The organism is Fulvivirga kasyanovii, assembly GCF_009711405.1.
In the GTDB taxonomy this organism is placed as follows: Bacteria; Bacteroidota; Bacteroidia; order Cytophagales; family Cyclobacteriaceae; genus Fulvivirga; species Fulvivirga kasyanovii.
Map to the genome: position 1 here is coordinate 1 of NZ_SMLW01000680.1, position 52,502 is coordinate 52,502.

The window sequence follows — 52,502 nt, forward strand, 5'->3', positions numbered from 1 at the left end:
TACGAGTTTCCAACTCGTCTTCATAGAAGCCGGAGGTCACTTTAGTGCCTACCGGATGGGCCTCATTCCATTGCTCTACCAGCGTTGCAGCATCCGTATGTTGCTTAGGCTTTGATGTTTTTGTTATCGACCTACTCTTTGGAGCAGCCTTTTCATTTGCTTTTGTCCTTTTCTCTTCACTTGCTTTGGACTTAGCTTCTGTTTTTCCGGAAGCGTTTTTATCGTAATCCTTTTTAATGTACCCGATCAACTTCGTCAGCACATCCCCTACGCCAAGCTCTTCAAATTCTGTTACGCCCTGATCCAGCAGGTAGGTCATGCTTTCTGACCATCTTACGCTGTTCGACAACTGGTCTATCAGGTGCTGGGCTACATTTTTAAACTCATAGGGCTTGCCGGTTACGTTGGCAATCACGGGTATTTTTGGCTTAGAAAATTTAGTCTTCTTTACCTGCTTTCCAAATTCTGCAGCAGGTTCTTTCATGTAGCGCGAATGAAATGCCCCGCTGGTGTTCAAAGGAATGAACATGGTATTGGCATTTTCAAAGTATGACTGGGCTTTGTTGATATCTTCTCGCAAGCCTGAAACTACGATCTGGCTGGGTGCATTCAGGTTTGCAATGTCTATGGTAGTCAGCTTAGCGTCCTTCAGGATTTCCCTGATCTGTGCTTCCGAGGAATTTAAAACTGCAGCCATTCCTCCATTTTTGGCCTGGCTCATCAGTTCGCCCCGCTTTTTCACCAGCTTAAGACCGTTTTCAAAGCTAAATACTCCGGCAGCTTCCAGGGCATTGTACTCTCCCAAGCTATGGCCTGCCAAAAAATCCGGCTTCTTTTCACCGTCTTTCAGCTTTTTCTGGTACGAAAGGGCATTGACCACGTACAGCGCAGGCTGGGTAAATTGGGTTTCGTTCAGTTGTTTATCAGGATCATTCAGGCAAAGCTCTTTGATGGAGTATCCCAGTATCTTATCTGCTTTTTTAGTCAGCTCTGGAAACTCATCAAAAAGGTCGCCTCCCATGCCTTTTCTTTGTGAGCCTTGTCCGGGAAATACGTATGTTTTCTTCATGGTTATTTTAGGTTTTTAGATTCTCGTAATTATTTATTTTCCAAACACTTTCCTGCCAGGTATACAGGAAGAGTAATATCATATATCAGTATGTATGACTAAGCAGGTTGGCTTTCAACCTGTCGATATTGAGCAGGTCTCTGCCAAACTGGTTGAGCACCTGCAAAGAGACGGAACCTGAATCTGGCGGAAGAATGTATTTTACAAAGGTAGCCAGGGTACCGCTCGGCCCCACATCTATGAAAATATAATCGCCTGTATCCAAGACCCTTCTTACCGTCTGATGAAAATTGACCGGGTGCCGGATAGCCTTCCACAGGTAGTCCCCATCCGGTTGCTGTACTATTCCTTCGTTTAAGGAAGAAATCATAGGCACTTTGGGTGCCGAGATGCTTACATGATGAACAAGCTGTTTGCACTCTTCTTCTATCGGGTCTATAAGCTCGGTGTGGAAGCCGTATTTAACCGGCAGGATTTGAGACATTATACTTTTCTTGTTCAATTCTCCGTGCAGTTGCTGTATTGTAAGGGGCAAGCCGCTGACTACAAAATTTTCGGTGAAATTCTCCGCGGTCAGCCAGCAGTCGTGGAAAAGTTCAGAGTAGTCTGTCATCAATGATTTCTGCCCCATGACAGCCAGCATGGCTGCGGGCTGGGTCTTTTCATCAGTCAACCTGGCAATATCTACGGCCAGCCTGATTCCGTCTTCCAGTGAAACTGCCTCTGACGCTACGGCTGCTACCAGCTCGCCAACGCTGTAGCCCATAAGGAAATCTGGCTGAATATTCATTTCATTGAGTACTTTGGTCAGGCTGTACTGGATGCATAGCAAGGCTGGCTTGGTATGCAGTACGTTGTCAAAGGGCTCGCCCTTGCCTTTACCTCTGTATAGGATGTCGGTCAGTGAGGTTTTAATGATGGGTTGAACGATTTCGTTGCACTGATCCATCCACTGCCTGAACTTGGAGTGGTTCTCATAGAGTTCCTTGCCCATCTGGTAGTATTGGGACCCTTGCCCGGAATACATGAATATGATCTGTTTCTTCATTGAATGCTGGTTTTTGAAATTGCTGCTTTTATGGCTTTTCTGCTTTAAAAACGCAGAGCCCTCTGCGAGAGACTTTGCTCGGAAGTAATGACAAAGGAGAACACCCTCCGGCCTACGACCACCTCCCTCAAGGGAGGATTTGTGTATTTTTCAATATGGCAATTAATATTCTTAATTACCTCTTTCTTTGTATTAATTCTTTGTTGTATTTCCTGCATATTAGGGCTTTTGTGCCCTGGAAGACGCAGAGTCCTCTGCGAGAGACTCTGCTTGGAAGTAAAGAAGTAAGAGTAGCAGGAAGTAGTCTTAAATACGAGTAAACGATGTCGTTTACCTCCAAATTATATCACTTGCACTGCCCTAAACTGTCCCCATGAGGGGACTACAGGGGTGTTTTGCACCGTACAAATCAAAACTGGTACTGGATTTTGAGCACGGCTTGCTTTTGGTTGCGGTAAATGTATAGCCCGCTGTTTGGGTCATCGGTAAAGGGCATTAACATGTCAAAATACAGTGTCGTACGGTCATTCCAGTTGTAGGAGGTTGACAGTATATTGAAAAAGTTAGTATAGGGACCATTATACATGGAAACCAGGTTAATGGATAGATTACCTTTCATGAGTTCTTTACCCAGGGCTGCCAGCAGCATGTAGTTATTTCTGGGCTGTCCTTGTATGCTTTCGTTCCAGTCCATAATGTGATAGTTTACGGCTTCCAGGCTTAAGGTAACGCTGTTTTTCATATAATAATCTACTCCCAGCGAGGCATCGAGTGCATTCTTCTCCACAATTTGAAACGACGCATCGTTATAAGCTTTTTTGGATTTTATGGCGGTTTCTCCTTTGATAAGAAAATTGCTAATAGCCCTGTTGAAGGTAAACCCGGCCATATGGAAGCGGTGCTTGCCTCTGGTGATTAATTCGGGGTTGACCATCCGCAGGGCAAATTCATTGTTGATCAGGCTGGCGGCCATGATGCTGATATCGCTCTTCCCAAAGGTCTTCTTCCATCGCAATCCAAACTCAAAATGGTTGTCATCGTCAGATTCTTGCTGGTATTTGACGGTTCCGTTAAAGGGTTCGTAGTAGTAGCCTGTCCCTTCTTTGGGATGTTCATTAAACTTCGGATCAGGGGTGAAAAATGCACTCCAGTCACCGGATTCCGAATAATGGTCTACTGTAATGATGGGTTGTCCTATCCTCAGCTCATCGATGCTCAAACTTAATGGCTCCCGGTAATCGAGTCTGCTTACTTCGTTGGTGACAATGGCAAAGTCGGACTCTCCCCATACCAGGGTCTGGATACCGGCGCGTATGCTGGTTTTGCCAAAGCTGGCCTGCAAAAAGGCCTCCCGCGTTCTTCCTCCGAAGGAAAACTCGGTTTCTTCTGTATTGTCATTGAACCAGTAGGAGATCTGCCTGGCCCGATGGTCATTTTTCAGGAAGGTAAAAATCTTCGTGTCTACCTGTAGTGAAAAATGATCGAAAAAAGACCGTGAATATTCGAGTCTGTATGAAAGCCTGTTGTTCATTACCCTGTCTGGTTTGGTTACTTTGTAGGCCAGCTCGTATTTAAGCCCGATACGCATCGGATCGAGGATGTATGAGTTTAAAAAGGATTCCTTTTCTTCTACGACCAACTCGTCGGGTGAACTACTAAAAACGGGTGCTTCACTTTCTGAGAAGTCCAGTTCGGGGGTATCAAAATCTTCCCATTCGGTTGTGTCACTTTCCACCGGTGTCTGGCTGCAGACAGTGGTAAAAGTGATCATTGAGATCATGATAACAAGTAGTGTATTGACGGTATTGAGGCGACTCTTCATGCTTTCCTCTAAATGATAGATTTAATTAAAATTTGCTTTTCCTTATCTATAGAATCTCATCTCCAAAACAGCTCTATGCATATTCATTAAAGACAGAACTAAACGGCGGCTTTACTAAACCTTCGGAAGTTTTGTAAAGCTTAGCTGCTCGGGAGCACTGGCGGTAGCAATATCTCCAGGCAGAGGTTATTACACCCTTTCAGGGCTTGTTATCCTTTGCTATCGTACAAAAGGCTGCACCTTTTGCTATGTGATTTTGCCCTTTCAGGACTCAGATGGGCACTGCTTTTTAAGCAGTCCCTACCCCTTGGAGCCTCTCTGATACTTGTGGGCGGCTGTCTGGGGACAGCCACCGGGTCAGGGAGAGCTACCGGAACCGGAGTCTTCCTTTAAAGGATTATCCCTCGAAAACTATAGATAATTTTCAAAGCCAACTATAGCCATACTTCCAAAGCGTTATTTACCCGGCTTCCCAGGGGAATTGTCCGGTTTTTACAAACCTTGCAATTTTATCCAGGTTGTTTTGGTCTGAGAACACTTCGATGTTGGCTGCGAGGGCTTCTGCTTTGGAGGCCTCGGGAAAATCGTTGAGCTTGTTCATGTAATTTTTATAGCGGGCTACTCCCTCTTTGGAGAGCAACCGCAACCTTAACAGGTGTTTTCTCAACAGGTTTTCACTTTTGTCTTCATAGGCATCTACCAAACCCCAGTCGCAGGCTTGTTTTGCTGATACAGGCTGGGTCATCAGGGTCATGTAATGTGCCTTTGAAAAACCTACCTTTCGGATCAAAAACGGTAATACGCAGGCAGGCATCAGGCCGAACAGTAACTCTGACAGGCTGAATACTGCCCTTTCTTCACAGAGCACGATATCGCAGGCAGCCACAAAGCCAATACCTCCGGCATTAGCTTTCCCCCTGACATGGGCAATGGAAACGTAGGGACCGGAAGCCAGCTTCATCCACAGGTTGTACATCGGTTCGGGATTTTGCTCCTGGTGACCGCTCCCATTGTCAAGGCTTTGCTGAATGCTCTTGAAGTCTGCCCCGAAACAAAATACTTCGGGGGAGCCTTCCACTACCACAATCTTGGCCTGTTCTTCACACTGATCAAGTACGTGACTAAACTCTTCCACGAGGCTGTCGTTAATGGCGTTGTTGGCCTCGGGACGGTCGATCTGAATAAAACAAATGTCGTCTTCAAACCGGACTTTAATGGTTTCGTAAGTTGCTACATTGCTTAAGATACCCATTCGTACTCTCTTTTAAATTCCTTGATCTCTTTCAAAAACAGCGTCTCTCTGCCCATGGCTTTCCTGGACTGAGGTATGAAGCTGGTATCGAGTGTTACATTGCGGGTTCCGAATTTCACTGCATTGCTGCCTACAAGCAGGTTTTCGTATTCGTCCATGGTTAGCTCATACCTTTTGTCGAACTGTTCTTTGATCTTATATTTTTTCAGGCTTTGCTGGCTTTCTTCACTTACCACACCACTGAAAAACTCGGAGCAGCAGCCGGAACCGTAGGAGAAGCACCCTACCCTTTGTGCCGCTGTAAAGTTGCCGTTCTCAATGGTGCTGGCCAGGGACATCATAGCGGTAGCGCCCATGATATTGCCTATCCGCTGGCAGTAGACCAATCCTGGTACTACGCGGGTCTCGAAATCGGCTTCAATGTCCTGAGTCTTTGCTTTCACTGTTTTCCGCATCAAATTGCGGTGTGCTCCCTTGACCATGCCTCCGAATGGCGTGTGAAAGGCCAGGTAGCTGAAAGTTTTGGCGTAATCTGCCTCGGGTACCCTTTTCTGATATTCGTAAAATGCATTCTCACAGCAGTCAAGGTAAGAAAGCAGTGACAGATCTGAGTCTCCCGCCTCTCCATCAGTGGTGGGCCTGCAAGTGTCCATAACCTGGTAGCCGTAATAGCCATTGGCTCCGATATCTACCTGGAACACATAGGGTGTTTCACTCACGATCATCGCTACAGCCCCGGCACCGCCACTAGGCTCGGCAAAAGACCACTCCATGGTAAGTGCATCTCCTCCTTCTTCGATCATGAAGCGGGATACGTCGGTGGCAATCACCAAGGCTTTTGCCCCGGGTGAGGTCTGCGAAAGAATGAAATTAACGGCCATTTGAAAGCCGGCCACTCCGGAGTAACATGCATTCTTGAGCTCAAACAAGCGACAGTTGCGGTTCAGGCCCAATATTTCATGAAAATAGGTACTCATTGATTTGCCAAAGTCAAAGGACGACTCCGTGCATGAGATAACCAGCTCAATGCGGTCTTTCTCTTCCGGACTGAGGGCATCAATAAGTGGCTTAGCGGCATTTACTCCGTAAGTAACCGGGTCTTCATATGGTAAGGCCACGGTCTTCTCCTTCATCAGGAGGTTCTTAAACCTGGAGGTATCCAGGTTCCTGTGTTCGGCAAGCTTCTCTACATCTAAAAAAGTAGTGCCTGCGAAAACATTCATAGCTTCAATTCCTGCTACACGCATATATTTTTATTACAGTTAATGGTTGAAAAATTTTTACTGGGTGCTTGTTACTGGTTGCTGGGTGCTTGTTACTGGTTGCTGGTTGCTGGTTACTGGTTGACAATCCCTATAATCCCCTCAGGGGGATAGTAGTCTCGTAGAAATATTCAGAATCCAGATTCTTTTTATAACCGTTAACCGGTCACCGGTCACTGTTTACTATTTACTGTTTACCGGTCACTGTTTACCGATCAAACTGTCGTTTCTCCGGTCTTCCGTCTTCGGACTTCGGACTTCGGTCTTCCGACTTCAAACTTTTGCCAGTTCCCCGTTGACCTAACACCAAACACCGATTACTGGTCACCTGTCGCCAAAAAATTACTCAGCATAGGCATAAACCTTGTGAATAGCCGTCTGGGCGAACTCTTCCAGTTCTTTCTGGAAATCGGTCTCGGCCTGGGCGAGTGCTTTCTTTTGTTCGCCGTTGGGCTTTCTTTTGGCGTCGCTGGTCAGTTTGTTCAGTACCTGGATCAGGATTTCGATGTCTTCTTTGGTATTCTCAACGCCTAAACTTACCCTTACTACGCCAGGGAGCTGGGTTTTGGGAGACACCGTAAGCACAACTCGCTGAACCTGCTCCAGTACCGGGCTGATATCAAGCAGGTGCTTAATGAGCAAGTGAGAGCAGTGGCAACCGTACCGTACTCCTATGCCCCCCTTCTGGAACATCTCTTCGGCCAGCTTGTTGTGCAGGATGTCTTTTGTTTCAAATACGATAACACCAATTTTCTTATCGAATGAACCTGAATTCTGGTCTGTAATACCAAAAATCCTGATGTTAGGTATTTTTGATAAACCATCTAATGCCATTTTGGTAAGTTTTTGTTCTTCCTCATGGATCACATCGAAACCAATTCTTCTCAAAATCACCAATGCTTTGCCTAAAGAGGCCACACCGCCGATGTTCTCTTCTCCTGATGTGCAGATCTGCCGCATTTCATCCGGCTTGTAGTTGAGCAGGCCTTTTTTGGACACCAGCACGCCGGTACCAAATGGCGCATATACTTTATGGGCTGAGAATGCCATATAGTCGATATCGTCTTTTTCCATTTCAACCTTGCGGTGTGCTACTACCTGGGCACCGTCGACCAACAGACGTGCACCATATTTATGTACAATAGGGCTGATTTTATCGATATCATTGCAGGTTCCCAATACGTTGGAAGCACCGCTTATGGCCACTACTTTGATACGCTTTTTACCATGTTTGTGATCCTGGTTGTACTCTCTCAGGTGGTTTTCAAGCTCTACGAGGTCTACAAAGCCTTCTGCATTTACCGGTAGCCTTACCAGCGACTTCTTCGAAGCCATACGCCAAGGCAGGTCGTTGGAAGAGTGCTCCAGCAATGAAATAAGCACTGCCGGTTCTGTGTCCCTGTCATTGGAACGGCCAAGGCTTTCGGACACGAGGTTGATGGACTCGGTAGTGTTTTTGGTGAAGATGATGTCGTATTTATCCAGGGGAGCTCCAAGAATTTCGCTGCAAATGGCTTTTACTTCCCTGACCACATCCTGCTTTCTTCGCTCGGGCAGGCGCAATGCCTGACGGAAAGTATTCCATATCGGCTGGAATGTAGGTGTACTGGCACTGTTGTCGAGATTAACAAAGGGCTTCTCCCCTTCCAGTGTAGGCACGATCATGCCCAGGCCTATCAGGGTCTTTCTGAGCTGCTCCATAAGTTCCACACCTGAGTACTGCTCCAATTCATCTTTGTAGAGCAATTCCGTGATGCCCAGATCTGTGCCCTGCAATTTTTTGAAGATATCTTTTCCATACCGCTTTAAAAGGAGCATTGCTTTGCTAAAAGCAATAACATTGACAATAGCTGGTGTACCTGCTTCAAATTTGTCTGGTCCGGTATTCCAGATGATCCAGCCTGCGGCTACAAGCCTGGCTGTTCCTCCTCCGCACTCTGTTGGTGAACCTTTGGGAAGGGCTTTTTTCTCTACGGCAACTGCCGTAATACCTAATGGCAGGCCTATTTCACGGCTGGTAATGGTTTGGTAGCTTCCGGGCTTGAGCAGGGAAATCAGTTCGGAAGTTCTTTTGGGTGAACAGAAAATAACTATGTACCTGTCTTTGTTCAGGCCCATGTATTCCAGCACTACACCTCTGGCGTGCTCATATAGTTGTGAAGATACCAATGAGTTGTGCCCACTTCCGCGATGTACGTTGGAATAAGTCTCAAGGGCAGCATACACTCCGCGTTCGAGCTCGGTAAATGCTCTCTCCGCTCCTTTATTTTCAGGCATGCCATTCTGCTTTTCTTCGAGTTGGCTTACATCCGCTGATGCGTACTCAGTTTGCTTAATTGTTTTCATCTGAATCTCTTTCGTTTTTTAATTATTAGTTGAATTTGGTCTGTACTTTCTATACTTAATCAGCCTCAGCCAGTGAGGCTTAATCTTTCTTTGCAACAATGAAATATTGTCTCCCGGTTTTTTGCAGGCACTCACTTTCTGCTATCCTGAAACCTCTGCGGGTGATTGCGTCCACCAGTTCATCCACGCTGTAAGTTTTCAGGTTTGGGATCAGTCCGAGCTTGCTGACCAGGGAAAGGGCAATACCTGCAAACGACCTTTTGCCCATGCAGGGTGTCACGGAAATGAACAACCCTCCCGGCTTCAGCAATTCGTGAACCCTTCTCAGTGCCTTGGGCATATCTTCCAGCAGGTGAAGCAGGTAAACGCCTAAGATCACATCATAAGTCCCCGGTTTGTATTGTGGATCAAATATAGTTGTGTGTGTATACTGAATGTTTTGAATATCCAGCTCATCGGCGTTTTTTTGGGCCAGCCGGATCATTTCCGATGAAATATCCAAGCCATGGACGGTTTGTACATCTCCGGCAATTTCGTTGGCAAGTATTCCGGTGGCACACCCGAAATCCAGGACTTTGTCCTGCTTTTTGAGGTACCTCCTGGTCCGGTCAAGGATTTTCAAGCGTACGGCTTTATCCTTCATTTCTTCCTTATCGTACCCTCCGGCACTCTTGTCCCAGAATTTTTCCGATTTGTCTGTCGTCTCTTGTGAGGTGTGGGGTTGGTTTTTCATGATCGCGGCCTGAGTTGGTTAAATTTTAGTTTTAAAGCTTATCATCCTCAATATACTGTTTAAGCACCTTTAATGTGTATTTAATGTGTTTCGGTTTCGTGGCGGTACCAAAACTTATCCTGATAGACTCCTGTGCTGCTTCGTCTGACAACCCGATAGCTTTTAATACATGTGAGGGTTTGTTAGAAGACGTGCTACAGGCAGAACCTGCTGAAACGGCAATGCCATGAAAATCAAGCATCTTCATTAATTCCCCACTACCGATACCCGGAAAGGTCAGGTTGATGGTATTGGTCAAACAATTGTCCATCGGAGAGTTAATGATAATATCGCTTTTGATCGCTTTCAATTCATTAAGGAATGTGCGCTTAAGAGACTCATTTTGCATTGAAAATGTTACAAGCTTATTCACATGTTTGCAAGCTTCTCCAAAGCCGGCAATGTTATGGATCGACTCAGTTCCTGCACGCATGCCTTCTTCCTGATGTCCACCGTGAATGTAAGGCTCTAAGGGACAGCTAATTCTGGCGTACCAGGCTCCAATGCCTTTGGGGCCATAAAGTTTGTGGGCAGAAAATGTGGCATAATCTACATCCAGATCTTTTACATTGATCGGGATCTTGCCCAGCGCCTGCACGCAATCGGAAAATACCAAAGCCCCTTTGGCCCGCGCCATTGCGGCTATCTTTTTCACATCCTGGATCGTACCGATCTCATTATTGGCCAACATGCAGCATACCAGCGAGGTCTTATCATCGATCATGGCATCCAGCTTATCAAGGATCACACGGCCTGAGCTGTCTATCGGGCAATACTGCACGTCAATACCCTTTGTTTTCAAATATTCCAGGGTATTCATCACCGACGGATGCTCTATGGGTGTAGATATGATCTTGTTTTTATCAGGGTAGAAATGGTTGCTGACCGTTTTCAATAAGGCATTATTGGATTCGGTGGCACAACTGGCAAAATACACCTCATGTGAATGCGCCCCGATGGCAGAAGCCACCTGCTCACGGGCTTTTTCAATGATCTGTGCTGACATTTTACCCTTGGCATAGCCCGATGAAGGGTTGCCCCAATAAGTTTTCAACACCCGGTTCATCACACTCCTCACGGGAGGTGCAATGTGGGTTGTTGCGTTATGATCGAAATAAACGTTGCGTTTACCCAATAACTGTTTTATCATGGCAATTATATTTTAAAATACTTGTATGGATTATAGTGCGGCAAGCGCATCGATGATCTTCTTACAACCTCCGTTTTTGATGTAATCGGAGTGATCATCTATATCTTTAAACTCTTTGCCGGTGATCTTGCTGCACATTACTTCAGAGTCAGTCTGCACGTAAAATGCTCTCAACATCTTCTTCTGCTCCTGGGCGTCAAATGACGAGGCAGATTTACCGGGGTTTTTCTTGAGCCAGTCAACCATTTTGTACCAGATGGCGGCACTGAGTGCTCCACATTCCTTTCCGCTAAGCCCAAGACCTCCGGCGTACCCGGCCACCATGAGCATTTCTTCATCGGTTCCCCCCATTTTTCTCACTACTTCAGAGGCACAGCTCACTGATCCCGGGCAGAACTTGACCGTGTCGTCAGACAATCCTTCATCGGCTGACTTGATGGCTTCGGGTGCCCATTTTCCAGCAAGCTTCATACAGGTAAAGGCTTTACCGGTAAACAGTACCTTGAGTGGGGCCAGTTTGCCTGAGAGGTCCATATCGGTGATATCGCGGCAGCTTATGGTGTTCGTTCTTTTGGTAAATGACTGCATCAGGTGCTGGGTGGCAGTAATAGCCATGGCCACAGCCGTGCCCGTGTCTTCGTTTCTACGATAAGATTCTGCCCCGGCAGCCAGAACAGCGCCACCTATCAGTCCGCATTGGTAGCCTCTGTTCAGTAGTCCGCCCGCAAAAGGAGATGCGGCTACCTCTGCAACTTCATTAGGTACACCGTACTCTTCATTGAGCAGTGAGCAGAATGCCGTACCGCATGTTCCTCTGGATAATACTTTGAGACCGTCTTTATAAGCTTTCATAATGAAAATTTTAAGTGAGTTATTTGATTAAGTATAGTTTACAATTTCGTCCGTTGTGTGCGTCAAAGGGCTAAATTGTATGGTTGAAAGATTTCTTTGTATAGTATATGATGCCATTTTAGATCCCCCTGCGCGGTTATGATCATACCGCAGAGAAGGTGTCGTCTGCCTCTACAGCCAGGTCGCCAGGCAGTTCGTCCTGCACTACTCCTGCCGGACTGAATGCCCTTACATAGAAGTTTTTGATGCTGGCCAGCACATCACCGGCTTCATTGATGATCTTGATGTTAAACTTTTTGATATTGGCGTGTGCATGACCTTCGGCATCCACCTGCTCCACATAGGCATAGCAGGTGTGTGGCAATGAGCGGAATATCTCTATTTCGTCAATCGCGAAAGGTACATGGGGCACGGCTGCATCCATCTGCCCTACCAGGCCTGCCACCGTCTGCAAGGCACCATCCATGATGCTTGGATGGAGAATGAAGCGGTCAAAATCAGCTTTCAGGTGATCTGCCAGTTTCAGCTTTGACAAGGCAAAGGAGCCATTGACATAAAACTCCTGAATGGTCCGGAATGCCGCACCATAGTTAAAGCCTACCTGGCTGAAAACATCATAGTAGTGGGTACCATCCTGAGGTCCGGAGCACTGTGCTTTGAGTTGTTGCACGGAAAGATTTTCAATGCTGGCTGCATGGCCATTCTGAAAATACAGCCGGCCTTCGGAGTGTAATATCCTTTCATTTTCATCATCCAGCGAAGTGATCCTGAATTCGGTGCCACTTCCGCTAGGCTTTAGCGAGGTTTGTACAAACTGAGAGCCATTCCTGAAACTAAGCGGGTGCGCCCATACGATATCTTTGATCTTACTTACTTTCTGCTCTCCTGCCAGATTACCGGAGATGTTGGCCATCTCTATGAATCCGGAGCCGGGGAAGATCTTTTCACCATTCACCTGGTGGTCTATGGCATAGAACTCGCTATCCGACAGCAGGGAACTGAAGCTGATTTCCCTTAAAGTGGAAGAGTTATGTGAGACGAGCGGGTGCAGTTGTGCCTGTTGAGGTTCTGCTTTTTGCTTCCTTCCGGCCGGCTGGTCGGTCACCCAGTATCTTTGACGGGCAAACGGATAGGTTGGCAGCGAAATACGTCCGGGTTTGCTTTCTGCATATAAACCTTCCCAATCCACATCCACACCGGAAATCCACATTTGGGCCAGTTGATCCAGCTCTCCGGCCTCAAAAAGACCCCGGATCTCTTCTCCACGATCAGGCGCCCGCTTCCTGCCTTTGCGAGGGTCTATGGTAGCCTGATATACATGATCTGCGGTTTTCTGCTTTCTCCAGGTTTTCAAACGGTCGATAAGCTCTGCTCTGTCGGCGGCTACCACGGCCAGCCTTTCCGGCATAGCTTCCCGCCCAACCTGCAGGGTAAACGACAGGTCCGCCAGGCTTACGTGCTTTTCATTGCCTGCAAAGGTGAGCAAGCGATCAGCATACTCTTGCAGGCGCTCGTTGTCTTTTGCTGAAAGCACGACCAGTTGGGGTATTTTCTCTTGGTTATGCTGCATGGGTTTAGGTTTTTTATATTCTTCGAGTATCAGGCACGCATTCACACCACCGGCTCCAAACGAATTGATGAGTGCTCTTCGCGGGGCACCGGGGGCCGGGTCCCATGGAGACAGTTGATGTTGAAGGTAGAATGGAGACTCTTTGAATTCAATATTGGGGTTTACTTCCTCTGAATTAATGGTTGGTACCAGTTGGCGGTGCTTCATTTGCAACAGCACTTTGGCCACTCCGGCTATGCCTGCCGCCGACTCGGGATGCCCGATATTGGCTTTGACTGATCCCACCGGGGCAAACTGCTTTTTCCCGGTCTGCTTCCTGAAGGCATTGGTCATGGCTACGATCTCCAGACTGTCACCCAACTGTGTACCCGTACCGTGGCCTTCAATGTAGCTTATGGTTTCGGGGTTAATGTTGGCCTTGCGCAAAGTCTGCTCAATTAAATTGGCCTGGGCATTCGGGTTGGGCGCAGAGTATCCGTTAGACCTTCCGCTGTGGTCATAAGCACTTGCCGAAACCACTGCATAGATCTGGTCGTTGTCTGCAATGGCTTTGCTGAGTGGCTTCAGCAGCACTGACCCTACACCTTCGCCTGGTACAAACCCATCATCACCGGCACCGTAACTAAAGCACTTTCCGGTGCGGGAGATCATGCGGTTTTTGCAGAATGAATGGTACTTCGACGGATGCAGGTATAAATTCACCCCACCGGCCACGGCCACCTGGCACTCTTGTTTTCTCAGGCTTTCACAGGCCAGGTGTATGGCTACTGAAGAGGAAGAACAAGCCGTATCAACTGGCATACTCGGGCCGTTAAAATCGAGTAAATAAGAAACCCTGTTGGCAATAGACCAGGGGTGTGCGCTTGGCGTGGTATTTCCATTGCTCCACTCCTCTGCGGCAAGCAGGTTGTATGTATTGGTAGTAACACCTACAAAAACCCCTACATTGGCACTTTTGGCTTTAGCATGTTTCTTTTTCAGGCTTTCTTTGGTGTATCCGGCATCTTCTATAGACGACCAGACCGATTGCAGGAACAGCCTCTCCTGCGGGTCCATGATCCTGGCTTCATCCGGGGTGATATTAAAAAACTCAGGATCGAATTTATCCACGTCATTGATAAAGCCTCCCCATTTGCAATAAATTTTACCTTCCCTGGCCTTTTCAGGATCTTCGTGATAGTAGGCCTCGCTGTCCCACCTGCTTGCGGGCACCACATCAGTGAGGTCTTTACCTTTTTTCAGGTTTTCCCAGTATTTATTGAGGTCTTCCGATTGCGGATAGCTTCCGTGTACGCCAATAATGGCAATCGGCTCGGTATCTTCGTATCTGGCGGGCGATGGTGCTGCCTCTCTGATCTCTACCCGGTGATGCTCTACTACCTGCACTTTTTCTTCGTATGAAGTAGTTTCCCGAACCTCTTCTTCTACTTCATGATCCAGACCCAGGAAGCTGATCAAAGCCTCTTTTTCATCAGCCACCATATAGGCAGCCAGTTCTTCTATGGTTGAGTATTCGTAGAATAAGGTCTTGGGCAAAGCGCCAAGGTCCCTTTCCAGATTAGCATTCAGCTTGCTGATCATGATGGAATCAATGCCGAAGGTCTCGAAAGGTTCCGTAGGATCAATGCGCCCGGGCTCGAGTTTGATCTCTTCGCCGATCAAAGCCTTGAGGTAGGCCTCGGTCTTTTCAAGAAGTTCCTCAGCATCCATGGCTTTGGCAGGGGCCGGTTTGCTCTTTTCAACCTCTGTAACCATATGCCCGATGTAAGGCTTGATCCTTGATGAAAACCCGTAAAGGGGAACACCTTGTGAAAGATCAGACATGAGGAATTCTTCGAGGTACTGAATGCCTTCCTGCACAGGTAAAGGACACAGTCCGGCCTGTTGCTCGATCATAGCTACTTCCTCATCAGCAATGTGCATACCACCTTCTTCCCAGTAAGTCCAGTTGACAGACAGGGTTTTGCCGGTGCGCTTTTGTGCTTTGACCAGGCTTTCCCTGTTTTCTGCAAATGAATCGAGGAAATGGTTGCCATAGGCATAATCGCACTGCCCCACGTTGCCCATCACTCCGGCTATGGAAGAGAACAGGATGAACACATCCAAATCCTCCTCACGGGTAGCCAGGTCAAGGTTAATGGTTCCGTAAATCTTCGGCGCCAGCACTTTGTCCATCTCCTCCCGGGATTTCCTGAGTATGAATGAGTCAATGTTGACCCCGGCACTATGAAGCACACCATTTACCTGTGAAAAACGTCCTTTTGCAGTTTTGACTACGTCTTCCATGTCTTCCAGGCTGGATGCATCGGCCTGTAGATAAAGGATTTCGGTCCCGTATGCCCTGAGCCGCTCAAGTTTTGCCTCCTGAGCTGCTTTTAGTTCAGAGCGCCCGAAAATCACGAGGTTGCACTGATAGTTCTTAACGAGGTATTCACTGAAAACAAGACCTAACCCTCCTAAACCGCCTGACACAATGTAGACACCATTTTGCTTTAACGGCAATTTGTCCTTAATGCCCTCTATGCGGACATACTGGGCCAGTTCCCTGACATAGCGGGTGTAGCCCTGTTTTTCTTCCCTGAATTTGTAGCGGACTTCATTTTTCTTCCAGTTTCCATCGTTGAATTCATCAACAATGATGCGGACTTTTTCTTCGGTTGGCACGCTGACGTCCTCACCGCGCTGAACCTCAATAGTTTTACCGTGGTAGTGAGGATTCTCCAAAGCAAGCGTTTTAAAGAAGCCTCCTAATGCGGCGCTAAACGGAGCCGCAACATCCTGACTATTAAAGATCGATAAAATTTGAACCGGGGCGTGATGCTTTTGTGCCATCAATGCTTTGCAGAGGTTAAACAGGGCAACGATGCCGTGGTTAACCTGACGGGTTACCTCATCTGTTTTTTCCAGACTGCCTGTATTCAAGGCCTGATGAACAACCCGGTAAGGAAGCTGATCTTTTTTGGCGAGGCTCTCTACCAGTTGCTTAAAATGATCTTCCTGCTGAAGGTCAAGGGTGTATACTGATGGTTCAACCTCCTGAAATGACTTGCCCGACTTGATGAAAATTACAGGCTTATCTTGTCCATATTCTTTCTGTATGGCTTCTAAAAGTTCATCTGTAGCATTCAGCATGAGGATCGGACTTTTCTCCGGGGTTTTTTCTTCTGATATGCCCAATGTTTGCTCCACCCAGTGCGGCTGATAGTGCAGCCTCCTCTTTTTCTCTTCTTCCGGTTCGCCATCGGTATCGATCTCCTGAACAACAAACTGATCCGTTGACAGTGAGAATGCCGGGGTTTTGATCCAGTACCGCTCTTTGGCAAATGGATAAGTAGGTAAGGAAACCCGCTTAGGCTGAGCATGTTGATAGAAAAGGGACCAGTCTATGTCAGCACCGGAAATCCATAGCTTCGCCAGCTTTTCCAGATTTCTGGTCTCCATGATCACTTTCAGATAGGCCCGGCCTTCTTCCCCTTCCAACAGAGCAGTGGCATCGGAGGGTGCGCTTTTAATATTGCCATGATAAGTGCCTTCCAGCTCGTTCACTGATTTTTTAGAGCCTGTCTCTTGCTGAACTGTCAGCCATTGTCGCAGTTTTTCTTCCAGTTCCTGCATGCTGGCTACTATTATGACCAGGCGCTCATTCATAGGGGTTCGCCCTACCTGAGCGGTGTACACGATGTCTGTCAGCGACGTCTCTTTGTTTTTGACCAGGAAGGCAAGCATTTTTTCTGCATACTTCAAAAGTCCATTTTGGTCTTTCGAAGAAAGCACGAAGGCCTGCGGTATACTATTTTCAGGTTCGTTTGCCTGAGTGGCTACCGTGTTATATTCTTCAATAATAAGATGGGCATTGGAACCTCCCGCTCCAAAAGAACTGATCCCGGCCCTTCTCGGGAACCCGTCTGGCTGTGCCCAATCTGCCAATTCACGCTGTACATAGAATGGCGATTCACTGAAATTGATGTTCGAGTTTAATATCTCTGCATGCAACGACGGCACCAACTGCTGATGCTTTAACTGTAGCAATACCTTGGTTACGGCTGCAATTCCTGCGGCTGATTCCAGGTGCCCGATGTTTGACTTCACTGAGCCTATGGGGCAGAATTGCTTTTTACCGTCTGCCTCTCCAAAAGCTTTGTTCAGTCCGGTAATTTCAATAGGATCGCCCAAAGCTGTGCCTGTACCGTGAGTTTCAATATAACTCAGCGTAGCCGGATCAATGTTAGCCTTTTTAAGCGATTCGATGATCAGGTCGCCCTGAGCAACAGGATTAGGTACGGAGTAGCCATTGGTTTTTCCTCCATGATTGATTACGCTCGACTTGATGACGCCATAAATATGGTCACCATCCTCAATCGCTTTATCCAGGGATTTGAGTAATACGGCCCCTACACCTTCACCGGCAACATAGCCATCACCACCATCGCCAAAACTTCTGCACCTGCCATCGCTGGCGGCAAAATTCCCCTGGCTCAACACCAGGTATTTGTGCGGATGAATGGACACGTTGACACCTCCGGCAATGGCTGCCTCAATATCTCCTTTCCTGATTTCCTCACAAGCCTGATGTATGGCGGTAAGTGATGAAGAACACATGGTATCCAGGGCAATGCTGGGGCCATGCAGGTCTAAGAAATAAGATACCCTGTTCGCTATGGAAGCATAAGACGAACCCGGCACTATAGCATTGCCGGTCAACATAGCTTCAGCGCCATAAAGCTGGTATTGGCCGTACATAACGCCGACATAAACGCCAACGCGTCCCATAGCCGATATGCCCTCTTTGCTATATCCTGCATCTTCAATGGTCTGCCAGGCCGCTTCTATGAAAAGACGCTCCTGCGGATCAATTAATTCTGCCTCTTTCGGAGATATGTTGAAAAACAAAGGATCGAATTTATCTACATCAGAAATAAATCCTCCCCATTTGCTATAGGTTTTGCCTGCCTGATTGCGCTTAGGATCAAAAAAGCGTTTGGTATCCCAGCGATCTTCAGGTATTTCGGTTATACAGTCTTTGCCATTCTTAAGGTTTTCCCAAAACTCATCCAAATTCTCCGATAATGGATACTTACCACTCAAACCAACTATAGCTACTTCCCTTGCCTTAACATTGGTTTCATTCCCGTTGAAGCGGTTGCGGGAAGCCAGCGTGGGTATCACCGGTTGCTTTTTAGCAGCCGCCTGAGGAGTAACTACCGGAGCAGGAGCTACTGTGTTGCCCTCAACCTTATCTAAAATGATCTGAGGATAGGATTTGGCAAGGAAGCCAGCCAGACTTTTAATCGTCTGGTACTCGAAAAACAGTGTCTTGGAAAGTGATCCAAAGGTTTCTTCCAGCATGCTGGTCAGCTTCATGGCCAGTATGGAATCGATGCCATAGTTCTCCAAAGGTGCTTTGGCATCAAGCTGGCTGACCGGTATCTTCAGGACTTCTGCAAACTCCTTGCGCAGATAGGTCACCGTTTTATCCAGCAGATTGCTGGCTTCTGCCTGAACGGTAGGAGTCGTCTCAGTGCTAATTGCACTTGGTGCCGGAGTAGCTTCCTCATAGCTGCTTTTGTCAAGATGAAGGATACGGCGCATTTTCTTCAGATCGCCTTCCATCACAAGCATTTGGCTACCTGATGATGCCAGGCTACTATAAAATGCCGCTACGCCGGAAGAGGCCTGCAATGGCTGTATGCCTGTAGCCTGCTCCAGCATGTCTATGTTTTCCTGATCAATACTCAGATGACCACCTTTCCACAATGGCCAGTTGATAGAAAGTGTTTGTCCATGTCTTGCCTTCTGCTCTACCAGTTGGTTGCGGTAAAATGCGTACTGATCCATGAAGGCATTAGCCGCGGCATAGTCTGCCTGCCCAACATTACCCATAGCGCCGGATAGTGAAGAGAAAAGGACCATGAAATCAAGCTCGATATCTTTGCTGGCTTCATCAAGGTTAACCGTACCGGTGACTTTAGGTGCCAGCACCTTGTTCACCTCTTCGCTCGTTTTCTTCAGAATAAAGCTATCCGAAATCATTCCTGCACTGTGAATGATACCATTGAGTTGCTTGTGTTCCTTCTTAACCTCAGCAACAACTGCTTTTACCAGATCCTGATCATTGAGATCCAGTTGTTTGTAGATAACCTGACCTTCATCTTTAGACAATGCAGTAAGCATAGCCTGCTTTTCTTTGGTTAGCTCAGAGCGACCGGTAAGTATAACCTTTGCTCCCTGAGTGTGCTTCAAGATTTCTTCGGCAAACAAGACTCCCAGAGCACCCAGACCACCAGTGATCAGGTAAACTCCATTATCCTTAAGCACCGCTTGGGGTTCTGTTTGGCCTACTGATACTTCCTCCCATTGCAGAACGTGAGCAGCATCTCCCTGATATTTAATGAAAGACTCTTCCGGCCTGTTCTGTGCTTTTTGAAGCTGACCTGCAAGTTCTTCTGCTGTGATATCGGGCTTTGTTAGTATGACCTGACCTGTAAGTTTAGGATTTTCCTGATTCGCGGTTTTCAGCAATCCTGAAAGTCCGGCCAATAATGTCTGATCTTTGTGATCAGGTACAACCACCTGAATCAGTACTTTCCCTTCTGGTTTATCTTTTATAATATTTTGTATTTGCTCAAATACGGCCACAACATACTCGCTGTAACGAACTGCTATGTTCCCTTTAGAAACTTTGAGCTGTAAGCAATGACTGTTATTCGTCAAACGCTCAAGCTCTCCGGCCTGGATAGCTGGCAATTCGCAAAGTATGACGTGCTTTTGCTCAAATGCCGACTGTGATACTGGCAACTGCATGTCGCAGGGTACCCAGACCGGCTTAGCCATTAAGGTGCCCTTTCCTTTATTTTGGGCATCAACAGCATCTACATTCAGTTGTCTGGACGACAGTCCTCTCATTTGGACGCATACATTGCCCTCCTGATCGCACAGGTCAATATCCAGCTTGGTAATGGCATCTGTAGGCTGACTTCCTTGGGCATAGCGAACCCATGCATACATGTTTTCAGTCGCCGGAGCTATGACACGGATAGTGTCTAACGCAAAAGGAACTGAGGGCTGTGAAGGAAGTGTGGTCAGGTCTTCTAACAAACCAAAAGCTGATTGCAATGCACTATCCATCAGGCTGGGGTGCAACATGTAATCGTGCTGGTCTAACGCTACCGCTTTAGGCAACTTCAATTGTGCCAATAGCTGTCTTTCTCCCTGATAAAGCACTTTTATGCCCTGATAGGCAGGTCCATAGTGCAGACCCATAGAGGTAAAGATCGGGTATAAGTTCTCTGCCTCAATTTTGCCTCTGGTCAATTTGCTTTTAAGCTCAGTGATATCCAGCGCCTGGCCTTCGGCATGGCTGGAAAATCTGGCTACTCCCTGGCAATGAACAACTTCCTGCTCATTGTCCCAACTGGAGATCTCAAAATTTATTTGTTCCCCTCCTTTTACAAAAAGGGCTATATCTACCTGCTTGTGTTCTTCTACCACTAAGGGTTGTGCCCAGGCGGTATTGTGCAATTCCAGCACTCCTGAACCCGGCTCAACGCCCGCGGCTCTTTCCACTGCCACCCGAGCCATTTCGAGGTAGGCCACTGCCGGCAGTATTTTAGCCGAATGTTCATCGCTGATTTTAACCTGATGGTCTGACAGGAAGAATTCCGCACCACTAAAAGTGGAGCTATAGCTTTGCCTGCTAAAATCCGACGTGTTGCTGTGTAGCAAAGGGTGAAGTGCTGAAGTCAGCTTTCCATTGACAACCCCCTGTCCGTTGTTCTGGGTATCGATCCAATACCTGTCTCTGGCAAAAGGATATACCGGCAGACTGATGCGCTTCGGCTTATTTTCACCGTAGAATTTCGCCCAATCCAGATTCAGGCCTTTAGCCCAAAGGTCCAGAAGTTTGGACAGTTTTCTGCGTGAGATCCACTTGTCTACGGTTTGTTCAAAATCACTGTCTGCGTTGAACAATGAAAGGGTATCGCTATCCTGGTCCGTTCGTCCCTGGTAGGTATCTTCAATATCCTCTTCTCCGTTGATGTAAGCCTGAAGTTTTTCGATCAGCTCATCTACTGAGCCGACCATGAAGCCAAGACGAACATCCATGGCCTCTCTCCCCACCTGTAGTGTATAGGCCATAGAAGCCAGGTCAATAGCTCCTACTTCTTCTTCCTGCTCTTTGGTTCTGGCATTTTGTAAGAAGTCGTAAAGATCGAGTGCTTTTTGTTTAAGCTGTTCGGGTGTTCTCGCCGACAGCGGGATGATCACTTTTGAGTCCGGGCTGGTAAATGTCACTGCCTGATTTTCCTCTGCCGGGGCAACATACTCTTCAATAATAAGGTGTGCATTGGCACCCCCTGCACCGAATGATGACAAACCGGCTAAACGAGGCACGCTAACACCATCGATTACAGGTTGCTCCCAGGGTTTCAGGGTTTGATTGACAACAAACGGTGTCTTATCAAAATCTATATTGGGATTTAATTTCTTCGAATGTAATGAAGGTACAATGCGCTTGTGCTTAAGTTGCAACAATACTTTCGTCAGGCCTGCAATGCCTGCTGCGGATTCGCAATGACCAATATTGGACTTGGCTGAGCCTAACTGACAGAAGCCAACATCCGATGTTTTGCGCTGGAACGCCTGGCTCAGTGCAGCAATCTCAATCGGATCGCCCAGCTTAGTTCCTGTACCGTGGGCTTCAATATAACTAACATGACGAGGGTCTGTATGGGTGGCTTCCAGTACATGACTGATGAGGTTCGCCTGTGCCTGCGGGTTAGGCACACTGTATCCATTGGTTTTACCACCGTGGTTAAGGGCGCTGCCTTTGATCACGCCGTAGATATGGTCGCCGTCACGAACAGCCTCTGAGAGTCTTTTCAGTACTACTACGCCTACCCCTTCACCGGGGATGTAGCCCTCTCCTCCTTCTCCAAAACTCTGGCAATGCCCATCGCTGGAAATGTACTGCCCGGAGCTGATAACCAAATATTTATTCGGGTGGATGCTTACGTTGACTCCCCCGGCAATACCCAAACTGGTCCTTCCTTCTTTCAGGTCCTGACAAGCGAGGTGGATGGCGGTTAATGATGACGAGCACATAGAGTCTACTGTCATGCTCGGTCCGTGCAGGTTCAGCACATAAGACACCCTGTTGGCAATACTGGCATAGCTTCCCGGAACGCCCATTCTTTTCCCGCTCTTGCTGGCTTCAATGCCGAAAAGCTGGTATTCACTATACATGACTCCGGCATAAACACCTACCTGCCCAGCCATGCCAAAGTCATGTGGCATTTGCAGACTGGTTTTGGTATATCCGGCATCTTCCATAGCCATCCAGGCGTGTTGTAAAAACAACCTTTCCTGAGGGTCAAGGATTTCTGCTTCCAGAGGCGATATGTTGAAGAACAAAGGGTCAAATTCATCAACGCCTTCGATAAAACCACCCCACTTGCTGTAGTGATGGCCGCCTTTGCTACGGTCTTCACTGTAATATTCCCGCCAGTCCCAGCGGTCTTTGGGTACTTCTATGATGCAGTCCTTTCCATCGCGCAGGTTGTTCCAGTATGCTTCGATGTTAACGGACTCAGGATAGCGCCCGCTCAAGCCGATAATGGCGATCGGATCGGTATCCACTTTTGGTGAGTTATCCGCCCCGACTTCGATATGACGCTGACGCCTGATCGACCTGGCTTGTAATGGTTGAGCCTGAGTTTTGACAGGGGTTTCATCGGATTTTTCAGCCGCTTTGATTTCACTGTTTTTCGTTGAAACAAAGAGTGAAGCCAGTTTAGCCGAATGTGATTTGATGAAGTAATCTGTAAGCTCTCGTATGGTCTGATACTCAAAAAAGAGCGTTTTAGGCAACGAACCAAATGTTTTCTCCAGTTGATTGGTCAGGTTCATGGCCAGAATAGAGTCGATACCATATTTCTCCAAAGGAGCATGCGGGTCGATCTTGTGTGCAGGGAGCTTAAATAACTCTGAGAGCTGCTTTTTGATGTAGTCCTGGGTTTTCTCCTCAAGGCTTCCGGCATCCATTTCAACCACCGGCTCATTCCCTTCGGTATCAGCAGGGCCGGCAGGCGTATTGATGATCTTTTCAGCAAAAAGGGCCTGGTGCAGTTGTTGCAAATCTCCTTCCATTACCAGCAGTTGGCTCTGAGACAATTCCAGACTCCTGTAGAAGGTACTCAGGCCAGTTTCTGTACGCATGGGACTCATGCCCGTGCTCTGACGAAGAATTTCCTCTTTTGAGGCATCTATCTTCATGCCTCCATCCTGCCATAGCGGCCAGTTGATGGATATGGTTCTGCCTGTTCGCTTCCCGGCATCTGCTAAGTGATTGCGATAAGCGGCAAAATGGTCCATGAAGCTGTTGGCAGTAGCGTAGTCGGCCTGACCGCTATTGCCTGTCATGGAAGATATGGATGAGAACAGAACCATGAAGTCCAGATCAATATCTTTGGTGGCTTCATCCAAGTTATAGGCGCCGGTAACTTTTGGGGCAAGTACCTCACCAAATTCTTTGGAGGTTTTCTTTAGTATGAAGTTATCGGCCACCATTCCGGCGCTGTGGATGATGCCGTGAAGTTGTCCGTGTGCTTTCTTAAGGGCAGCAATGGTTTGCTTTACTGCTTTCAGGTCAGTAAAATCCAACTGCTGATAGGTGACCTGACCTTCGGCGGCTCCAAATTCTTTGATTCCGGCTTGTCTCTCCTGCGTTAATGCTGATCTGCCGGTTAATATAATTTTAGCATTTTGGGTCTGTTGCAGGATCTCTCTGACAAATATTTTACCCAGACCTCCCAAGCCGGCAGTAATCAGGTATACGCCGTTGTCCTTAAAGGCTATTCTCGATGCTTTGTGGGCTATTTCCTCCCAACCCAGAACGTTGCGCGTGTCTTCTTCATATTTGACGATGGCATCCTTTGGTCTGCCGGCGCTTTCTTTCAATTGCACTGCCAACGCTTCTGCCTCCACCGTGGGAGAGGTAAGGATAACCTGTCCGATCAATTGAGGATTTTCCAACGCTGCTGTTTTCAATAAACCGGAAAGTCCTGAAAAAATGACTTTATCCTGTTCATTGGTGGCAACTACCTGAATAAGTACTTTCTCAGCAGGTTTATCTGCTAATATTGTCTTTACCTGCTCAAAGCAGGCCAGTGCATATTCATTGAATCGCTCAGCAATATTTTTGGTCTGCTTCGCCTCCAGATGCACAACTTTGGTTTGTGTTAGTATGTCCTCCAGTTGCTTTTCCTTCACTTCCGGCATCTCACACATGAGAACGTATCGATGTGAATAGTTTACTCCTGCATCGTCTGATGCACTAACCTCTGTGGTATGCCAGGCAGGAGCCGCAAGTATGGAGCCTTTTCCTTTTCTGGGTTCACCGGCTACCGCAATGTCTGTGTGAAGTATGCGGGAAGAAAATCCTCTCATCTGCACGGCTACGGTACCGTCTTTATAGCAAAGGTCTATATCCAGCTTGATGACTTTGTCATTGGGCTTGTTTCCTTCGGCATATCTCACCCAGGCAAACATCTCTGATTTACAAGCCTCGTAGATCTTCAGCGACTCGAGTGCAAAAGGTAACGAGGGTTGATCAGGTATTTGATCGAGGCCACCAAATAAGCCTATGGATGCCTGCAAAGCGCTGTCCATCATGCCTGGGTGGAGTACAAAATCTTCTGTGCCGGAGCTGTTCAGTCCGGGGAGGTTCAATTTCACCAGCAATTGGCCGCTGCCCTGGTAAATTGTTTTTATTGCCTGATGGGTAGGGCCATAATTTAACCCCAGCTTAGAATAGGCAGTATAAACGGGTCCTGATTCCAGTTTACCGGACTGCATTTGCGTTTTGAGCTTGTCGAGATCAAGCTTAACCGCAGCGGGTTTGTTGATCAAAATGGCCTGTCCCTGGCAATGGATCGTTTCGTTGATATCCCCGTTTTCAACCACCTCAGTGCTGTAGACTTCATATTGTATCTGGCCGTTGTCTATTTCTTTTTCGTCTGCAAACAGTGCGATGGTGACTTCTTTTGCCGCTCCGACGATCACGGGTTGCGCCCAGATGATATTGCGCAGTTCTATGGCTAATCCTTGTTGGGCAGGCATGGCTTTTTTGAAGGCAGTTCTGGCCATTTCGAGGTAGGCTACTCCGGGTAGTACCTTTTGTCCTTTGACTTCGTGGTCTTTCAGGAAAAATTCATTACCGGTAAAGGTAGATGTGAAGCTTTGCTGGCTTAGGTCTGAGGTATTGGTGTGCAGCAAAGGGTGTATGACCGCAGGTTTGCCATTGGAGGCTGACCGGTGGCTGAATTGCCTGATCAGGTCCAGTGCATTGGCTTTTGATAGTCTCTTGCTCTTCAACTCTAAAACTACATATTCTATGAAATCAATCATTTCGGTACTATCTATGAGGTTGTTGGTTAGTTAATCGTTGCTTTATTTCTGGTCTGCGCGTTGGCGCTCTTGCCAGAGGTTGCTTGTGTGTGCCAAAAAGGATCGCTTTCTATGGTTAGGCTTTCCTATGGCACATTTTCTTGCCGTTTTTGTACCCTGGGCTTTGCTACGCTGTCGCTGAAGCTTTAGCGTTGGCGTGCCCAGGGCTATTAGATTTGACCCTTACAGGGTCGGGATTATGGCTAAGGTATCTCCCTAAAAGTTCATTCACTTTACATAAAAGTCTTTTCAGAGAGTGTTTCGCCTACTTCGCAGGTGGATAGAAGGTCTTCGCGTTCTACGGTTTTGGCAAAATACATGACGGCCAGTTTGTCGGGCTTTGCCCGGAATACTACGGCGGAGTCCAGTGGGAAAGCTTGTTTGGCGTCGTATAATGGCAGGTGTAGTACCTGCTCGCAACCTTCCAGATCATGGCTTTCCTGGAAATCGCTCCAGCTACTGATCAGGCTGACTTTGCAGCGCAGGGCTTCCCCGAATTTGGGAAGGGGCCTGGACGCGGCTGGTACCGGCAATCCGGCCTGAAAAGCTTTTCTGATCCCTACCGGGTTGTGGCTGGTGTCATTGTCAAACAGCAGGCCACCGGCGTAGTTTCCGGCATCGTTACGACTAATGTCTTTTACCCAGCTTCGCAGGTTAACAGCCATAATGCAAATGCGGGAGTCGGTCACTTTGGCAAAGCTTGAGCTAATAATGTCGTTGGTAGAGATGTACTCAACTCCTGAATGTCCGTTCACCTGGTTTTTGGCAGAGGTGATCCTGTCAGGCTCTACATAAAAACCATAGCATTTTGTCTTTTTTCCAAAGAGGGCACCTTTTATCATGTTCATCACAAAGGGTGCGGAATGGAAAAATTTAAAGGACTTCTGCCCTACCACATCGGTAACTTTATTGGCGGCATCTTGTTTACGTTTTACTTCCAGTTGCTCTACAGGCTCGCTGGTAAATAGCTGGTTAAAGATCCTGTAATAAGTATAGCCGTCGGAAACCATGTGTGAAATAGAGAAAATAAGTGCAAATCCATTTTCAGTATGGATATCGGGCACTATGGTAAGGCGGCTGATGACGCCGGGCTTATTGATAAGCTGACCGCCTTTTTCAATGATGGCAGATTTGGCCTGTTTGAACAATTCTTCATAACCCATTTCCGAACCAATCTTAATGGTCGCAGGGTGTGGGTGAAGGATCTGATGGATATGCTCGTCTGATAACGTGCCTGACGGATAGGCAAGCTGTACATTTTTATGTTTTTTGTTCTTGATCAACCTTCCAGCCAACCAGGGATTAACCTTTACGATTTCCTTCAGCCGGGCACGGATGGTATCTGTTGCCTTGCCTTTGTCTCCTTTGTAAAATGTTATAGTGGTTATTCCGTTTTCGCCTTTAATGAACATGGATGATTCTTCATCCAGCAAGGGTATGATGGTTTCGCTATTACTTTGCATAGTTGGTTTATCTTAAGGTATTTTATTTAGTGTATGCTATGTTTTTTAATAAACTGACAGCCTCGTCGGTTTCAATGGACTCACTTTCGATCTGGTTGATGAGGTCTTCTATGACCTCGAAATTATCACTTCCGGAAGCTGGCTTGCTTTCAACGATCTGCCTTGAAGTTGTCTTCTTGACCCAATACCGCTCTTTGGCAAACGGATATTTGGGAAGGCTGATGCGCTGAGGTTTCTCCTCACCATAGAGTTTGTTCCAGTCCAGCTCCAGGCCTTTCACCCATAGCTCCAGCAGTTTGGAGAGCTTTTTATGGGTTATCCACTTTTCAATGGTCTCTTGCAGGTCAGCATCCACATTGAATATGGAGACGGATGTATCATTATGTTTTACCTCTCCCTGATAGATACCTTCGATCCCTTTTTCCGCTTTGCGATAAGCCTGTAGTTTGTCTTTCAGTTCTTCAACAGAACCCACGATCAGTCCTAAACGCACTTCCATAGCTTCGCGGGTAACCTGTAACGAATAGGCCAGTGCCAGAAGGTCAATGTCCTGCTTTTTGGTACTGATGAAATCCAGCAGGTCGCCTGCTTTTTGGTGCAGTTGTTCATCAGACTTGGCCGACAGAGTTATGATGACCTGACTACCATCTCCGGGATGGGTAGCCACAACAGGTTGAACAGGTTGTTGCGGCACATATTCCTCTACTACCACATGGGCATTGGTACCACTACGGCCAAAGGAGCTTATTCCTCCCATACGTGGCCTGTCATCTGCTCTGTCCCATTTTTTTGTGGTCTTGTTGATATAGAACGGGCTGTCTTTCCAGGAGATATAGTCGTTCTCATCTTCGCAGTTGATAGTGGCAGGTATTTTATTATGCTGCAAACCTTTAAGCATGCTCACTACACTCACCAGGCCGGAAGCGGCCATGGTATGTCCAAGATTGCTTTTGCAACTGGTTATGGCACATTTCCCTGGCCGCGCCTGCCCGTTGCTGAGCTTTTTGAAGGCATCATTCAGGGCATTGATCTCAATAGGGTCTCCCAGTTTTGTGCCTGTACCGTGGGCTACTATATGGGAGATATCCTGCGGGTTGATGTTGTGATTGGTGTAAACGCGTTTGATCAGTTCTTCCTGACTCTTCCCGTTTGGAGCGGTTACACCATTGGTCTTACCGTCGAAATTGATACCACTGGCTTTGATAGTGCCATAAATGGGGTTTCCATCCTCAATAGCTGCTGATAAAGGTTTAAGCATCAGCACCACCACGGCCTCGCTGGCTCCTATTCCATTGGCCTTTTTAGCAAAGCTAAAGCATTGTCCGTCTTGCGAGAGCATGCCTGCCTGGCTCATCTTTTCGTAGAATTTCGGCGACAGGATCAGGGATGAAATACCTGCTACCAGAGCAGACTCGCATTCCCCGTTGCGCAGGCTGGTCACCGCCTGATGCAGGGCGACCAACCCGGACGAACATGCCGTGTTGGTGGCAATAGTAGGGCCGTGCAAATCCAGGAAGTATGATAACCTGGACGATATCATGGCATTGCCACTGTTGCCTACGCCCTGCTCATCGGCAATGAGTGCATCGTACTGGCTTTCCTCCATACCCACGAATACTCCAACCGGGGTTCCCCGTAGTGATGATGGGTTTATTTGTGCATCTTCTATAGCCTTGTAAGCTTCCATTAAAAGCATTCTTTGGCCGGGGTCCGTTGCTTCTGCTTCCCTTGGTGTAATCTCAAAAAACAGCGGATCGAACTCGTCAATGTTATTGATGAAGCCACCTTTATTGGTGCTAATCTTATTACCGGAATGGCCCGGAGCGGTGAAGTAATCGCGCCAGTCCCATCGCGACAAGGGGATTTCACTGATCCCACTCTCCCCTTTTTCCAGCAATGACCACAACTGGTCTACCGTATCTGCTTTAGGGAAGCGACCGGACATACCGACAATTGCGATTGGCTCCTGCTCCAATCTGGCAGCGTATGAACGCCCGTTGGCCGAAGGTTGCAGGAAGCGCTTCCTCTGTGAGGTCCTGTTCAATACCGGGCGGCTCAACGGTGCTTGTTTTTGGGAATCGCTGACTTCACTTTGAGGTTTGCGATAGAACTCCTGCATGTGTATCTGATGTTCGTCCACAAAATAACTGCTTAGTTTTTCTATGGTCGCATAGTTGTAAAACAGGGCGGGAGTTATTTCAAGTGAAAAATGCTCCTTTAACTGCTTTGCAAATGTGGTTAAGCTGATAGAGTCAAAACCATAGTCTGCCAGGTTGGTGACTCCATCCAGTTTGGCCGCAGGTATTTTCAGGCTTGCAGAGACGAGTCTGGTCAGGTCCGCATAAATACATTCCTTTATAGACAAGTCCTGGTATTGAACTTTCCAGCCCTTACCCATGTGTGAAGGCAGATTTTCTGCTTTTGCAGTAGTTGTAGCCGATGATTTTTGCGGATCAGCTTCATATATGCGGTGCAGGAATTGCTCCAGACGGCTTGGTTTACCTTTCAATACCAGTGTCTGTGTCTCTCCTGCCCTGATGATGTCATGCCATATCTCAAGGCCTTCAGCCGTTTCCAGTACATCCTGCCCGCTGCTTTTCAAGTAGAAGGCTGCCTGTTCGGCATCGCCTTTGCCCATACCTCCATCTTTCCAGAATGGCCAGTTGATCACAACGGTTTTACCTTTAGCCTGTTCGTTTTGCTGGCGGTGTTGTGCATACGCCATCTGGAACCGGTTCGCGATCGCATAATCACATGAGCCAAAATCACCCAGTAAAGCTGCCGATGATGAAAAATAGCAGACAAAGCTCAACGGGTGCTGTCGAAGTGCACCATCGATTAAAATGGTGCCTGTGGATTTAGGTTGCAGCACCTCGTTGATGCTTTTTGTCGTTTTTTCATGGAACATCTGCGTGCCTTCCACGCCTGCCGCATGGATAACCCCGGACAGGTCAAAAGGAAGGTTTTTTTCCCAGGCCGCCAGTGCTTTTTCATCACTGATATCTACGGCATTGTAGTGTACTTCTTTGGCTCCTGCCTTTTTAAGTTCTTCTATTTGCTCTTCTATGCCGGAAGTAAGCGGGCTTCTGCCCATCAATATAAGTTTTGCCTGGTATTCTTTGGCCAGGTATTGTGCAAAGCTATAACCAAGTTTGCCGCTGCCACCGGTGATGAGATAACCACCATGCTTTTTCAATACCGGCTGTTGATCTTTAATCGTGCGCTGCGTTGGTTTTATTGATAATGCCAGTCTGCTTTGGCCTTTATACCAGGTAATGCCCGGATGGTGTATAGCGTCTATTAGCTGTTGTGCCGTAAATGTCAGTGAATCAGTGTAAAGCAAGGATACTTTCACATGAGGAAGTATGAGCTTTAACGACCGCTCAAAACCGATCCAGGAGTAATCCCAACAGCTATCGGCAATCGAAGGGTCATAATGACCTGTTAAAATAACTTTAACGGGCTGGTTAAATATTTTAATGGCTTTGAAAAGGCTGAACAACGCGTGTATGCCAGCTTCTTTTTGGCCCTTAGCCCAGGTATAAACCAATGAGATTGGTGTGTTGGATTTATCATTTACTTCATTTAACACTTTCTGAATGTCGCTGGTATGATTGAACCGACATTCGTAAGTATTGCCGCCTACCTGGCCAAACTTCTTACCCTGCCGGACGAAAACAGCGCTTGCCCATAGGACTGCATCATCGCCAGTGGTCAATTGCTTTTGGAGTACTTCGTCCGCAAAAATGATTACCTGCCTGTTTTCAGGTTGCACTCCATTGGATACCAACGGCTTATCTTCCCAATGCTCTGTAAAAAACAATGGCTGCGAGGCTTCCTCCGTCTGGCTTTGGATGGCCTTGCCGGTCTCTGCTATCTTTACCTGAGCTACATCTGCTGCAAAATCCTGTAATGTAAGCCCTCTCAATTCAGCACAAACATTCCCTTCCTGATCCATCAGGTCTATATCAAGCTTAGCGGCAGATCCATGCCCCTGAGTACGCACCCAAACGGTCATTTCACCGGTGCAGGTCGATACCATGCGTAAGGTATCCAGCGTGGCCGGGAACAGGGGTTGCTCTACCCCTCCTTTATCGGCTACCAGGCTGATACACGCCTGTAAAACACCCTCTATGATTGCCGGGTGAAGCATAAACTTATCCTGATTGTTTTCACCGGAGGGTGGTAAGCTTAGCTCTGCCAATAACTGGTCTTCGCCCGGATAGATGGCGGTGATGGCCTGATAGCCCCGGCCATAGGCAAAGCCCATGTCAAACAGTCCTGTATAGATGTCTTTAGGACTAGCTGCAGCCTGACTCATTTGTCCTTTCAGGTTTGCCAGATCCAGCCTTGCGTTTTCAGCTTGATAGCTGTATCTCGCCTGAGCCTGAAAGTATGTTATTTCCTCTCCGTTCTCCTCACTGTACAGCTCAATATCTATCAGCTCTTCCCTGCTGCCTTTCATGTCAGTAGCAAACAGGGCTACGCCAACTTCCTTGCTGTCAGCAACCACAATGGGCCGGTTCCATGAAATATTGTTCAGTTCAGTAACTGCTGATTGGTCCGCAGGGGAATCGGCCAGCAATACTGCGGCACGGGCCATTTCCAGATAAGCCATAGCCGGGACGACCTTATGGCCGCTTACCTGATTTTCACTGACCAAAGTTTCCTCACGGGTGAATGTAGTGCTATAACTTTGCTGGTGCAGGTCTGAGGTATTTCTATGCAATAAAGGATGGAGCATCCCGGCAACCTTACCTGTGGCGCTGATTTGCTTTTCATCAGTCTCTTCAATCCAGTAACGCTCTTTGGCAAATGGATATAGCGGCAGGCTTATGCGTTTAGGCTTTACCTCGCCATATAACTTGTGCCAATCCAGGTCCAGTCCTTTTACCCATAGCTCCATGAGTTTGGACAATTTCTTTTGCCCGATATATCTTCCTATGATGGTCTCTTTCATATCAGCATCGTTGCTGATGATGCTGATCCCTTCTTTGCTTCTTTTCACATGTCCCTGACCGGTGCCTTCAAGGTCATCTTCGTTGTCTAGCCATGCCTGTAGTCTCTCAGCCAACTGACCGGCATTAGCGGCCATCAGCCCTAAACGATGATCCATGGCTTCTCTACCCACTTGCAGGGTATATGCCAAGGCTGTCATATCAACGGTTTCAGGTGCTTTGCCTATATATTCAAGCAGGTCAATGGCTTTCTGCCTGAGTTGCTCTTCCGATTTTGCTGACAGCGGGATCATCAATTCCGAGTTTTGCGTGACCACCTGTACGGGCCTTGTCGTTGTAGTTTGAGGAATGTACTCACCCATCACGATGTGAGCATTGGTACCGCTAAAGCCAAAGGCACTGATGGCAGCCTGACGGCGTTCGGTACTTTTAACACTCCAGTCTTTCAATTGCGTATTAACATAGAAAGGACTGTCTTTCAGGCTGATATGTTCATTCAGTTGAGTGTAGTTGATGGTTGGTGGCAATTGCCTGTGCTTCATCGCCATCAAAACCTTGATGGTACCGGCTACACCGGCCGCGGTCAGGCAGTGGCCTATGTTGCTTTTCACTGAGCCCAGGGCGCAGTATTCCTGTTCCTGCGTATATTTTTTGAATGACCTTCTCAGTCCTTCCACTTCTATCGGGTCTCCCAGCTTGGTACCTGTACCGTGGGCCTCGATCAGTTGAATACTGGTCGGGTCGATGTTGAACTGGTCATAAACCTGCTGCTCCAGTAACGTTTGTGACTCCGTATTGGGTGCTGTGATACCATTGGTTTTACCATCCTGGTTCACGCCCCATCCGTGGATCACGCCGAGAATATTATCATCATCCCTTTCAGCATCTTCAAGCCGCTTCAGCATTACAGCGCCCACGCCTTCGCCCGGCACAAAGCCATTGGCCCGCTGATCGAAGGTATAGCACCTGCCATCAGGTGAGAGCATGCCTGACTGAGAACTCATGATGTGCATGGACGGGGTAGCCATCACGTAAACGCCACCGGCCAGTGCTACATTGCTGCTGCCTGAGATCAGGCTGTCGCAGGCATTGGCTATGGCCACCAGGGATGAAGAGCATGCTGTATCAATAGAGATACAAGGCCCCTGAAGGTTCAGGAAGTATGAAATGCGTGCCGCCAAAATAGAGCTGGCTGCACCTGTGAAACCCTGAGCGCTTAGCTGATGCTGTTTAGACTGTTGCAGGTAATCTCCTGCCGCACAGCCCACAAATACGCCGCACTTGCTGCCGGACAACGCCTGCGGATCATACCCGGCGTTTTCTATAGTATGCCAGCAGGCCTGTAAGAACAGTCTCTGCTGTGGGTCCATACTTTCTGCTTCGGACGGTGAGATGTTGAAAAAGAGCGGATCAAAGAGATCAAACTCTTCCAGCGCTCCCATCCACTTGCTGTAAGATTTCCCGGGAACCGCTTCTCCTTCCTGGAAGAAGCCTTCCATACTCCAGCGCTTCGGTGAAATCTCGCTGATACAGTTCTTGCCTTCAGCAATATTCTGCCAGAAGGTTTCTATATTTTTGGCTTCAGGGAACTGACCGGCCATACCAATAACCGCAATAGGCTGCGACTGGTAAGCAGACTTGGTAGTCTGGCTTGTTCTCAATGCCGATTTGTTGCGCCATGAAGTGAGTTTCTTCCTTATCACAGGCATTGAAGGCACTTGCTTTGGAGCCTCTGCCGGGGTGTTGACCGGAACAGCAGTTGCTGTAGGAGCAACAGGTGTAGCAACAAGCGTACCTTGCTTTTCTGCCTCTTCTTTAACGTGCTCACTGAGTTTGGCAATCGTGGAATGGCTGTAAACAATGGTAGCTTGAAGCGAAGTGCCATACTTGTCGTTGATCTTACGAATGAACGTAACCCCTACAATAGAGTCTAATCCGAGATCGACGAACTGGCTGTTTTCATCTATTTCATCAACTTCCAGATGAAGCTCCTTCGCCAACAGCTTTTTAAGTGTCGATATAATTCCCGGCAGCACATCTGAAACGGAAGGCGTGTTGGTAACCGGTTGAATATCCTGCGGAGCTTGTACCGGAGCCGTCTCCTGAGCCTCCTGAGCAACCGGCGGGCTCAGAATGGCCCCCAGCTTTTCTGCTTCCTCTTTTACATGTCCGGCAAGTTTTGCCAGTGTGGAGTAGCTGTAAACCACAGTTGCCTGGAGTGAGGTGCCATACTTGTCGTTGATCTTACGAATGAACGTAACCCCTACAATAGAGTCTAATCCGAGATCGACGAACTGGCTGTTTTCATCTATTTCATCAACTTCCAGATGCAGTTCTTTGGCCAGCAGCTTTTTAAGGCTGGATATGATCCCCGGCAGCGCATCCTGATTGTGTGATGTAGTCTGCGGCTCAGGGATCACAGCATTTTCCTTAGCGGGCACGGCCTGCACGGGCGCTGTTCTTTCTGCACTATAGAAGTTGCTTTCTATTTGTTTCAGGGTATCTTCCTGACCAACAAATGTTTTTTCATGCATAGCCAGCTCACGGCTGTAGGTTTCTTCCAGCAGGGCCTTAAGATGCCTGGTGAGTTGAAGTTTTACAGCGACCAAACCACTTCTCGGGTTTTGTGCTATTTGTTTAGCCAGTGTCAATGCCGCTTCATGGATATCTTTTCTCGATAGCACGGGCAGGGTCAGTCCTTTACGCTTTAGATCGTGTCCTGAATATTCATTGGCCGTGAGCAAAGTGTCTCTGGAGAGATCATACCCTGTTTTATCCGGAAAGATCAGTGTAGCCGCTGCTCCGGGCGTGAACCCGTAGTTCATGTAAGGGCTTACGTAGTGGCTCTCTTCGCTCAATAACATGAAATCTGCAAACATTCCCATGGACCACCCTGCACCAATGGCATGACCCTGCATGGCTGCAATTACGGGAACTCTACATGCCATAGCCAACTGGAATATGGTGGTATCAGTAAATTTGGCTTTGCCTTCCTGAATGGCAAGCAGGCTTTCCTTGGTACCTCCGGAAGCAAAATAGCTATCATACCCGGTGAATACAACAGCTTTGTAGTCCTCCGACTGATCAATATGAGCAAAGACCTCCTTCATGCCTTCAATAAATGCTTCGGAGAACATGTTTTTGGCTTCTCTGTCTTCCATTTTCACCTCTACAACACCTTCCGGGTGAACGGTAGCTTTGATCACCTCCGATTTGAGATCAAGGGCGAAAGGCGACTCAGGCAATGCTTTTGAGGTTTTCTCTTCGACATCAGGCCACTCGGGGAGCTGGCTGATCTCTTTAGCCAGTGCAGCGGCTCTCTCCTTTTTCCAGGTGGTTACCGATGCCCATGAAAGTCTGGCCCATGTTCCGGCCAGGGCTGAGGCTCTGGTCAGTACTTCTTCTGTTTTGGATATGGCCACGGCGCCGGATAGCTGCATTAACTCTGCTCCTGAATAGGTCTTGCCAGCAAATAATAACTCCTTGCAGGCATAGTTTCCTAAACGGTTTGCAAAAATCAATGCAGCCTGCTTAGCCAACTTGGGTATTTGTAAAATATTTTCCAGTGAATAAGCTCCTTCTTCGCTGTAAACACAGGCATCGCAAGACTGAGCGATCAGCCAGGCCAGGCCTTTTGCTTCGGATCCCACGGCTGCAATTACCGGCACAGGGGCTTCTATCAACAGCTTTTGAATAGCCAATACATCTTCTGCCACATTTGTTTTACCTGATGCTGTGAGGTATCCGGGATCTTCACTGGCAAGTAGTATGGCCTTGTAGTATGCACCTTTTTTGACCTGGGTGAAGATTTCTTCCAGGCCTGATGCGATGTCTTTCAGTTTATCTTTTTTCCTGCTTTTCTTTATGCGGATGGTCAGCACATGCTCCGCACTGTCTACCAGCTTCAATAATTTAGATGTAGAAGTAAGCTTATGCTTTTTGGTAATCTTTCCTTCTCCTCCAACAGTCTCCACTGTGGTCAGTTGTTCCACCAGAGCCTGTATGTGACGTCCCAGGTGCTGCTTGAGCAGGCTCAGGGCGGTTTGTGATTTGGCAATAAGGCCTGAGGCCAGTTCCATAGCATATGCCTCCACCTGATCGGTAGGCAATACCGGGCAGCTCCATCCTTTGGCTTTCAGTTCCTTTCCGGTCGAAACGGTGGATTGATACAGGAAGTCGCTGGCAAGGGCTTCTCCAAATCTTTCTTTGAATAAAATCTCTTCATGTGCTGTCGGGAACAGGCCTTCTTCATGGTCGGTGTAAGAGTATTTGCTCTCCTGACTGCACACCATGAAATCGCACAAAGCTCCTACCAGGAAGCCTGCGCCGGTAGCGCCTCCCTGCATAACCGCAATTACGGGGTAAGGGAATGAGGCTATGGCCTGATATAGTTTTTGGCTGATGGCATCATTGTATTCTTCCCTCCCTCCATGCAGGAAAACGGCGCTGGTACCTCTCAACATCAACACTTTGGCTGATGAAATCTTTTTCACGAAATCGACGGCTTTCAAAACTTGCTCTACGAGATCGTGAGAGAGGGTATTGTAATTTGTGAGCGCATCTATGTCAATGGAATACAGGCCATTGCCATGATCAAACAGCTTCACAAAATTAGCTGTGGTGGCCTTACCATTTTGTTGCTGCCGGGAGGCTGATGTGGTAGCTGCCAGGGTCACTGACCCTTTGCCCGGTACAGGTTGGTTGATATCTTTTGCGCTGATTGCCTGAGGCTTTACCAGGGAAACATTGGTTGGTTTCTCCAATACCACCTGTGCAAACTTTTGAAATACCGGCTCACCGGATGAAGCTTTGCCCGCCAGTGGAGTGATTTGGATCTGCTTCGGTGCAGTTTGTACCGGCTCTGGTGCAGATGTTGAAGCTTTTGCAACCATTTGTTTTTCAACAGGTTGCTGCTGTTCGACGCTAACCGGTGTTACAACCTCCTCCTGATAACGGACTCCAAGCATTTGTACGCAGATATTTCCCTGTGCATCGCAAAGGTCAATATCGGCCTTTGCGCTATCCTCTGCATAGCGAACCCAGGCAAACATCTCTCCGGTACAATGGCCAATAACCCGCAATGTATCTATACTGCCTGGCAGTAAGGCACCGGATGATGGCTTATTAAAATCTGTCATTAAAGCCATACCGGCTTGTAATGCACCCTCTACGAATGCCGGGTGAAGCTGAAAATCCTTTTGAGTTTCTTCAAGGTCATCGGGCAGGCTGAGGCTTGCCAGTAGTTGTCCATTGCCCTGCTCAATAACGGCTATGCTCTGATATGTGGGAGAATAGGCCAGTCCCATGCTGCCAAATGCTGCATAAACATCGGCTGATGCCCGCTGTGCGCCATTGAGTTGTCTTCTGAGTTGGGTGATATCCAGCTTCGAAGGTGCAGCTTCCCTGCTGATAACGGCCTGTCCCTGACAATAAACGATGTCTTCTTTGGCTTCGGGGCTGTATATTTCAAAGTTTACGGTCTCCTGACCTTGAGCCAGTAACGCAATGTTCAAAGGTTTACCTTCTTCAACACCGGCAGCGCCTGCCCATACGGTATTGTGCAGCTCCAGGATGTGCAGTTCCTCTTGGTCCGGCATGGCCTGACTAATGGCTACTCTCGCCATTTCGAGATAGGCTGCTTCCGGAAGTACCTGCTGACCGGTTATAAAAAACTCATCACCAGTGAATGTTGAGCTATAGGCCTGCTCGTTCAGGTTAGAAATATTTCTATGCAATAATGGGTGCAGTGCTACAGCAGCCAACCGGTTGGGCGCCTGAACTGTGGCGTTGATGTCTTTCCAATAACGCTCTCTGGCAAACGGATAGACCGGCAGACTGACCAGTTTAGGTTTTGCATTGCTGTAAAGCATGTTCCAGTCTACCTCAGTGCCTTTAACCCAGGCTTCCATGAGTTGAGGCCATTGTTTGCCTGCAATCCACTCATCAACCTTTTGTTGCATGCCGGCATCATAGGCAGCATCTCGTTTCACCTGTCCCTTGTACAGGCCATCCACGGACTTATCATCGACGTAAGCCTGTAGCTTCTCTTCGAGCTGACTGATCGAAGTCACTACGAACGCCAGACGTTGGTCCATGGCTTCTCTGCCTGTCTGGAGGGTGTAGGCTATTGAAGGCAGGTTTTGCGGTGCTGAGGTACGAATGAACTTCAGCAGGTCCTGTGCCTTTTGTTTCAATTGTCCGGCCGTTCTGGCCGACACCGGAATGATGATGTCTTTGGTCGCTCCATTCAGGGATACAGGTCTTTCAGCTTCGGTGTATTCCTGAATGATGATATGGGCATTTGCCCCGCCTGCTCCAAAAGATGAAATGCCTGCGATACGCGGTAACGCTTTGCCATCAACTACAGGCTGCTCCCAGTCTTTCAAGGTTTGGTTGACAATGAATGGCGTTTTATCAAAGTCAATGTGCGGGTTCAAACGGGTTGAATGCAGTGAAGGCACGATTTTACGGTGCTTCATCTGCAATAATATCTTGGTAAGTCCTGCTATACCTGCTGCGGATTCGCAGTGGCCTATGTTGGACTTGGCAGAGCCTAGCTGACAATAGGCGGTGTCCTCGTTCTCCTGATGAAAGGCTTTGGTCAGCGCTGATATTTCAATCGGGTCTCCCAGTTTTGTGCCTGTGCCGTGTGCTTCTATATAGCTGATGTGGCGTGGATTAACGCCTGCTTCTGCCAGGGCATGGCTGATCACATCGGCCTGGGCTTTAGGGTTGGGCACACTGTATCCGTTGGTCTTTCCACCATGGTTTAGTGAGCTTCCTCTGATGATCGCGTAAATGTGGTTGCCGTCCTTTTTGGCTTCCGACAATCTTTTCAATACTACTGCTCCCACACCTTCGCCGGGTATGTAGCCGTCGCCTCCTTCGCCAAAGCTCTGGCAGTGACCATCGCTGGAAATAAACTGCCCTGTACTGAGCATCAGGTACTTGCTGGGGTGTACGCTCACGTTAACCCCTCCGGCAATGGCCAGATCGGTCAGGCCTGCTTTCAGGTCCTGGCAGGCAAGGTGGATGGCAGTTAATGAGGACGAACACATGGTATCCAGGGTGATGCTCGGCCCGTGAAGGTTCAATACATAGGATACACGGTTAGCAATACTGGCCAGACTGCCTGACAGGTTATATTCTCCGTACATCACCCCTGCATAAACACCCACCTGACCTGCCAGTCCTTTGTTGTGAGGGATTTGCAAGCTGGAACGGGTATATCCGGCATCTTCAACAGCCATATAGGCGTGCTGTAAAAACAGGCGCTCCTGAGGGTCTATGGCTGCGGCTTCCCGGGGTGCAATGTTGAAAAACCGGGGATCAAATTCGTCTACCCCTTCAATGAAGCCTCCCCATTTGCTGTAGTGGTGTCCGCTTTTTGTGCGGTCTTCGCTATAGTATTTGCGCCAGTCCCAGCGCTCTTTGGGCACTTCTATGATACAATCTTTGCCATCGCGCAGGTTGTCCCAGAAGGCCTCGATGTTGGCTGCTTCCGGATAGCGACCGCTCAGCCCCACGATAGCAATAGGGTCGTCATTAACAGGGCGCACGGACTTTGCCTGATCTGCAAATGGACGTGGACGGGTGAAACGCTTTCCTGATGTCAGCTTTTGAGGCATCTGCTTTTCGGGCTGCGACCTGGCTTCAACCGGTTTTTCTGCGTTATCCGTAGCCGTATTGAATATGGCTGCCAACTGCGCCGCATGAGATTTCACAAAATACGCTGTAAGCTCTCTGATAGTTTGATATTCAAAGAATAATGTTTTGGACAGTGAGCCAAAGGTCTTCTCCAACTGGCCGGTAAATTTCATGGCCAGTATGGAATCAATACCGTAATTCTCAAGCGGTGCCTGAGGGTCAATTTTATGGGATGCCAGCTTGAGCAATGAAGAGAATTCCTGACACAGATATTGTTCGGTCTGTTCAAAAAGATCGCCTGTATTTGTTGTCAACTGAGTTGTTGCCGAGTGCTTTACCACGTTCGAACTGGCTTCTTTATCTCCATTGAGTTGTTGTGGCATCCTGCCTCTGGCAACCAACACCTGATCCTGACCTAACTCAAGGCTGCAATAAAATGCATGCATGCCGGCGCTGGTCTCCAGGGGCTGTACATCCATAGTTTCTTTCAGTATTTCCTGGTTGGCCTTATCGATCTGCATGCCTCCCTCCTGCCAAAGCGGCCAGTTGATAGAGAGGGTGTGCCCTTGTCGCTGTCCGGCATTTACCAGTTGGTTACGATATACGGCAAACTGGTCCATAAAGCCATTGGCCGCAGCGTAGTCGGCCTGCCCTACATTGCCCAGCAATGAGGCAACGGAAGAGAACAGTACCATAAAATCAAGATCAAGGTCTTTGCTGGCTTCATCGAGATTGAAGGTTCCGGCTACTTTAGGGGCAAGCACTTTGCTGAATTCTTCGCCGGATTTTTTAATGATAAAGTTATCAGCAGTCATGCCTGCACAGTGGATGATTCCGCTGAGAGGTTTACCTTCTCCATTAATTTTGGCTATAAGCTTATTGACCTGATCGGCGTTGTTGAGGTCGAGCTGGTGGTATTCCACTTTATTCTTTAGAGCCGGCAATGCTTCCAGTACTTTCTTCCTTTCCGCAGTCAGGGGGTTACGCCCAGTGAGGATGATCCTGGAACGGGTTGTTTGCTTCAGGATCTCTTTAGCAAATAAGATTCCCAAACCTCCCATACCTCCGGTGATCAGGTATACTCCCTGGTCTTTGAAAACAACTTTAGGGCTGATCTCACCGGCCTCCACTTCTTCGCTTTTCAGAATATGGCGGGTGCTCTGCTCATATTTTATGATCTGATCGTGAGGGGTGGACTGGTTTTCTTTCAATTGTGCAGCCAGTTGTTCCGCCTTCACCCTGGATTGGGTGATGACCACCTGTCCGGTTACTTTAGGATTTTCAAGGCCTGCTGTTTTCAACAACGCGGAAAGGCCGGCAAAAAGGGTATGCTCTGCTTCACTGCCAATAGCTAGCTGGATCAGTATTTTTCCCTGAGGTTTGCCGGAAAGCACTTGTTTGATATGCTCAAAGCAGGCCAGTGCATGGCTTTCATATTTAGCTGCGATGTTGGTTTGCGATGTAGCCTGTAAAGTCAAAACCTGACTACCGGGAAGTGCAGTCTCCAGTTCTTTACCACTAACTTCGGGCAATTCGCAAAGGATTATATGTCTTTGGGCATATTCGACCTGATCAGCAGGCGATGGCATGCCGGCTTTCCATATGGGGCTGGAAAGCTTTGTACCCGTAGCTTTGCCCTGCTCCTGTAGCTTAATCGCTTTGATCTGCTCTAATGCTTCTGTTTGCGTAAGCTTTCCCCTCGAAATATCCTGAAATATCTTTTTTAGGTTTTCTTTCATCTTTTCCTTTAAATTTTTCCCGGGAATCGGTTTTTAAACCGATTCTGTTGCTTCTTCATCAGAAGAAAGTTTTATGTTTTTGCCTCTTTGACACACATGCATGTATTGAGTGCCAAGAGATGTCAGTGACAAACGGGTGCGCCAAGACAGCCTTCTCCTTTTTCATGGCTTGAATGCGGCGCAATGTATATTTTAAACTTTATCCCGGGGCTTCACCCCGGGCTACCTATGTTTTATCCCTACGGGATACTTCTGTTAATTGCTATGTTGTTTAAACCTGAGACAAAGAGGCCATGAGCTAAACCAGCTCGATGGCTTCTTCATCTGAAAGCTCCTTATTCAGTACACTTTGAATAAGTTTCTGATAGTACGCATCATCAAACTGTGCTGTACTGTCATTTTTTTGGCTTGTTGAGCCATTGGTAGTATGTATCGGTTTATTATTGTTCTCCATTACCCGGAAGGCAAACCCCTTGATCTGCACACATACGTTGCCTTCTTCATCACAAAGGTCGATGTCCAGTTTGGTCACTCTGCCATCCGGATCGCTGTCGGGCGAGTACCTCACCCAGGCAACCATCTTTTTGGTGCAGGCTGAGATAATGCTCAATGACTCCAGTGCAAAAGGCAGCATAGGCTGCGATGGCACCTGATCCAATCCCTGGAACAGACCAATAGACGCTTGCAAAGCACTGTCCATCAGGCTCGGGTGCAGTATGTAGTCTTCCTGTTCATTTTCAACTGCTGCCGGAAGCGTAAGATCTGCCATTACCTGTCCTTCTCCTTTGTAGATAGCCTCTATTCCCTGGTGTGCCGGGCCATAGTATAGCTCCATTTGGGTAAACGCTGCGTAAATATTGCTGCGCTCCAGTTTTCCCGCTTTCATCTGCGCTCTGAGTTGCGCTATATCCAGTTTTTCGGCCTTCGCCCTATCGCTGAATATGGCCTGTCCCTGAAAATGGGTGGTTTCTTCGCCTTCCTGATCACTGAATATTTCATAGTATATCAGGTCGCCCTCCACCAGGCCGGAATCATCCAGATACAGGGCTGCATTGATTTGCTTTCTGTCGTTCACACTGAAAGGTTGAATCCAGCCAATATTGTGCAATTCCAAAACAGATGACGCGGTTGACTCAGGCATCGAACGCCGGATCGCTTCCCGGATCATCTCTAAATATGCCACTCCGGGAAGTACTTTCTGTTTGAATACCTGATGGTCTCTTAAGAAGAACTCTTCGCCGTTAAAAGTAGTGCTGTAGCACTGCCTGCTAAAGTCAGAGGTGTTGGTATGGAGTAATGGATGCAGTACTGCGGTTGTCTTACCGTTGGCAATCATGTGGGCTTCATCACTCAATTCAATCCAGTACCGCTCTTTGGCAAACGGATATACCGGCAGGCTCATACGTTTAGGTTTATTCTCACCATAAAGCTTGCTCCAATCGAGGTTGAGTCCTTTAACCCATAAATCCAGAAGTTTCGACAGTTTCTTTTGAGCGATCCAGTTTTTGATGATGGCTTCGCGCATGTCTTCATCATTGCTGATAATGCGCAGGCCTTCTTTATTTTTCTTCACCTCTCCCTGGTACATGCCGGTTATGTCCTCTTCTCCTTCCATATAGGCTCTAAGCTTTTGGGCCAACTGGTCTACGCTGCCTGCCATGAAGCCTAGCCGTTCTTCCATAGCTTCCCTGCCCACTTGCAGGGTGTAGGCCATTTCTACCAGGTCGATAGATTCACGCTCTTTTTCAATGTATTTCAGCAGGTCATAAGCTTTTTGCTTCAGTTGCTTTTCAGACCTGGCCGAAAGCGGGATCATGTGCTCATCATTCTGGGTGATGACCTGAACCGGCTTTTTCATGGTTACGGGCTGAGGAACATATTCTCCCAAAACCAAATGGGCATTGGTACCACTAAAACCAAATGAGCTGATAGCTGCCAGCCGTTGTTTGGTCTCTTTCACTTTCCAGTCTCTCAGCTCAGTGTTCACGAAGAACGGGCTGCCGTCAAGACTGATGTGTTCGTTTAATTGTTCAAAGTTTATCGTTGGTGGCAACTGTTGGTGCTTCATGGCTTGCAGCACTTTGATGAAGCCTGCTACGCCTGCTGCGGTCAGGCAGTGGCCTATGTTGCTCTTTACAGAACCTAATGCGCAGTATTCCTTTTCCTGAGTATATTTTTTAAACGACCTCTTCAATCCGTCTACCTCAATCGGATCTCCCAGCTTGGTGCCGGTACCGTGCGCCTCAACAAGTTGAATGTCATTCGGGTCGATCTTGAACTGGTCATAGACCTGCTGCTCCAAAAAGATCTGTGATTCGGTATTCGGAGCCGTAATTCCGTTGGTTTTACCATCCTGATTTACACCCCATCCCCGGATCGTGCCCAGGATATTGTCATTATCTCTTTCAGCATCTTCAAGCCTTTTGAGCATGACTACCCCTACGCCTTCACCCGGCACAAAGCCATTAGCGCGCTGATCGAAGGTATAGCATTTACCGTCCGGTGACAGCATGCCTGACTGGGATGTTTTGATGTGCATATCGGGACCACCCATCACATAAACGCCACCTGCCAGGGCGGAGTCAATGCTACCCGCTACGAGACTGTCACAGGCATTGGCTATAGCCACCAGTGAGGATGAACATGCGGTATCCATGGATATACAGGGCCCTTGCAGGTTCAGGAAGTAAGATACACGCGCTGCCAGTATGGAAGTAGAACCTCCGGTAAAGCCTTGTGCACTTAGCTGTTGCTCCCGGGATAAGTTCTGATAGTCGCCATAGGCACATCCTACATAGACTCCGCATTTGCTGCCGGAGAGTGCATGCGGATTGTAGCCTGCATTTTCTATCGCGTGCCAGCAGCTCTGTAAAAACAACCGTTGCTGCGGGTCCATGCTTTCTGCTTCAATAGGCGAAATGGTGAAGAAAAGCGGATCGAAAAGATCATATTCCTCCAATTGTCCCATCCATTTGCTGGTTGTTTTACCGGGTACGGGGTCTCCTTGCTGGTAGTATTTATGGATATCCCAACGCTCCTGAGGGATCTCGCTGATACAGTTTTTGCCTTGAGCAATATTTTGCCAGAACTCTTCTACATTTTTAGCTTCAGGGAACTGACCGGCCATTCCCACCACTGCGATGGTCTGAGACTGGTTAGCCCTTTTGGCTGTTGAGGTCGTTCTTAATGTTGCGCTATTGCGCCATGACTCCAGTTTCTTTCCGGCCAGGTTGGTGATCACTTTTCTGGCAGCCTGTGCGGCAGGAGTTTCTACCGGGGCCGGCACAGGTGTCGCCGGCTTACTGACTATCGTGCCCAGTCGTTCTCCTTCCTCTTTCACATGCCGGCTAAGCTTCGCGATGGTGGAGTAGCTGTAAACAATAGTAGCCTGTAACGGAATATTGTACTTATCACTGATCTTACGGATGAACGTTACCCCGATGATGGAGTCCAGTCCCAGGTCTACAAACTGGCTGTCTTCATCAATCTCATCCACCTGCATGTGCAGCTCTTTAGCCAGCAGCTTTTTGAGACTGTTAATGATTTCGGGAAGCACATCGCCATCAGATGTAGTACCGGTGTTTTCCTGTGGTGTTCCGACAGGCGTTTCAACCACCGCCGGAGCAACAGGCTCGCTGACCAGTGTACCCAGTTTTTCAGCTTCTTCCTTCACATGACCTGCCAGTTTGGCTATTGTAGAATAGCTATATACGATTGTGGCCTGTAATGGAATATTATATTTATCGCTGATCTTACGGATGAACGTTACGCCGATAATAGAGTCCAGCCCGAGGTCTACAAACTGACTGTCTTCATCGATCTCATCCACCTGCATGTGCAGTTCTTTAGCCAGCAGCTTTTTGAGACTGTTAATGATTTCAGGTAAGGCATCAGTGCTGTAAGCAGTACTTTGCGGGACTTGAACAGGTGCCTGCTCTACCGGCAATGCCTGCGGTTGCACCTCACCGGAAGCACTATAAAAGTTGCTTTCTATCTGGTTTAATGTATCCGTCTTGCCTACAAAGGTCTTCTCGTGCATGTCCAGTTCACTGCTCAGTGTTTCATCGAGCAGATCGTATAGATGTCTGGTCACCTGATGCTTGAAGGCTATCAGGCTGCTGCGGGAGTGTTTTGCAATCTCTTTTGCCAGCTCAAAGGCAGCGGAGAGCATTTGTTTTCTGGGCAGAACCGGTAACGATAAGCCTTTCTCTTTTAGCTCACTGCCTGAGTACTCAACGGCTGTCATTAAGGTCTCGCGGGCCAGGTCATACCCTGTTCTATCAGGGAATATCATGGTGGCCCCTGCTCCGGGAGTGAAGCCGTAGTTCATGTATGGGCTTACATAGTGGCTCTCTTCACTGAACAGGGTAAAGTCTGCAAACATACCCATAGACCATCCTGCCCCGATGCCGTGGCCCTGCATGGCCGCAATGACCGGAAGCTTACAGTTCAGTGCCAACTGGAAGATCTTGGTATCGGTGAATTTGGCCTTGCCTTCCTGAATAGCGAGTAAGCTTTCTTTGGTACCGCCTGATGCAAAGTAACTGTCGTACCCGGAGAGTACTACCACTTTATACCCAGAGGTCTTATCGATATGTTCGAAAACCTCTACCATGCCTTCGATGAATGCCGGAGAGAACATGTTCTTCGCCTCCCGGTCTTCCATCCTTACTTCTACAATACCTTCAGGATGAACCGTGGCTTTGATCACGGATGACCTGAGCTTGATGGCCGTTGCTGATTCAGGTAAGGTGTCTGAGGTTTTCTCTTCTACCTCCACCCACTCTGGTAATTGCTTTTGCGCTGTGGTTATGGCTGCTGCTCTCTCCTTCTTCCAGGAGTTTACGGCTTCCCACGGTAGTTGGGTCCACTGCTGAGCCAGTTGCTGAGCCTCCGACTGTACATCTTTCGAGACCACTGTGCCTCCTGTCTGCTGTAGCGCTGCACCGGTAAATGATTTGCCCGTAAGCAATATCTCCTTGCCAATATAGTGATTCAGTCTGTCGCTGAATATCATGGTAGCGATGCCTGCCAGCTTAGTGTCTTGCAAAAGGCCGGTTGCCGAATAGGTGCCTTCTTCCTGATAGATACAGGTATCGCATGACTGGCTGATCAGCCAACCCGCATCGGTTGCGCCTGCTGTAGCGGCGATTACCGGTACGGGCGATGCATTCAGGATGTTCAGAATTTCAATAACCTGGTCTGAATTACCTCCGGAAATATATCCGGCATCATCGCTGGTCAGTATAACGGCTTTGTAGTATTTGCCTTTCTCAATCTCACTGAAGATACCGGACAGGCCTGATGCTATATCTTTTAACTTATCTTTCTTCTTGCTTTTCGCAATAATCAGAGTCAGCACCTGCTCTCCTGCTTCTACTTTAAGTAGTTTGGTTTTGCTGGTGATTTGATGACGTGCTGCGGCTTTCTTTTCGGCTTTTAAATTTGCTACTGCCTTGAGCTTTTCAGCTTCTGCCAGTATATGCCGGCCTAAGTGCTGCTTAAGCAGGCTCAGGGAGGTGGCTGATTTGCCGGCCAGGTCTTCTGCTAATTTTTCAGCATAAGCCTCCACTTCTGCTGATGGTACAATAGGGAAACTCCAGCCATTGGCCTTCAGCTCCCTACCAGTTTTTGCCGTGAACTGGTACAGCATGTCCTTTGCTAAAGCTTGTCCAAAGCGCTCTGTCAGTACATTTTCTTCGTTTATTGTGGGCAGCAAACCTTTCACTTTGTAAGTGTAGTTGCGCTCTTCGCTACCGACCATAAAGTCGCTCAATGCAGCCACCATAAAACCTGCCCCCGTGGCATCTCCCTGCATGACCGCTACCAATGGACAAGGAAAGGATGCCAGGGTTTGGTACAGGTTTTCTTCTATGGCGACGTTAAATTCTTCTCTGCCTCCTTGCAGGAACACAGAACCGGTTCCGCTTAGCATCAGTACTTTTACTGTTTCCAGTTGCCTGACGTAGCCGAGGGCATGCACCAATTGTGCTGCTACTTCCCGGGAAAGGGTATTGTCTTTGGCATTTATTTTCAACTCGTAGATGCCATTACCATTATCAAACAGGCTTACATAAGAAGCTCCGTTGGTGGATGGTGTTGCCTTGGTCATCCCTGTCGAAGTGCTGGACAGGCTGATCACTGCCTTTGGTGTGGATACCCGGTCTAATTTCAGGGCCTCCGGGGTCACCAATGATACATTGGATGGTTTTTTCAGGGATACTTTCTCAAATTTTTGAGCTATGGGAAAACCCTTTGAAGCAGAAGTCTTCCCTGCCGGGGGTGTTATGTGTATTTGCCTGGGTTCTGATTTTACCGGCTTTGGCGCAGGCTGATGCGCTGATACAGGTTGCTGAACCGGTGCGGCTTGTTGCTGCAATGGCTGCTCTGCCTCACTTACCGCCTCCTGATAGTAGCTTACTCCGCGCATTTGCACACACACCTTGCCCTGTGCATCGCACAGGTCAATATCGACCTTGTTTTGACTGTCATTTGAGTGGCGTGCCCAGGCATACATTTCTTCGGTGCAGCTACTGAGCAAGCTTATGGAATCCATGCTGTCCGGCAGCAGCGGCCGCGCCAAAGGCTGTTGAATGTCTGCCAGCAAAGCTATACCCGCCTGTAAGGCTCCCTCGGCCATAGACGGATGCAGGATATATTGTTCTCTGTTTTGCTCTACGGCTTCAGGCAGGTTGAGGTGTACCAGCAGTTGTCCGCTGCCTTTATAGATGGTGTTGATAGCCTGATAAGATGCTCCATAAGCCAGCCCCATGCTATTAAAGGCCGTGTAAAGGCTTGATGCAGTCACCTGAGCGCTGTTCATCTGGCTTCTGAGCTGTGCGAGATTAAGAGCAGCCGGAGAAGGTTGACGGGTAACCAATGTCTGAGCCTGACAATGTACAACCTCTCCGCTCTGCTCAATGCTGTAAATTTCAAAATCAACGGTGTCTGATGTCTGGGCAAACAAAGCAATGTTGAGCTTCCAGTTGTCGCTGACTACGGCAGGGTCAGCCCAAACGATGTTGCGCAGTTCAAGGACATATGGCTCTTCTTGCGCTGGCAACGACCTTTCAATAGCTGCCCGCGCCATTTCAAGGGTTGCCGCTGCCGGAAATGCTTTTTGCAGGCCACCGATATTCAATTGATAATCAGACACAAAGAATTCATCTCCCCTGAAAACAGAGCTGTAGCTTTGCTGGGTGAAGTCGGATGAATTGGTGTGTACCAATGGGTGCAAAACCGCCGCAGATGTAGCTTCTGATACCAGCGGTGTTTCTGAGATATCAACCCAGTAACGCTCTCTGGCAAAAGGATAAGCCGGCAGACTGATGATTTCAGGACGGGATGCCCCATAAAGCTTTTGCCAATCCAGTTCCACGCCTTTGATCCAGAGATCGAGGAGTTTGCCCAGCTTTTTATCGGCTACCCAATTGGCTACGGTTTGTTGCAGGTCTGCCTCTGTGGCGAACATCTGTACGGAGTCCTGACTGCGTTTTACACGTCCCTGATAAAAGTCTTCGATACCTTCGCGACCGCTGAGGTAAGCCTGTAGCTTCTCTGCCAGTTGGTCCGGTGAGCTGACCACAAGGCCCAAACGCTCTTCCATGGCTTCCCGACCAACCTGTAAGGTATATGCCATGGCCTCGAGGTCTACCGGCCTGTCTTCCTGCTCTGATAAATGGATGAACTCGAGCAGGTCATGGGCCTTCTGCTTCAACTGGTCTGCTGTTCTTGCAGATAGCGGAATGATTACTTGGGTACTGTTCAGCGTACTTGCTTTTTCCGCCACGGGGTACTCTTCTATAATGATGTGGGCATTTGAGCCTCCTGCACCGAAAGAAGATATACCTGCTATCCGGGGCAATACCTCACCGTTGATTTGAGGTTGCTCCCAGTCTGTTAAGGTCTGGTTAACGGTGAATGGCGTTTTTTCAAAATCAATATGCGGATTCAACCGTTTGGAATGCAGCGAAGGTACGATCTTCCTGTGCTGCATCTGTAGTAATATTTTGGTAAGTCCGGCAATACCGGCTGCTGATTCGCAGTGGCCTATGTTGGACTTGGCTGAGCCTATGAGGCAGTAGCCTGTATCTTCATTGTTTTGATGAAAGGCCCTGGTTAGTGCGGCTATCTCGATCGGGTCTCCGAGTTTGGTACCTGTGCCGTGGGCTTCTATGTAGCTGATATGGCGCGGGTCGGTACCGGCTTCCTTTAAAGCTCTTGTAATCGCGCTTGCCTGCGCCTTAGGGTTAGGCACGCTATAACCATTGGTTTTGCCTCCGTGGTTCAGTGAACTGCCTTTGATAATTCCATAGATGTGGTTTCCATCTCTTTTAGCTTCTGACAGGCGTTTCAGCACTACGGCTCCTACCCCTTCTCCAGGGATATATCCGTCGCCCCCTTCGCCAAAGCTTTGGCAGTGTCCATCGTTAGAAATGAACTGCCCGGCACTGAGCATCAGGTACTTATTAGGATGAATGCTTACATTGACCCCTCCGGCTATGGCCAGGTTGGTGCGTCCTTCTTTCAAGTCCTGGCAGGCAATGTGAATCGCTGTCAGTGATGAGGAACACATGGTGTCAATGGTCATGCTTGGTCCATGGAGGTTCAGAAAATAGGATACCCTGTTGGCCACGCTGGCGTAACTGCCGGAAATCCCCATGCGATTGCCTCGCATGCTTTCTTCAGCACCAAATAGCTGATACTCGCTGTACATCACCCCTACATAAACACCTACCTGACCGGCCATGTCATCCTCATGAGCGATCTGCAGACTGGCTCTGGTGTATCCTGCATCCTCTACGGCCATCCAGGCGTGCTGTAAAAACAGGCGCTCTTGCGGATCGATGGAGGCTGCCTCTCTGGGTGAAATATTGAAAAAGCGGGGATCAAACTCGTCTACACCTTCAATAAAACCTCCCCATTTGCTGAAGTGCTGCCCTGTTTTGGTGCGGTCTTCACTGTAGTATTCCTCCCAGTCCCAACGGTCTTTAGGCACTTCAGTGATACAGTCTTTCCCGTCCCGAAGGTTGCGCCAGTAGGCTTCAATATTGGCAGCTTCGGGATAGCGACCACTCAGACCGACGATCACGATCGGATCATCGTCATGGGTCTTTCTGCTGGTATGTTTTGAAGCAGCAGTATGTCGTCTGCGGCTTAATCTTCTTTTGCTAATGTTTCTGACTATTGGCTCCTGCTGTATCTTCACAGGGGCTTCCTGAACTTTTTTACCTGTGGCAAAGAGGCCGGATAACTTATCGCTGTGATACTTGATAAAGTACTCAGTAAGTTCCTGAATGGTTTGATACTCGAAAAAGAGGGTTTTAGGCAAAGCGTCAAAGGTCTTTTCCAGTTGTGCAGTCAGGCTCATGGCCAGAATAGAGTCAATACCATATTTCTCCAGAGCCGCCTGTGGATCAATTTTGTCAGCCGAAAGCCCCAGCACCACGGCAAACTGTTTGCGTAAATATTCCTGTGTTTGCTCTGTGATGTTTTCAGGGTTTACTTTTGCAATATTCCACTCCACACGTGATGATGCAGGAGCTGCCTTTTCTTTGGTTTGTTGATTTTCAAGAAGGGCTTTGCGCATCGTGGCTACATCACCTTCCATCACCATCGTCTGGCTATAGCCTGATTCCAAACCATAATGGAATGTAAATACGCCACTGCTGGTGGGCATGGGGTACATACCAAAAGCCTTGCGCAGTGCTTCCCGGGTTTCACCAGCCATCTGCATACCGCCCTCTTGCCAGAGTGGCCAGTTGATAGACAGGGTCTGTCCATTTCGCTGACCTGCCTCCACGAGCTGGTTGCGATAGGTGGCAAAGTGGTCCATAAATCCATTGGCTACGGCATAGTCTGACTGCCCTACATTGCCCATCATAGCGGTAATGGATGAAAATAGTACCAGAAAATCGAGGTCAATATCTTTGGTAGCTTCGTCCAGGTTCAATGTACCGGATACTTTAGGTGCCAGTACTTTCTCAAACTCTTCGTTTGATTTTTTGAGGATAAAATTATCAAAGGCCACGCCTGCACTATGAATGATCCCGTTGAGCTGCTGATGTGATTTGATGATAGATGCTATGGCCTTTTTAACCTGTGCAGCATCATTCATATCCATTTGCTGATACTCAATGGTATGTTTCCCGACCGGCAATGCCTCCAAAATGGCTTGCTTTTCTGCGGTCAGCTCAGAACGGCCTGTCAGGATAATCCTGGCCCTGGACGTTTGTTTGAGTATCTCTTTGGTAAATACTGTACCCAAGCCTCCAAGGCCACCTGTAATGAGGTAAACTCCCTGATCTTTGAAAGCAATTTTTGGTTGCTTCTGGTTTGCATTTATCTCTTTCAGTTGCATGACATACCGTGTGCCATGCTCATATTTTATTAATGTATTTTGCTGTTCGGCCTGGTTAGCTTTCAGTTGAGTCACCAGTTCATCTTCACTGATTTTGGGGTCAGTGATCATGACCTGATGAACCAGTTGCGGGTTTTCCAAACCGGCGGTTTTCAGTAAACCTGAAAGCCCTGCAAAGATGGTCTGCTCTTCGTGGTTGGCTATTACCAATTGCACGAGCACTTTTCCCTCCGGCTTGCTGCTCAGTATTTTACGGACCAGTTCAAAGCATGTCAGGGCGTAGTGACTATATCGCCCGGCAATGTTTTTTTGGCTATCAGCAGACAACTGCAATACGTGGCTATTGGCAAGTCTCGTACTCAGGGACTTGCTTTTGAGGTGAGGCATCTCACACAAAACCACATGATGCTCAGCATACTCCGGCCCGGCCCCTGAAGGTGTGCTCGCCGAAGCCTGCTCCCAGGACGGCGTGGCCAACAGCCTCCCCGCACCGGCATTTTGCTCCCGCAGTTTTATTGCCTTGATCTTCTCCAATGCCTCTTGCTGTGTAAGTTTCCCCCTGGAGAGGTCCTGATATATCTTTAGTAATTCCATTTTTTAATAATGCGATTTGAAATGTGAGATGTGGGATTTTTTATTGTCCCACAACCTGAAATTCAATCCAATAAATCCTTGCCCTCCGAGTGCTGTAGAGAGATTCTGCCTTCGAATGACGTAGAGTCCTCTGCGAGAGACTCTACTGGGAAGT

The 52,502-nt window shown here is 48.1% G+C and carries 13 protein-coding genes; all 13 read right to left on the reverse strand.

The genetic code is table 11. The features are described 5' to 3' along the window. Nucleotides 1-1,069 (reverse strand): ACP S-malonyltransferase (gene fabD / locus E1163_RS29840; RefSeq protein WP_155177420.1); only part of this gene is annotated, 1,069 nt, incomplete at its 3' end. Nucleotides 1,070-1,154: 85 nt separating this feature from the next. Beyond that, nucleotides 1,155-2,117, reverse strand: a complete 963-nt coding sequence (locus E1163_RS29845; protein ID WP_155177422.1) for an acyltransferase domain-containing protein — start codon at nt 2,115-2,117, stop codon at nt 1,155-1,157. 409 nt (nt 2,118-2,526) lie between these two features. Then, nucleotides 2,527-3,939 (reverse strand): DUF1302 family protein, encoded by a 1,413-nt coding sequence (locus tag E1163_RS29850; protein ID WP_155177424.1) that lies wholly within the window; start codon nt 3,937-3,939, stop codon nt 2,527-2,529. Nucleotides 3,940-4,399: 460 nt separating this feature from the next. Beyond that, nucleotides 4,400-5,191 carry an enoyl-CoA hydratase/isomerase gene (locus E1163_RS29855; RefSeq protein ID WP_155177426.1) on the reverse strand — a complete coding sequence of 264 codons (792 nt, stop codon included), beginning with the start codon at nt 5,189-5,191 and terminating at the stop codon, nt 4,400-4,402. Next, entirely contained in the window at nt 5,179-6,438 is a 1,260-nt protein-coding gene (locus E1163_RS29860) for a hydroxymethylglutaryl-CoA synthase family protein (protein ID WP_155177428.1), read from the reverse strand. The genes E1163_RS29855 and E1163_RS29860 overlap by 13 nt, the downstream gene beginning before the upstream one ends. A gap of 357 nt (nt 6,439-6,795) precedes the next feature. Beyond that, nucleotides 6,796-8,799: an aminotransferase class V-fold PLP-dependent enzyme gene (locus E1163_RS29865; protein WP_155177430.1), complete on the reverse strand. Its 2,004-nt coding sequence runs from the start codon at nt 8,797-8,799 to the stop codon at nt 6,796-6,798. Between the two features lie 79 nt (nt 8,800-8,878). Then, nucleotides 8,879-9,532 carry a class I SAM-dependent methyltransferase gene (locus E1163_RS29870; protein ID WP_155177432.1) on the reverse strand — a complete coding sequence of 218 codons (654 nt, stop codon included), beginning with the start codon at nt 9,530-9,532 and terminating at the stop codon, nt 8,879-8,881. Between the two features lie 31 nt (nt 9,533-9,563). Beyond that, nucleotides 9,564-10,721: a cysteine desulfurase family protein gene (locus tag E1163_RS29875; protein ID WP_155177434.1), complete on the reverse strand. Its 1,158-nt coding sequence runs from the start codon at nt 10,719-10,721 to the stop codon at nt 9,564-9,566. Nucleotides 10,722-10,751: 30 nt separating this feature from the next. Beyond that, complete coding sequence (locus tag E1163_RS29880) at nt 10,752-11,573, reverse strand: C-GCAxxG-C-C family protein (protein ID WP_155177436.1); 822 nt, start codon at nt 11,571-11,573, stop codon at nt 10,752-10,754. Between the two features lie 142 nt (nt 11,574-11,715). After that, nucleotides 11,716-25,548 (reverse strand): SDR family NAD(P)-dependent oxidoreductase, encoded by a 13,833-nt coding sequence (locus tag E1163_RS29885; RefSeq protein WP_155177438.1) that lies wholly within the window; start codon nt 25,546-25,548, stop codon nt 11,716-11,718. Between the two features lie 272 nt (nt 25,549-25,820). Then, nucleotides 25,821-27,050, reverse strand: coding sequence for a hypothetical protein (locus E1163_RS29890; RefSeq protein ID WP_155177440.1), 1,230 nt, complete (start codon nt 27,048-27,050; stop codon nt 25,821-25,823). 22 nt (nt 27,051-27,072) lie between these two features. Next, nucleotides 27,073-41,394, reverse strand: coding sequence for an SDR family NAD(P)-dependent oxidoreductase (locus E1163_RS29895; protein WP_155177442.1), 14,322 nt, complete (start codon nt 41,392-41,394; stop codon nt 27,073-27,075). A 298-nt stretch (nt 41,395-41,692) separates the two neighbouring features. Next, a complete protein-coding gene (locus E1163_RS29900; protein WP_155177444.1) occupies nt 41,693-52,348 on the reverse strand; it encodes an SDR family NAD(P)-dependent oxidoreductase in 10,656 nt (3,551 codons plus the stop codon). Nucleotides 52,349-52,502 lie beyond the last annotated feature (154 nt).

Coding starts and splice junctions, on each gene's coding strand:
- E1163_RS29845 (WP_155177422.1), bottom strand. CDS start 2,117: ATGAAGAAACAGATCATATTCATGTATTCCGGGCAAGGGTCCCAATAC.
- E1163_RS29850 (WP_155177424.1), bottom strand. CDS start 3,939: ATGAAGAGTCGCCTCAATACCGTCAATACACTACTTGTTATCATGATC.
- E1163_RS29855 (WP_155177426.1), bottom strand. CDS start 5,191: ATGGGTATCTTAAGCAATGTAGCAACTTACGAAACCATTAAAGTCCGG.
- E1163_RS29860 (WP_155177428.1), bottom strand. CDS start 6,438: ATGCGTGTAGCAGGAATTGAAGCTATGAATGTTTTCGCAGGCACTACT.
- E1163_RS29865 (WP_155177430.1), bottom strand. CDS start 8,799: ATGAAAACAATTAAGCAAACTGAGTACGCATCAGCGGATGTAAGCCAA.
- E1163_RS29870 (WP_155177432.1), bottom strand. CDS start 9,532: ATGAAAAACCAACCCCACACCTCACAAGAGACGACAGACAAATCGGAA.
- E1163_RS29875 (WP_155177434.1), bottom strand. CDS start 10,721: ATGATAAAACAGTTATTGGGTAAACGCAACGTTTATTTCGATCATAAC.
- E1163_RS29880 (WP_155177436.1), bottom strand. CDS start 11,573: ATGAAAGCTTATAAAGACGGTCTCAAAGTATTATCCAGAGGAACATGC.
- E1163_RS29885 (WP_155177438.1), bottom strand. CDS start 25,548: ATGATTGATTTCATAGAATATGTAGTTTTAGAGTTGAAGAGCAAGAGA.
- E1163_RS29890 (WP_155177440.1), bottom strand. CDS start 27,050: ATGCAAAGTAATAGCGAAACCATCATACCCTTGCTGGATGAAGAATCA.
- E1163_RS29895 (WP_155177442.1), bottom strand. CDS start 41,394: ATGAAAGAAAACCTAAAAAAGATATTTCAGGATATTTCGAGGGGAAAG.
- E1163_RS29900 (WP_155177444.1), bottom strand. CDS start 52,348: ATGGAATTACTAAAGATATATCAGGACCTCTCCAGGGGGAAACTTACA.